The organism is Bacteroides sp. AF29-11 (genome assembly GCF_003602895.1).
Lineage (GTDB): Bacteria > Bacteroidota > Bacteroidia > Bacteroidales > Bacteroidaceae > Bacteroides > Bacteroides uniformis.
The window spans coordinates 115716-173386 of record NZ_QTLY01000006.1 but is presented as its reverse complement, the minus strand read 5'-3'; the positions used below and the strand labels follow the sequence as shown (position 1 = coordinate 173386).

General features: G+C 47.6%; 48 protein-coding genes, 1 tRNA gene and 1 pseudogene (2 of these 50 cut by a window edge). 24 read left to right on the top strand and 26 right to left on the bottom strand.

Annotation, left to right across the window (positions count from 1 at the left end):
* Both DWZ03_RS11710 and DWZ03_RS11705 read right to left on the bottom strand, forming a co-directional pair.
* Positions 1-259, bottom strand: the beginning of a protein-coding gene (locus DWZ03_RS11710) for a heavy metal translocating P-type ATPase (RefSeq protein ID WP_120130099.1). Its footprint begins 2264 nt before the window's first position; 259 of the gene's 2523 nt are visible here — the first part of the coding sequence; it begins with the start codon at positions 257-259; the stop codon falls past the left edge of the window.
* 263 nt (positions 260-522) lie between these two features.
* Positions 523-1896, bottom strand: a complete 1374-nt coding sequence (locus tag DWZ03_RS11705; protein ID WP_005835091.1) for an MATE family efflux transporter — start codon at positions 1894-1896, stop codon at positions 523-525.
* A 143-nt stretch (positions 1897-2039) separates the two neighbouring features.
* On the opposite strand from DWZ03_RS11705, the gene DWZ03_RS11700 reads away from it, so the two are divergent.
* Positions 2040-2720 (top strand): tetratricopeptide repeat protein, encoded by a 681-nt coding sequence (locus DWZ03_RS11700; RefSeq protein ID WP_057087092.1) that lies wholly within the window; start codon positions 2040-2042, stop codon positions 2718-2720.
* 40 nt (positions 2721-2760) lie between these two features.
* Here DWZ03_RS11700 and DWZ03_RS11695 read toward each other — a convergent pair whose 3' ends face one another.
* Positions 2761-6816 (bottom strand): hybrid sensor histidine kinase/response regulator transcription factor, encoded by a 4056-nt coding sequence (locus DWZ03_RS11695; RefSeq protein WP_120130093.1) that lies wholly within the window; start codon positions 6814-6816, stop codon positions 2761-2763.
* A 203-nt stretch (positions 6817-7019) separates the two neighbouring features.
* Between DWZ03_RS11695 and DWZ03_RS11690 the strand changes: the two genes are divergently transcribed.
* From DWZ03_RS11690 to DWZ03_RS11670, 5 genes are all read left to right on the top strand, one after another.
* Positions 7020-8540 carry a hypothetical protein gene (locus DWZ03_RS11690; RefSeq protein WP_008665740.1) on the top strand — a complete coding sequence of 507 codons (1521 nt, stop codon included), beginning with the start codon at positions 7020-7022 and terminating at the stop codon, positions 8538-8540.
* Positions 8541-8562: 22 nt separating this feature from the next.
* Positions 8563-11613, top strand: a complete 3051-nt coding sequence (locus DWZ03_RS11685) for a SusC/RagA family TonB-linked outer membrane protein (RefSeq protein ID WP_120130091.1) — start codon at positions 8563-8565, stop codon at positions 11611-11613.
* 13 nt (positions 11614-11626) lie between these two features.
* Positions 11627-13288, top strand: coding sequence for a RagB/SusD family nutrient uptake outer membrane protein (locus tag DWZ03_RS11680; protein ID WP_055288498.1), 1662 nt, complete (start codon positions 11627-11629; stop codon positions 13286-13288).
* Positions 13289-13407: 119 nt separating this feature from the next.
* Complete coding sequence (locus tag DWZ03_RS11675) at positions 13408-15015, top strand: glycoside hydrolase (protein ID WP_057087095.1); 1608 nt, start codon at positions 13408-13410, stop codon at positions 15013-15015.
* A gap of 36 nt (positions 15016-15051) precedes the next feature.
* Positions 15052-17493, top strand: coding sequence for a sugar-binding domain-containing protein (locus tag DWZ03_RS11670; protein WP_120130170.1), 2442 nt, complete (start codon positions 15052-15054; stop codon positions 17491-17493).
* Between the two features lie 121 nt (positions 17494-17614).
* On the opposite strand, the gene DWZ03_RS11665 is transcribed toward DWZ03_RS11670, so the two are convergent.
* The 4 genes from DWZ03_RS11665 to DWZ03_RS11650 form a co-directional block, all read right to left on the bottom strand.
* The gene (locus DWZ03_RS11665; RefSeq protein WP_005835105.1) at positions 17615-18388 is read right to left on the bottom strand and encodes a biotin--[acetyl-CoA-carboxylase] ligase; all 774 of its coding nucleotides are present in this window, start codon (positions 18386-18388) and stop codon (positions 17615-17617) included.
* Positions 18372-18728, bottom strand: a complete 357-nt coding sequence (locus DWZ03_RS11660) for an MmcQ/YjbR family DNA-binding protein (RefSeq protein WP_005824210.1) — start codon at positions 18726-18728, stop codon at positions 18372-18374. The genes DWZ03_RS11665 and DWZ03_RS11660 overlap by 17 nt, the downstream gene beginning before the upstream one ends.
* A 69-nt stretch (positions 18729-18797) precedes the next feature.
* Positions 18798-19163: a YraN family protein gene (locus DWZ03_RS11655; protein ID WP_005835106.1), complete on the bottom strand. Its 366-nt coding sequence runs from the start codon at positions 19161-19163 to the stop codon at positions 18798-18800.
* Entirely contained in the window at positions 19163-20935 is a 1773-nt protein-coding gene (locus DWZ03_RS11650) for a S41 family peptidase (protein ID WP_120130088.1), read from the bottom strand. The genes DWZ03_RS11655 and DWZ03_RS11650 overlap by 1 nt, the downstream gene beginning before the upstream one ends.
* Before the next feature lie 180 nt (positions 20936-21115).
* Between DWZ03_RS11650 and DWZ03_RS11645 the strand changes: the two genes are divergently transcribed.
* Both DWZ03_RS11645 and DWZ03_RS11640 read left to right on the top strand, forming a co-directional pair.
* Positions 21116-21349, top strand: a complete 234-nt coding sequence (locus DWZ03_RS11645; protein WP_005824205.1) for a hypothetical protein — start codon at positions 21116-21118, stop codon at positions 21347-21349.
* A 25-nt stretch (positions 21350-21374) separates the two neighbouring features.
* Complete coding sequence (locus DWZ03_RS11640; RefSeq protein WP_009037193.1) at positions 21375-21809, top strand: nucleoside deaminase; 435 nt, start codon at positions 21375-21377, stop codon at positions 21807-21809.
* Positions 21810-21833: 24 nt separating this feature from the next.
* Here DWZ03_RS11640 and DWZ03_RS11635 read toward each other — a convergent pair whose 3' ends face one another.
* The 3 genes from DWZ03_RS11635 to DWZ03_RS11625 form a co-directional block, all read right to left on the bottom strand.
* A complete protein-coding gene (locus DWZ03_RS11635) occupies positions 21834-22133 on the bottom strand; it encodes a DUF4834 family protein (RefSeq protein ID WP_005824202.1) in 300 nt (99 codons plus the stop codon).
* A gap of 67 nt (positions 22134-22200) precedes the next feature.
* Positions 22201-22908 (bottom strand): CDP-diacylglycerol--serine O-phosphatidyltransferase, encoded by a 708-nt coding sequence (gene pssA / locus DWZ03_RS11630; protein ID WP_120130085.1) that lies wholly within the window; start codon positions 22906-22908, stop codon positions 22201-22203.
* Positions 22909-22921: 13 nt separating this feature from the next.
* The gene (locus DWZ03_RS11625; protein WP_005824199.1) at positions 22922-23608 is read right to left on the bottom strand and encodes a phosphatidylserine decarboxylase family protein; all 687 of its coding nucleotides are present in this window, start codon (positions 23606-23608) and stop codon (positions 22922-22924) included.
* Positions 23609-23778: 170 nt separating this feature from the next.
* Between DWZ03_RS11625 and dnaE the strand changes: the two genes are divergently transcribed.
* The 3 genes from dnaE to DWZ03_RS11605 all read left to right on the top strand — a co-directional run bounded on the left by dnaE (position 23779) and on the right by DWZ03_RS11605 (position 28508).
* Positions 23779-27576, top strand: coding sequence for a DNA polymerase III subunit alpha (dnaE, locus tag DWZ03_RS11620; RefSeq protein ID WP_009037192.1), 3798 nt, complete (start codon positions 23779-23781; stop codon positions 27574-27576).
* 166 nt (positions 27577-27742) lie between these two features.
* A complete protein-coding gene (trxA, locus tag DWZ03_RS11610; protein ID WP_005824191.1) occupies positions 27743-28057 on the top strand; it encodes a thioredoxin in 315 nt (104 codons plus the stop codon).
* A gap of 118 nt (positions 28058-28175) precedes the next feature.
* The gene (locus tag DWZ03_RS11605) at positions 28176-28508 is read left to right on the top strand and encodes a hypothetical protein (RefSeq protein WP_005824189.1); all 333 of its coding nucleotides are present in this window, start codon (positions 28176-28178) and stop codon (positions 28506-28508) included.
* A 61-nt stretch (positions 28509-28569) separates the two neighbouring features.
* On the opposite strand, the gene DWZ03_RS11600 is transcribed toward DWZ03_RS11605, so the two are convergent.
* The 5 genes from DWZ03_RS11600 to DWZ03_RS11580 form a co-directional block, all read right to left on the bottom strand.
* Positions 28570-28788: an immunity 17 family protein gene (locus DWZ03_RS11600; RefSeq protein ID WP_005835118.1), complete on the bottom strand. Its 219-nt coding sequence runs from the start codon at positions 28786-28788 to the stop codon at positions 28570-28572.
* A gap of 49 nt (positions 28789-28837) precedes the next feature.
* Positions 28838-29263, bottom strand: coding sequence for a tRNA (adenosine(37)-N6)-threonylcarbamoyltransferase complex ATPase subunit type 1 TsaE (gene tsaE / locus DWZ03_RS11595; RefSeq protein ID WP_016274159.1), 426 nt, complete (start codon positions 29261-29263; stop codon positions 28838-28840).
* Positions 29264-29276: 13 nt separating this feature from the next.
* Complete coding sequence (locus DWZ03_RS11590) at positions 29277-30089, bottom strand: metal ABC transporter permease (RefSeq protein ID WP_016274158.1); 813 nt, start codon at positions 30087-30089, stop codon at positions 29277-29279.
* Between the two features lie 50 nt (positions 30090-30139).
* On the bottom strand, positions 30140-30568 hold the full coding sequence (locus tag DWZ03_RS11585) for a phospholipase (protein ID WP_117588708.1): 429 nt from the start codon (positions 30566-30568) through the stop codon (positions 30140-30142).
* A 254-nt stretch (positions 30569-30822) separates the two neighbouring features.
* Positions 30823-32145, bottom strand: a complete 1323-nt coding sequence (locus tag DWZ03_RS11580; RefSeq protein ID WP_120130083.1) for a 3-phosphoshikimate 1-carboxyvinyltransferase — start codon at positions 32143-32145, stop codon at positions 30823-30825.
* A gap of 177 nt (positions 32146-32322) precedes the next feature.
* Between DWZ03_RS11580 and DWZ03_RS11575 the strand changes: the two genes are divergently transcribed.
* Complete coding sequence (locus tag DWZ03_RS11575; RefSeq protein ID WP_005824170.1) at positions 32323-32712, top strand: DUF2721 domain-containing protein; 390 nt, start codon at positions 32323-32325, stop codon at positions 32710-32712.
* Between the two features lie 5 nt (positions 32713-32717).
* On the opposite strand, the gene DWZ03_RS11570 is transcribed toward DWZ03_RS11575, so the two are convergent.
* The 6 genes from DWZ03_RS11570 to DWZ03_RS11545 form a co-directional block, all read right to left on the bottom strand.
* On the bottom strand, positions 32718-33329 hold the full coding sequence (locus DWZ03_RS11570) for an aminotransferase class IV family protein (RefSeq protein WP_005824168.1): 612 nt from the start codon (positions 33327-33329) through the stop codon (positions 32718-32720).
* A complete protein-coding gene (locus tag DWZ03_RS11565) occupies positions 33313-34320 on the bottom strand; it encodes an aminodeoxychorismate synthase component I (RefSeq protein WP_005824166.1) in 1008 nt (335 codons plus the stop codon). Before DWZ03_RS11565 ends, DWZ03_RS11570 begins: the two co-directional genes overlap by 17 nt.
* A gap of 3 nt (positions 34321-34323) precedes the next feature.
* Complete coding sequence (locus tag DWZ03_RS11560) at positions 34324-35922, bottom strand: aspartate:alanine exchanger family transporter (protein ID WP_005824164.1); 1599 nt, start codon at positions 35920-35922, stop codon at positions 34324-34326.
* A gap of 180 nt (positions 35923-36102) precedes the next feature.
* On the bottom strand, positions 36103-39375 hold the full coding sequence (locus DWZ03_RS11555) for a S41 family peptidase (protein ID WP_120130080.1): 3273 nt from the start codon (positions 39373-39375) through the stop codon (positions 36103-36105).
* 76 nt (positions 39376-39451) lie between these two features.
* Positions 39452-40231 carry a DnaJ domain-containing protein gene (locus DWZ03_RS11550; protein ID WP_005824158.1) on the bottom strand — a complete coding sequence of 260 codons (780 nt, stop codon included), beginning with the start codon at positions 40229-40231 and terminating at the stop codon, positions 39452-39454.
* A gap of 200 nt (positions 40232-40431) precedes the next feature.
* Positions 40432-40505: transfer RNA gene (locus DWZ03_RS11545), tRNA-Pro, on the bottom strand.
* A gap of 337 nt (positions 40506-40842) precedes the next feature.
* Here DWZ03_RS11545 and DWZ03_RS11540 point away from each other — a divergent pair.
* The 7 genes and pseudogenes from DWZ03_RS11540 to DWZ03_RS11510 all read left to right on the top strand — a co-directional run bounded on the left by DWZ03_RS11540 (position 40843) and on the right by DWZ03_RS11510 (position 47033).
* Positions 40843-42112 (top strand): annotated as a pseudogene (locus DWZ03_RS11540) (site-specific integrase).
* On the top strand, positions 42109-42909 hold the full coding sequence (locus tag DWZ03_RS11535; RefSeq protein ID WP_120130078.1) for a hypothetical protein: 801 nt from the start codon (positions 42109-42111) through the stop codon (positions 42907-42909). The pseudogene DWZ03_RS11540 and the gene DWZ03_RS11535 overlap by 4 nt, the downstream one beginning before the upstream one ends.
* 162 nt (positions 42910-43071) lie before the next feature.
* Positions 43072-43383, top strand: a complete 312-nt coding sequence (locus DWZ03_RS11530) for a helix-turn-helix transcriptional regulator (protein ID WP_120130076.1) — start codon at positions 43072-43074, stop codon at positions 43381-43383.
* Between the two features lie 38 nt (positions 43384-43421).
* Positions 43422-44426 (top strand): phage/plasmid replication protein, encoded by a 1005-nt coding sequence (locus DWZ03_RS11525; protein ID WP_120130073.1) that lies wholly within the window; start codon positions 43422-43424, stop codon positions 44424-44426.
* 959 nt (positions 44427-45385) lie between these two features.
* On the top strand, positions 45386-45832 hold the full coding sequence (locus DWZ03_RS11520) for a hypothetical protein (protein WP_120130071.1): 447 nt from the start codon (positions 45386-45388) through the stop codon (positions 45830-45832).
* A 218-nt stretch (positions 45833-46050) separates the two neighbouring features.
* Positions 46051-46338: a hypothetical protein gene (locus DWZ03_RS11515; RefSeq protein WP_165852963.1), complete on the top strand. Its 288-nt coding sequence runs from the start codon at positions 46051-46053 to the stop codon at positions 46336-46338.
* Positions 46339-46403: 65 nt separating this feature from the next.
* Positions 46404-47033, top strand: coding sequence for a hypothetical protein (locus tag DWZ03_RS11510; protein ID WP_133302357.1), 630 nt, complete (start codon positions 46404-46406; stop codon positions 47031-47033).
* Positions 47034-47626: 593 nt separating this feature from the next.
* Here the strand turns inward: DWZ03_RS11510 and DWZ03_RS11500 are convergent.
* A complete protein-coding gene (locus tag DWZ03_RS11500; RefSeq protein WP_008665687.1) occupies positions 47627-48376 on the bottom strand; it encodes a NigD-like protein in 750 nt (249 codons plus the stop codon).
* Between the two features lie 373 nt (positions 48377-48749).
* On the opposite strand from DWZ03_RS11500, the gene DWZ03_RS11495 reads away from it, so the two are divergent.
* Both DWZ03_RS11495 and DWZ03_RS11490 read left to right on the top strand, forming a co-directional pair.
* The gene (locus DWZ03_RS11495) at positions 48750-49280 is read left to right on the top strand and encodes an HU family DNA-binding protein (RefSeq protein WP_087333353.1); all 531 of its coding nucleotides are present in this window, start codon (positions 48750-48752) and stop codon (positions 49278-49280) included.
* Positions 49281-49283: 3 nt separating this feature from the next.
* Positions 49284-49667: an MmcQ/YjbR family DNA-binding protein gene (locus DWZ03_RS11490; protein ID WP_005824086.1), complete on the top strand. Its 384-nt coding sequence runs from the start codon at positions 49284-49286 to the stop codon at positions 49665-49667.
* Here the strand turns inward: DWZ03_RS11490 and aroB are convergent.
* Entirely contained in the window at positions 49643-50704 is a 1062-nt protein-coding gene (gene aroB, locus DWZ03_RS11485) for a 3-dehydroquinate synthase (protein ID WP_057282144.1), read from the bottom strand. The two genes, DWZ03_RS11490 and aroB, sit on opposite strands and share 25 nt — an antisense overlap.
* Positions 50705-50911: 207 nt before the next feature.
* On the opposite strand from aroB, the gene DWZ03_RS11480 reads away from it, so the two are divergent.
* The 3 genes from DWZ03_RS11480 to cls all read left to right on the top strand — a co-directional run bounded on the left by DWZ03_RS11480 (position 50912) and on the right by cls (position 56059).
* Positions 50912-51325, top strand: a complete 414-nt coding sequence (locus DWZ03_RS11480; RefSeq protein WP_057282145.1) for a hypothetical protein — start codon at positions 50912-50914, stop codon at positions 51323-51325.
* A gap of 108 nt (positions 51326-51433) precedes the next feature.
* Positions 51434-54358 (top strand): TonB-dependent receptor, encoded by a 2925-nt coding sequence (locus DWZ03_RS11475; protein ID WP_120130063.1) that lies wholly within the window; start codon positions 51434-51436, stop codon positions 54356-54358.
* 261 nt (positions 54359-54619) lie between these two features.
* Positions 54620-56059: a cardiolipin synthase gene (gene cls / locus DWZ03_RS11470; RefSeq protein ID WP_120130168.1), complete on the top strand. Its 1440-nt coding sequence runs from the start codon at positions 54620-54622 to the stop codon at positions 56057-56059.
* A 60-nt stretch (positions 56060-56119) separates the two neighbouring features.
* Here cls and rsmD read toward each other — a convergent pair whose 3' ends face one another.
* The 3 genes in view from rsmD to DWZ03_RS11455 are tightly spaced (at most 18 nt apart) and all read right to left on the bottom strand, a layout consistent with a single transcriptional unit that may run on beyond the window.
* The gene (gene rsmD / locus DWZ03_RS11465) at positions 56120-56653 is read right to left on the bottom strand and encodes a 16S rRNA (guanine(966)-N(2))-methyltransferase RsmD (RefSeq protein ID WP_005824070.1); all 534 of its coding nucleotides are present in this window, start codon (positions 56651-56653) and stop codon (positions 56120-56122) included.
* Positions 56644-57423, bottom strand: a complete 780-nt coding sequence (locus tag DWZ03_RS11460) for a DUF3822 family protein (RefSeq protein WP_120130060.1) — start codon at positions 57421-57423, stop codon at positions 56644-56646. The genes rsmD and DWZ03_RS11460 overlap by 10 nt, the downstream gene beginning before the upstream one ends.
* Before the next feature lie 18 nt (positions 57424-57441).
* On the bottom strand, positions 57442-57671 hold the final stretch of the coding sequence (locus DWZ03_RS11455; RefSeq protein ID WP_044468034.1) for a hypothetical protein. It continues 457 nt past the right edge of the window; only the last 230 of its 687 coding nucleotides appear in the window; the start codon falls outside the window, past its right edge; it ends in the stop codon at positions 57442-57444.

Sequence of the window (57671 nt, the reverse complement as noted above, 5' to 3'; positions counted from 1 at the left end):
CCTCTTCCGCCTCTTCGAGCGTGTTGCCGTCCTGGTTTATCAACAAGTCATATCCGGCCGCCTGCACAGCCTGCTGCAAAGTCTCGGAAGAACAGCTCGTAGGGTCATATTCCACGGTTGCCGTTGCCGAAGCGTAGTTTACGACCGCTTTCTTGACACCTGACTGATGGTTCAGCGTCTTTTCTACCCGTGCGGAGCATGAGGCGCAACTCATTCCCAATACGGGAAATGTCTCTTGAACTATATTCTTTTCTGCCATAACAATTTTGTATAAGTCATTACTCTTGCTATGAGTGACTTGGTTCCAAATGCAAATACCGTCAGTCTCATTCCGAGATACCGTTGGTTTCACTACTTGAAACCGTCGGTTTCTCGCATTGAAACCGATGGTGCCAAAAGTTGAAACTTGTTTGGCACCGTATACTGGCTACCTGACGCCTTGTTCTGGAGGGTGGAATCCATATTTTATATCAGTCATAGCGATACAAAGATAATGCTTTTTCCCTTGAAATTGTTCATAGCCTACCCCTCACGCCAAGCAGGTTCCTTCTTGCTGGGAAATGCCCGTCGGATGACTTCCCGGCTCAAGCCTGTCTGCACCACTCCCCGCATCAGCAGGTAAGTGAGGAAAGCAAGCCATAGGGCATGGTTTGCCAGGACGGGATGCAGCCCATAATATAAGATAAAAAAGCTGACAGCTGCCGCTGCCATGGAGAGGAGCATTCCTCGCGTGGCGGTGGCGCCGATGAAGATGCCGTCCCAGATGAAGGCGGCTATCCCGACGGCGGGCACGGCAAGCGCCCAATAAAAATAGGTGTCGGCAACAGCTATCACTTCTTTGTCATCCGTCAATAGTCCGAGGAAGGCATTGCCTCCCAGCGCATAAACCAATGTAAAAAGAACCGCTATCACCGCTCCCCATCCGAAGAGGTGCCGGACGGTGTCTGTAAAGGCTTCCCGGTTGCGTGCGCCTATGTATCTGCCGCTTAAGGCTTCGCCAGCGTAGGCAAAGCCGTCCATTACATACGAGAATAAGGTGAAGAGCTGCATCAGCAGCGTGTTGACCGCCAGAATAATCTCTCCCTGCGAAGCTCCCGCCGAAGTGAAGAACAACGTGACTGCCACCAGGCAAAGAGTACGCAGAAAAATATCCCTATTCACTTGGAAGAACCGGAACATCGCCCCTTTCTCCCAGATACCTGCCCCTTCTCCCCCTTTAATTTTTAATTTATAATTTTTAATTTCCCAGAATCTTTTCAGCCTGCCGTAGTTGTGCATCCAAAGGACAATGCCCATCAGGAAGCCAGCATACTGGGCAATCAACGTCCCCAAAGCTACTCCTTCTACTTTCATCCCACACAGATAAACCAGTCCGAGGCTGGCAATGATATTGACCACATTCTGTGTGATGGCTATATACATGGGGATACGCGAATTCTGCATGCCGATGAACCATCCCGTCAGTCCGTATAGCCCCAGCATGGCAGGTGCCCCCCAAATGCAGATATGGAAATAGCACGTTGCCATTTCTTTGACTTCATCCGTAGGATGGATGAGAAGGAAGGCTCCCTGCCTGATAGGCGTTTGCAGCAGGATGAGGCAGAACGCGACTGCCAGGCCTATGCTCACGGAACGCAACAGCAGGCGGACCACCTCCGGTAAATCCCGCTTGCCGAATGCTTGCGAGGTCATTCCGCTGGTACCCATCCTCAGAAAACCGAATATCCAGTAGATAATGTTGAACAGCATGCCACCTACGGCAATGGCGCCTATGTAGGCGGGCGAACCCAGATGGCCGACGATGGCTACATCAATCAGGCCGAGCAGCGGCACGGTGATGTTCGATACGATGGAAGGTAAGGCTATTTGCAGTATTTGTCTGTCTCTGGGCTTCATTTATATTATTTAATTCATTAAGGTCGGCAAAGTTAACTATTTTTCTACTTTCAACTATTGATGGTTACCGTAAAAATGCGTAGTTTTGTAGGTAGATTTCTATGAGACTGATTGGGCTGTTAAACTATATATATACACTAAAAATGAAAACCTTAACGTTGCTTTTCTCCTTGTTCTTGATGTGTCCGCTGTCTGTCTGGGGACAGTCGGCAAATGAGTTGCTTTCGAAAGTGTCCGATGCACTTTCCGAGGGTAAAGATGACTATGCGGTGAGTTTGTTTCGCCAGGCGGCAAATGCCGGTGAGGATAGGACGGAAATGTTCTATTGGGCCAATGTGGACAAGAGCAGTGAGGTGGCTCCCCGCTTGGCAGACGTATTGGCTGTGCACTACAAGGAAGCAAGAAATTACGATAAAGCCTACCTCTTCTATAAGGAGTTCTTGCAGCGTCATCCCGAAGACGTACCTGCACTTGTCTCTTGTGCCGAAATGGAGATGATGCGGGGAAAGGAGAAAGATGCCTTGAAAACCTATGAAAAGGTATTGATGCTGGATGCCGACAATCTCCAAGCCAATATCTTCTTGGGGAATTATTATTATCTCCAGGCCGAGAAGGATAAGAAGAAGCTCGAAGAAGACTATAAAAAGATAACTTCCCCCACAAGGATGCAGTATGCACGCTATCGCAACGGATTGTCAGACGTGTTCACCAATAGCTACGGCAAGGCTAAGACATACCTGCAACGCGTGCTTCAAGTATTCCCCTCCATGGAAGCAGGCAATACGCTGGAAAAGATAAAGAAGATGGAGCTGGAGCTGAAATAGCTGTCCGCATCCCGACTAAGAGGAAGGGGCTGTTTGTCTCTTATTTCTCTCCGGTCTCTTTTAATCTCTTCAGATATTCCGAAGGTATGCAGCCGAATTCTTCCTTGAAGCATTGCCGGAAGTAGAACAGATTGTTTATACCTACCTTGAATGCTATTTCCGAAATGTTGTATTTGCCTTCCAGCAGGTATTGCTCGGCGTGTTTCATCCTTATCTTGCGGACGTATTCGTTGGTGGAAAGTCCGGTAAGTGCTTTCATCTTGCGGTAGAGTGTGGAATTGCTCATGCACATTTTGTCCGAAAGATAGCTGATGTCTATTTTGTCTGAAGATAGCCGTTCCTCTATCAGTTGGTTTATCTTGTGGATAAACTCGTTGTCCAGCTTGTTGAGCGATTCTGTAATGACAGCCGCTTTATTGCTTATGGCGGCATTGGCGCTGAAATGGTTTGCCAGGTTGCGCCGCGATTGGAGCAGGTTTTCTATACGGCTATGCAGCAGGCTGGCGCTGAACGGTTTGGTGAGGTAGGAGTCGGCACCTACCTGGTAGCCTTCCTCTTTGTCGCGCAGCGAGTCTTTGGCTGTCAGCAGTATAATGGGTATGTGGCTGGTGCGCACGTCTTTTTTCAGCTCACGGCACATCTCGTTTCCGTCCATTACCGGCATCATAATGTCACTGACGATGATGTCAGGTATTTCTTTCAGGGCGCTTTCCTTGCCCAGCTTTCCGTTGGCGGCAGTCTTTACTTCAAAGTGGTCGGAGAAGGATTCGGCTATATAGTCGCAGATGTCCGGATTGTCTTCCACTACCAGCAATATGGGTTTGTCGCTGGATGAAACTTGATTTACTTGTGCCTCTTCTATATGCTGGACGTTGCTTTCCTTTTCCTGCGAATCGGCATGCAGTGCCTGCGGGTAACTGTTGTCGGTAAGCAGGCTGACGTAGAAGGTACTACCTTGATTGGGAGCACTCTCTACGCGGATTTCCCCTTCGTGTAGGGCTACGAGGTTTTTCACCAGAGAAAGTCCGATACCGGTACCCGAAGCCTGGTGTTTGCCGCCTTCCTGGTAATAACGGTCGAATATGTGGGGTAGTGCCTCCGGCTTGATACCGTATCCCGTGTCGCTGACCCGGATTTCCGTATAGTTCACTTCGGCACGTTCCACCTGTCGGATACCGATGCTGATGCTACCCTTTTCCGTGTACTTTAGGGCATTGGATATCAGATTGTCCAGGATGGTCTGGATAATTTCCTTGTCGAAGTATATAGGTATATGCTCTTTCTCCACCACCAGCCGGATATCGACGGCTGGCTTCCGGTTCAGTTCCTTGTACTTCAGGCCTATCTCGCGGATAAGGGGTACGAGGTTGTCCCGGCTCACGCAGAGTTTCTTGTTCTGGGTCTCGGTCTTTCTGAACTCCAATATCTGGTTGATGAGGTTCAGTAGCCGGATGGCACTTTGGTGAATGACGGATATCTTCTGTGCGTCTTTGGTGGATAGTGTATCACTTTTCTGTATGTCTTCCAGCGGACCCAGTATCAGCGTAAGCGGGGTGCGCAGTTCATGGGTGATGTTGGTGTAGAAGCGCAGGCGTTCGTTGTTCAGTTCCTGCTCGTGTTCGTGGCTCTGCTTCTCCAGTTGGTACAGTGCTTCAGCATCCAGTCTTTTCTTGTAGGCATAGAGTATAGAGAAAAGGATGATAAGGGACAGCAGGATATAGAATGACTTTGCCCACCAAGTAAGCCAAAGGGGTGGGGCGATGCGGATGTTCAATGAGGTGGTTGCGTCCGACCATGCTTGGTTGCGCATGCGCGTTTTCACTTGGAACTGGTATTTCCCGGGAGGAAGATTACGAAAGGTGACATTATTGGGGTCTGTAAGCGTATACCAGGAGTTCTCGAGTCCTTTCAGCATATAGGCATATTCCACTTGGTTGACCAGGGCATAGTTCTGGATGTTGAACCGGATACTGAAACTATTCTGTGTATATTTCAGTTGCACGTTCTTCTGTCCGTTTAAGGCAATGGTGCTCTGTCCGTTTTCCGGTTTGTTCAGCGGGTCGGTAATTTCAATGTTGGTGATGAATGCGGGTGGTGATTTGCGTTCCTGCAATACAACTTCCGGGTTGAAGTAGCACAGACCGTTTATAGAGCCGAAGTAAAAGTTACCGTCTTGTCCGTAGGCTACACTGCCCCGACTGAAGCTTCCCATGGGGAGGTTGTCGTGATAGTCGTAGTTATAGAAAATGTCTTTACTGTCCACAAGACAGCTGATACCTTTGTTGGTGCTCACCCAAATATTTCCTGCCTTGTCCTCACCGATGGCTTGTATGTGGGTGTTAGCCAGTCCGCTTTCACGTTGGTATACTTTGTAGTTTCTGTCTGTCAGGGAGGGGAAGCATACCAAACCTTCACCCGTGGCCACCCACAACCGCTTTCTGCTGTCTTCGTAGAGAGCATTGATGGTATTGGAGGGGAATTTGGCCAGGACGTTGAAGAGCTGGATGCTTTGGAGTTGAGGGTCATAGAGGCCCAGGCCTCCTCCGAAGAATCCTACCCATACTTGGTCTTCGGAATCCTTCAGCACACAGCGGGCCAGATTGTTCTCCAGATTGTAGTGTGCCTTGATTGTCTTGCTGTCACAATCTATAAGATAGACGCCTTCGCTGGTTCCGACCCAAATGTTTCCCTGCTTGTCTTCATGAAAGGAACGTACGTCAGTGCGTGACTTGTCTTCGGAGAAAATCTGCCGGAAGCTTTGGCTCTTGGGGTTGTAGTAGGCTATTCCTCCATAAAAAAGTCCGAACCATAATCCTCCCTTCGAGTCGCACAAGGCTGCCTGCACCGTATTGCTTCTGAATTTCTTGTTGTCAGCATTGTATATGGCTATTCGTCTTCCCTTGTTGAATACGTTGATTCCTCCTCCATCGGTTCCTATCCAGAGGTTACCGGCTTTGTCCATACAGACACCGGAGGCTATTTTACTGTTCAGGCTGTTGTTGGTGGATGGAAAAGGAGAATATTTATAAGTGCTGAAGAGTGACGGCTCGCGTTTTATGAAGTTGATGCCGCCTCCCCAGGAACCTGCCCATACATTACCGAAGGAATCTTGGAGCAGGCAACGGATACTGGAGTTGGACAAGCCGTATTCATCGTCTCCCTCCCGGATAGAAAGCGCATGAATCTGGTCCGACGAACGGAAAAGCTGTTGGGACAAATCCACTACGGCAATGCCGCCGAATTCCATGGCTATCCAAAGTCTGTTGTCATCCAGTTGGTGTATATCATATACACGGTGCGATATGCAGTTGGTTTTGTCGTCGAAGGGGATGAAACTTTCCGCTTCCGGGTTAAACAGTACCACTCCTCTATCGGTTCCTATCCATATGTTTCCGCTTTTGTCTTTGTAGACACATGTCACTTCGTTGCCGGGCAGGCTGTTGGGGGATTGCGGCTCGTGTGTGAAGTTCTTGACTGTCTTGTCTTTTATGGAAAGTATACTGAATCCCCGGTCCACATGCCCGATATAGAGTAGTCCGTTACCACCGTCTATGGCAGACCAGATATGGTTGCTTGCAAAACCTGGTACGGTTTCGGTATTGTAATGGGTGAATTGCCCGGTTTGCTTGTCAAAATAGTCCACGCCTTTCCAATAGGTGCAAATCCATAGGTTACCGTCGGAGGCGGCAATGATTTTGGTAATGTCGTCCGTAACCAGGCTTTCAGGGTTGTTTTCGTTGTGTCTGTAAGTGATGAATGAATCGTTGGCATAATTGTATGCATTGATTCCGGCACGCTGGGTTCCTATCCATAAGATGGAGTCGATGGGATCGTCCAGCAGACAGTTCAGTTCGTTGCCGGTGATGCTTTGCTTGCCGGTTGTTTCTTCTTTATAATAGGTAAGGAAGCGTATTCCGTCGAATTTATTTAAACCCTCTTCTGTGGCAAACCATAGAGAGCCCCGTTTGTCTTGGGCTATGCTTACCACATGGTTGTTGGACAGCCCTTCACGGATACTCAGATGTTTTATGGTATATGGCTGCGCGGATAGCAGGAATGGCAGGCATAGGAAAATGGAAAGTAGAATCTTCTTCATAACGGGTCGTTTTTCATTGCATGAGTCAAAAGTACAAATAAAATCTTTAGATGATGTGCACAAATCGTGCATTGACAGATTTATATGCCTTCTCTGCAAGATTTATACAGCTGTTGAATCGAAAATTGGCATATGTTTGCATTGCCGATTATTATAAATCGGAACAAAATGTACTTTTTTGTTTAACTTTAATAATAATATTTATGAAGAAGCATTTCTTTAACGCCACTTTCTGGGCGTTATTATCGCTGGCTTTATGGACTACTGGATGTAGTGACGATGACGGATACTCTGATGTAGACGGGCAGATTCCGACAATGACATTGGTGACGGATCATATTGAATCCGGTGCCGGCCATCGTTTTACCATTGAAGGTTCGTTGGCTGACCAGGATGGAATTGTATCCGTCAATCTGCAATGTGCCGATCTTTATCTGAACAAGACCATTGATTTGGTCGAAATCTATGGAGCTCCCCAAACGGAGTATGAGTTGAGCTATTCTTATGACCTCAAGCGTGATGAAATCGGTGAACGCTTCACCGTGAAAGTGACCGTAACAGATGCGGGCGGGCGTGAAGTGTCGCAGGATGTGTTGATAACGATGGATGGGGACTTTGAGAATCCTACATTTACAATTGCCCCTGGTAAGGAGGTTACCGTACTGATAAAGGATGAAACAAAGTTCAACCTGAATTTCACGGTGAAAGATGACCGCATACTGGATTATGTACTCATTGAGATTCCTGGGGTAGAAGGTTTTGAAAGCCGCCGTATAGAGGCTGGCGGGCAATCTACTTTGAGCTTTACGGAGAAGATTATTCTGCCTAATGAGGTGAAAAGTTACGATGTGACTTTGACGGCTGTGGATGCCAGAGGCAATCAGACAGTGACCAATAGTACCATCAGTGTATCTGAAATGCCTGACTTCCCCAAAATGTATCTGGCCGATGTGGCAACCGTAGAGGAATTGAACAGTGATATTTTCGGTGTACCGATGGTGATTAACCATACGGGCGAGTACCAATATCGTGCACGTTATTATAATAAAGCTGCCGGTACGGAAATTTTCTTCTTACCGCAAAAGACAGACTTTACTCCTATCTGTTTTGGCCTTGATCCGGAGGATAATACAAAACTGACGGATGACCCGGAAACGGCTAAACCTATTGTCTTGGATGAGGCTGGTGTTTATTATGAAATAGACATCAATGTGAAAGAGTCTACTTATAGTATGCGCACGTACTCGGTGACAGAGGCTACAAATCCGATGAAATATGAATATGGAAAGCCTTGTTTTGACCGTTGGGAGAATGGGGAATCATTCATTGATTTCTATATCGGTTGGGGAGGTTCTCCTCAGGATGCGGGAAATCAGTTGTTTGCCCAGGATAAAAACAATCCTCATCTTTTCTATTATCCGGAAAATGGAACTTGGACGCTGGAAGCCGGTGAAGAAATGAACTTCATCATATCCAATTATCATCCCGACGGATGGTGGGATCATGTGGAATGGCGGTGTGACGACTCTCAGAATGTAGAGAAGTTTGGTTACTTCAGTAAGAAAGGGGATGTGAATCCTAATTGGGAAGGCACCAATCAGCGTTGGGAAGACGGCTCGATGGTAGGTGACAACTGGATGAAGCCTACGGTTACGGTGACCGGCAATTACCGCTTTGAGTTTGACGCGCATTTGGGCCGCGGCAAGATTGTGCCTGCTAATTAAAAAGTAACATTAGATTTAAGATATGAAAAAGCAAATTCTATTATTATGTCTTGCGCTGATAAGCCTTTGCGGTTATGCGCAGCAGATAACGGTTAAGGGTGTGGTGACTTCGGCCACCGACCAGCAGCCGTTGATTGGAACTACAGTTCAAGTGAAAGGTACCGGTACGGGTACAATTACCGGTATCGACGGTGATTATACATTACCCAATGTAGACAAGAATGCAGTGTTGGTATTCTCTTCTATTGGTTTTGAGTCTCAGGAAATAGCTGTAGGTGGACGTACTACGATTAACGTGGTACTGAAGGAGGCTGCGGAATTACTGGATGAAGTGGTGGTTATCGGTTATGGTGCTGTGAAAAAGAGCGATTTGACCAGTTCTATTGCTACAGTAAAAGGCGATGAAATCACTGAAACCGTGACCGGTAATGCTATGGATGCTTTGCAGGGTAAGGTAAATGGTGTACAAGTCACCAGTGGTGGTGGCCCTGGAGCTACTCCGAAGGTGCTGATTCGTGGTGTAACTACCGTAAACGGTACGAATCCGCTGTATGTAGTGGATGGTATGCCGGTAGGTGACAATATCAACTTTCTGAATAGTAACGATATTGCTTCCATGGAAGTATTGAAAGATGCTTCGGCTGCCGCTATCTATGGTACACGTGCATCAAACGGTGTCATCCTGATTACTACAAAGAAAGGTAAGACTGGTAAAGCCCGCATCAATTGGAATTCTTCTGTTGGTTTCCAGACCGTGGCCAAACCTAATATTGCCGGTGCGGCTGAATATAAAGAAGTGTTCAATACCCGTTATACGAATGATGGCCTTTCTTCTATCTGGAACGATACGGGTGCTACGACCAATCCCGGTGGTACAGACTGGTGGGATACTGTAGTCAATAAAACAGCTTTGGTGCAGAACCATTCACTTAGTGTTGCCGGTGGCTCAGAACAGTTTGTTTATAACTTTAGCGTGGGCTATTATCGTAACAACTCACAGTTTGATGTAGGTTATTGGGATAAGATAAATATCCGTCTGAATACTGAATATACATTTAATAAGTATGTAAAATTGGGAGTTGATATTGCTCCACGTGTCGAATCATGGGATGATACCCCAAACCAGTTCTCGGCAGCCATGGCTATGGACCCGACAACTCCGGTATTCCGTCCGCAGGACCAATGGGAGGATAATGAGTACAACAACTATCAACGCTCTTACAACAACCAGGAGTGGAATCCCGCCGGTTCAATTGCCCGTAGCAATGCTCATTCTCGCGAGTTGGGTGCCATTCTGAATACCTATCTGCAGGTAAACCCGATAGAAAAGCTGACGTTGCGCACCCAGTTCGGTGCCAATGCACACTATCGCCGTTCTGATTCATTCGTTCCGAAGTTCAATATGGATCCGTTGGAGAAACAAGACTTGAACGAAATCACCCGCCGCAATCAGGAGTGGTTTGACTGGAACTGGACGAATACAGCCACTTACATGGACGCTTTCGCTGAAAAGCACAACTTGAATGTAATGGCTGGCTTTACTGCCGAACGTTTTGCATGGTACAATACTCAGGCACGGCGTGATAATGTTCCCAATAATCTGGACCAGATGCAGGAAGTGAATGCCGGACAGCAGGGTACGGACGAGGCCAACGGTGAAACCACTTACAATACACTGGTTTCTTTCCTGGGCCGTGTCATGTACAACTACGATAACCGTTACTACATTTCGGCATCTCTTCGTGCTGACGGTTCTTCCCGTTTCCCGAAGGGCAGCAAATATGCCCTCTTCCCGTCTGTTTCCGCTTCCTGGCGTGTCATCAGTGAGGCATTTATGCAGGACCAGGACATCTTCAGTGACCTGAAGCTTCGTGGAGGCTGGGGCCGTGTAGGTAATCAGAATATTAACAATAATGCTACCCTTACTTTGTTGAGCGAAACCCAATACTATTATGGCAATACGTTGGCAAATGGTTACTTCGTGTCTACAGTAGGTAACAACCAGTTGAAGTGGGAGACTGTGGAAGATTGGAACGTAGGTGTGGATATGTCATTCCTTGATTCACGTTTGGGTGTAACATTCGAATATTTCCAGAAAAAGTCCATTGACATGCTCTACCAGAAACAGAATATCCTCTCTTTGGGATATGATAACTGGAACAGCCAGATTTGGATGAACATCGGTAGTATGCAGGCCCGCGGTTGGGAAGTGGGACTTACCTGGCGCGATGAAATCGGCAAGGATTTCTCTTACGATTTAGGTCTGAACCTTTCTGCCGTACGCAACAAGGCCATCAAGTTCTCGGGCGACGGTCCTATCAATGTCGGTGGATTCAATAGCGACCAGATTATCCGTAACGAAGATGGTGGTTTTATCTCCCGTTTCTACGGTTACGTGGCCGATGGCTTGTTCCAGAATCGGGAAGAGGTGTATGCGCACACTGACGAACACGGAACACTGATTCAGCCCAATGCAAAACCGGGAGACATCCGCTTCAAGGACCGGGACCATAACGGAGTGCTCGATGCCAATGACAAAGATTATATCGGCAATCCTTATCCTGATTTAATGATGGGTCTGAATATTGGTATGCGTTATAAGAACATTGATTTTGCAGCCAATTTCTATGGTACGTTCGGTAATGATATTTACAATGTCACCAAAGGACGGTACTCCGGTTCAGGCGGACAGAATGTTTGGGCAGGTACACTGGAGAAAGCATGGCATGGCGGGGGTACCGGCAATGATATTCCCCGTTTGTCGAGCAATGACTTGAACCTGAACTATAACCGTGTTTCCAGTTTCTATGTGGAAGATGGTTCCTACTTGCGTTGCAAGCTGTTACAGATAGGCTATACGCTTCCTAAGCAATGGGTTGGAGGTGCTGACTTGCGTCTTTCCTTCTCTGCACAGAATCCGTTTACCATTACCGGTTATTCGGGGATGGACCCCGAACGCCCGATGGTTGACGGTACTACCGACAGCTCTGGCAGTGCCATCAATACCGGTATTGACAACGTGGCTTATCCTAATCCGAGAACATTCTTGTTTGGCATTGACTTCAAATTTTAATTCTTGATTATCCATGAAACGAATATTTACAATAGTAGTTCTGATTGCTTCGCTGGTGTTTACCTCTTGCGAGGACTTCCTGACGGAAGACGTACGTGGGCAATTGAACGTGGACACTTATTATAAGTCCATAGAAGAGTGTGAATCCGCAGTCACGAGCTGTTATCAGGCCATGACATATGGAGGATGGTGGCAAATCAACACCGTGTGGTTACTTTCCGAAATGTGTGGAGATGATGCCTGGATGGGGAATACCTCTCAGTCTCAGAGTGATTATATCTCATTGGCGCATTATCAGGGAAACGGTGCCAGCAATGGCCCTATCTCCAATTTTTGGCAGTACCGTTACAAAGGTATTTTACGTTGTAACATAGCCATAGATCGCATTGCGGCTCTCGAAACCCAAGAGACAGAAACCAGAGACCGTCTGGTGGCAGAAGCCCGTTTCCTGCGTGGCTACTATTACTTCGAACTGGTGAGAAATTTTGGCGGGGTGCCCTTGATGACCAGTTTCCAAATGCCGGAAGAAGTGGAGGGAACAGAACGTGCTACGGCAGAAGCCGTGTACAAATTCATAGAGGATGACCTGATGGCAGCTGCCGAAATACTGCCGCAACGCAGTACTGCGCAAGTAGGGCATGCTACCCGTGGCGCCGCTTTAGGATTATTGGGTAAAGTGTACCTCTATCAGGAGAAATGGCAGGCTGCCCATGATGTGTTGAAGACTGTGATAGATGAAGGCGAATACCAATTGCTTCCCGATTTCGGGCAGGTATGGAATGTCGACTATGACAACAGTGCGGAGAGCCTTCTGGAAATCCAGTATGAATATCATCCCACTTTGGGCTTAGGAGGGGCGCTTGCTACGGTAACCGGTGCCCGTAATGGTCCTGGTGATGGTTGGAGCTGGTGTCAGCCTACGGCAAATTTGGAGCAAGCTTATATTGAGGCCGGCGATACGGAACGTTTGAAATGGACAATAATCAAGTCGGGCTGTACAGAAATTGCCGGCGAAGACCAATTCGAGGATTTCATTGACGCAAGCAAAGCGTTGAATAAGTATCAGGAATATCTTGATAAATATGGTTGGGACCCCAATTGCTATATTATCAATCCCGCTGACCATAAGTCTGCGCGTATCATCCGCAAGTATTTCCTGCCGATGAAATATCGTGCTCAAGGCGATGCAACGGCTTACGCCACGGACAAGAGTCCTTTGAATCACCGTATTCTGCGTTATGCCGATGTCCTTTTAATGTATGCTGAGGCTTGCAATGAACTGGGTGATGACGCTTCTGCCCGCGATGCTCTCAATCAGGTGCGCAGACGTGCCAAGTTGGATGACGTTACGGCAAGTGGAAAGGCATTGCAAAGTGCCATTCGCCTGGAGCGCCGTTTGGAATTAGCTTTCGAGCAGAACCGTCTGTATGATATCCGCCGCTGGACTGATACAAATGGTAAAAAGATGATTAGCAATATCCTGGGACCGAACGGTTCCTTTGTGAAGTGGAACACTGAAGAGGCTACCCGTGACGCTCTTGAGTGGGAAAATCAAGGTGAAGCAAGTGACAAAGGCATCACTTTCAATGAAAACCGCGACATGGTGTTCCCCATTCCTTTGTACGAAATCACGATGTCCAACGGTTCCATTACCCAGAACCCGGGTTGGAATTAAACACATTCTGATGAAAACAGATTGTTGCAGGAACTGATTATTCAATAGGTCTTTATATTCTGTCGCGGATAGTTTGCAATGGATTATCCGCGGCAGTTTTTTTAATCCGAAACAATATCATGAATTTGAGACACATTTTTATTCTTCCGGCACTGCTTGCTGCAATGGCTTGCAGCGACGATTCTCCCGTTACGCCGGATACTCCAGACACTCCTGAGGGTCCGGACATTACAAACAGCGTAGAGAAACTGGTGAGCATCGATGCCGGACAGACTTTCCAGACAATAGCCGGCTTTGGCGCTTCGGACTGTTGGTCGCCTGCCTTTGTGGGCAAGTCATGGACTTCGCACCGTGCGGGGATTACGGAACTGCTTTTTTCTTCAGAGATTGTGGGCGGCAAGCCGAAAGGAATCGGCCTTTCCCAATGGCGGGTGAATCTTGGTGGCGGCAGTGCCGCGCAAGGTGAAGCCAGCGGCATCGAGGATAAATCCCGTCGTGCGGAATCCTATCTTACGGATGACTTGACGTACGACTGGACCCGTTGCGAGGGACAACGTTACTTCATGGACCGTGCCAAGGAGCTGGGATGTAACAATTTCGTTCTTTTCAGCAATACACCTCCCGTGCAGTACACCTATAATGGAAAAGGATTTTCCGCCAGAGGGGGACTTTCCAATCTGAAACCGGAGCATTATGGTGACTTTGCAGGATATATGGCCGATGTAGCGGCCCGTTATACCGGTGAAGGCTATCACATAAGCCATATCTCGCCCGTCAACGAGCCGCAGTACAACTGGGACAGCGGTCAGGAGGGCAGTGGCTGGACCAATGACGAAGTGGCTGCACTGGCACGCGAGTTGGATATGTCGTTGGATGACCGGGGGCTTTCCACAGACATTCTCTTGGGCGAATCCGGTGATTGGGAGTATCTGTATAAAGTGAAAGGCGATGCCAACCGCAGTAATATATTCTCAGCTTTCTTTACACCCGGCTCTTCCGCCTACGTGGGTGACTTGGCACACGTGAAGAATCTCATTTGCGGACACAGCTATTGGACTGACGGCACATGGGACGGTATGCGCAACGTGCGCAAGCAAGTGGCCCAGGCTGCCGGTCAGTATAATCTGGATGTTTGGCAGAGTGAATGGAGTATGCTGGGCGATAATTACAGCAGTTCCGAATTTGTGGGCTACGAGCAGGCTTCTGAGATGGATATCGCTTTCTACATGTCGAAGGTCATCCACAATGACCTCACTGTGGCTGGAGTGTCTTCCTGGAGTTACTGGACATCGATGGATGTTTCCCGTTGGGGGCATAAGAACCGTTTTCTCTTGATTTCGCTGGTACCTGCCGGTGGCGAGTATGGTGATATAGAGCAGGAGGGAAGCTATCAGGCTACTGCCACTCTTTGGGTACTGGGCAATTACAGCCGCTTTATCCGTCCGGGATACCGCCGTATTGCCCTCGACTTGAACGAATCGCGTACTTTTTTCGGTTCCGCCTGGCTTTCTCCCGAGGGGGATAAGGTAGTGGCCGTCTATACAAACATGTCTGATAAGGCGGTTCGCTTAGGTGAAACGCATGTGGGATGGAGCAATGAAGCGAAGTCAATAGCTACTTATGCAACTACCGGTAGCAAGAATCTGGTGGAAGGAACGGTGGCGGCAGGCAAGCAGGTGATTCTGGAAGCCAAGAGTGTGACAACCGTGGTGTATAGCCTGAAGTAAGGAATTAGTTTAACTTCAAAGAAAATCTATATGAAAATGTATTTTAAGAATAACAGGACTGCTCTTATCTTTTTGCTGGCAATGCTGGTCGTTGCTCCGATAAAGGCGCAGGTGGCATTTGGCGATGCCGCAAAATTCAATGACGGATGGCTGTTCCGGCTGACGGACGACTCGGCTATTGTCCGGACTGACTATGACGACAGCGAATGGCGGAAGCTTTCTTTGCCACACGATTGGTCCATAGAGGGGCAATTGTCGCCCACACTGGCCAGTTGCACCGGGTACCTGCCGGGTGGGATAGGCTGGTATCGCAAACACTTCAGGGTTGAAGACAACGCAACACGTCATTATATCTATTTCGAAGGGGTATATAACCGGAGCGAGGTTTACCTGAACGGGCATCTGCTTGGCAGGCGCCCCAACGGCTATGTATCGTTTCTTTACGACATGACCCCTTACCTGAAGGAAGGCGACAATGTGCTGGCTGTCCGTGTAGACCATAGCCGTTATGCCGATTCACGTTGGTATACGGGGTCGGGCATCTATCGCGATGTATGGCTGGTGGCTGCTCCCGATACACATATTGCGCAATGGGGTGTGGGCTGGCATGCCGCTTCGCTGACAGACAAGCAAGCCGTCGTTGCGGTCGATGTAGAGGTGGAGAAGCACAAGGCAACTTCCGACAAACTGGAACTGAAGGCTTCACTGTACGATACTGCCGGAAAGCAGGTGGCACAACGCCGTGTGCGTGTTGCCGATGGAAAAGAGGGCATTGCCAAGCAAAGTCTTGACTTGAAAGTGTTCAAACCCCATCGTTGGAATCTGGATAATCCGTATCTGTATACATTGAAAACCGAATTGCTTGCCAATGGCAAACGCATTGACGGCAGTGAGACCAAAGTGGGACTGCGTACGCTGGAATTTGATGCCAACAAAGGTTTTGCCCTCAACGGCAACTGGATGAAGGTAAAAGGTGTATGCCTGCATCATGATGCAGGAGTGCTGGGTGCAGTAGTGCCGCCGGAGGTATGGGAACGCCGCCTGAATAACTTGAAAGGGATTGGCGTAAATGCCATCCGCATGAGCCATAACCCACAAGCCCCCGTTCTTTATGAACTGTGTGACCGCCTGGGATTTCTTGTAATGGATGAAGTCTCTGACGAATGGGAGTTTCCGAAACGCAAATGGGTACAAGGCTGGAATGTGGGTACTCCGAGTTATGACGGTACTTTCGACTTCTTCGAGGAGTGGATAGAACGGGACGTAACCGATATGGTACGTCGTGACCGCAATCATACCTGTATTTTCTTGTGGAGTATCGGCAATGAAGTGGATTATCCGAACGACCCTTATTCGCATCCCGTTCTTGATGGAGCTAAAATCAACCAGCCTATGTTCGGGGGCTATAAGCCGGATGCTCCCGATGCCATGCGCATCGGAACCATAGCAAAGCGTCTGGCTGCCTGTGTACGTGCCGTGGACACTTCCCGTCCCGTGACCGGAGCTTTGGCGGGTGTCGTGATGTCGAACGAGACGGAGTATCCCGATGCTGTGGATGTGGTGGGGTATAACTATACGGAAAACCGCTACGACCAAGACCATGCCACTTATCCGGACCGCATTATCTATGGAAGCGAGACGGGTTCGGGGCTTGATGCCTGGTATGCCGTCCGCGACAAGGATTTCATCTTCGGGCAGTTCATCTGGACCGGTACGGATTATCTGGGTGAATCGGGCAGATGGCCGTCCCGCGGTTTGTACACGGGTTTGCTCGATTTCGGAAGTTTCCCCAAGCCACGCGGACATTTCCGGGCTTCGTTGTGGTGCGAGAATCCGGTCACGTATGCAGGAACATATCCGGTATATGTCAATCCCAAGCATCCCGAGCATGTATTCCTTTCGCCTGATGCATGGGACATCTGGAACTATGACGAGGGGCAGAACATACGTGTGGTGTGTTATACCAATGCTCCGCAGGCGCGTTTGCTGCTCAACGGCAGGGTGGTAGGCGAGATGAAACCTTATGATGAAAAGACCGGCATCATCTACTGGGATATTCCTTTCCGGGCTGGTGAGCTTCGTGCTGAGGGCTGCGATAAGGAAGGAAATGCCTTGTCGAGCTATTCCATCCGGACATCCGGACGTCCTTATGCCATCCGTGCCACGGCGGATCGCACTATTTTGTCCGGCGACCGCGCCACTGTGCACATAACCGTAGAGGTGGTTGACGAAGAAGGTACTGTTGTGAAACTTGGCGACAATGAAATTACGTGTACAGTTGAAGGAGCGGCGCGTCTGCTTGGGCTCGAAGGCTCTGACAACAGTGACATGAGTGATTATACCGATAACCGTCACCGCGTATACCACGGGCGTTTGCTGGCCTATATACAGACTACCGGAGGAGAGGGACCGGTTAAAGTAAAGTTTGCTTCCCCCCTTCTGAAAGGAACTGAAGTAAAGTTTGAAGTAGGGCAGTAGTACACTACTATGGACTTATGTTTGTGCCATCGTATTGGCACAGTCGTGCCAGTACGATGGCAAGGCTGTGCCAGTATGGTGGCACAACTTTGCCAATGCGATGGCACGGGTTGTGCATTTCTTACAGAATGTATTGCACTTCCTTGAACAGATATTCCCGTTCACTTCCTCCTTCATCCTCCAGCACGAACCGTCCGTCTTGCTCTACACGCAGCAACCGGGCAAGGAACTTGCCGTTGGCATCTTCATAAGGGTGCAATCCCCGGCGACGGAAAAGGGAGCGGGCATACCGTGTGGATATCTCGTCGGAGTAGACGGCGAAGTCCTCCATTTGGAGGCTGTTGTAGTAGATTTGTACACGTCTTAGGATATGGGCAAGGATTTCATAACGGTCGTGCTCCTTTCCGGTGATTTGTTTCAGTGAGACGGGGTTGGGAGCATCACTGTTGAAGACTTCCTGGTTGATGTTGATACCGATTCCGGCAATGCTGCGCCTGATATGATGTCCGGAAAGGTCGTTCTCTATCAGTATGCCGCAGATTTTCTTGTCTTTCCAATAAATGTCGTTCGGCCATTTGATGGTGATTTCATCAGACCATCTGCTCAGCTCTTCCTTAATGGCGAGGGAAACGATTTGTGAAAGGATGAACTGCCGGCGGGCTTCCAGAAAAGAAGGGTAGAGTACAAAGCTGAAAAGCAGGTTCTTGCCTTCTTCAGCTTCCCAGGTATTGCCGCGCTGGCCTTTACCGGCAGTTTGGAACTCGGCAGTCACGGTTGTTAGTTCGGCAACGGATTCTTGCAACTGGTTGCAAAGCTGGCTGAGGTATTGGTTGGTCGATGCCGTCTCGTCCAATGCCACCAGCGGGAACGGGAATGTGTCAGGGCAGGGCTTCATATTCGGTACGCATTTTTTTGGTGAACTTCTTCAATACTTCTTCCACGGAGTGGTCTATCAGTTGCTTCAACAGTTTGTCGTCGACGTCACCGTCAAGGAACACCTGGTTCCAGTACTTTTTGTTGAAGTGATAGGCACCTTCGATGGCAACATAGTGCTCCCGCAGTTCGAGTGCATATTCGGGGTCGCATTTCAGACAAATCTTGTTGGCGCTTTCCAGGTCGATAAGTGCAAACATTTTATTCATGACTTTCATCACGAGCGAGTATTCGTCAAACGGAAAGCATTCCGTGACGGCTTTTTTGCTGAGGCAATATTCGCGGGCGGTTTCGATGTCCATGATGGTATTTACGGTTTTACGGTTTACAATTTACGATTGAAATAACTCTTGCTTGTCAATTTTCAACTCTCAGAACATCGGCGGATAGAAGGCTTCTTTGAGATGCTCTATCCTGAATGCACCCGGTTCGCCTACAGCCGTTATGATGTCGAAGCGGACGGGTGCATCCAAGCAGAAGTGCTTGATATAGGCATCGGCCGCTACGACAATACGTCGTATTTTCTGCCAGTTCACGGCATCCTGCGGCTCAATGTAATCCGTATTGCTACGGGTTTTCACTTCCACAATAATCAGTTCCTTATCTTTGTCGGCTACAATATCCAGCTCAAGGTGATTCTTCCGCCAGTTACGGTCACGTATGGTGTAACCGTTCTGTTCCAAGTATTTGGCAGCGGCGTCTTCACCGGCTTTTCCAAGAATATTGTGTATTGCCATTATTTCGGCAATTTAATCATGCCTTCATGTCCTCGTCGGTAGATGGCAGGGACCTTCAAGGCTTTGCCTCTCATCAGGGTTTCTGCACTGCGTGTTGTGGGTACCGGAGCCTGACCGGTGATTTCCTGGATGGCACGGGCATATAGGAACTCTTTATCCGAACCATAGTCTCTGTATATGTAATATCCGTCTCCTCTGCCGTAAGGGTCGTTTTCATCTATTTCGATGTCAGGTGTGAACCCATTTTCATAATCTCCAACACCTTTGGCATTATAGCTCTGGAAGGTAATGGGAACTACTTCGTAGACATTATTTCTTATGGTATATTCTACTGGTTCCATACCTACATTCTTACCGGTAGTTCTTTTACCTATAAGTGTTACTTCTACATCTATTCCCTTTAGAGAATTGATGACAAGTTCACTGGCTGATGCTGTTCCGCTACCTACGATACAATAGACGTGCTGAAGGTTTAAGGCACCTGCTGATAGAGATGTAGCCAGATTCTCATAGTTGGAATATGCAAACAATTCTTCCTCACGTTTATTGTTGCGTTTTTCCATTCTTTCTTTATTATATCTCAGGCTTGTAAACACCTTGCCTTCAGATTTTGCGCCGGCTATACAAGTTGCTATTAGGTTGGCTGATATAACGTGGCCACCTCCATTGTAACGTAAATCCAAAATTAGGTCAGTGATATTCTGGCTTTTGAATTCTTTGAATACATCGAATAATTCTTGGTCATATCCAGCCTCAAATCCAGAATAAACAAGATAGCCGATCCTGTGCCCTGGAGTTTCTTCTTCTGTTGTCACTTTGCTGAAAAGAACAGGATTGCAGTACATGGCTTCGGAAGATATGTCTTTTTCCTGGGTACCTCCCTCCATATCCTCCTCTGTAATTTTCAGACTGAAAGCCGAAGCAGGTATCAGTAAATCTAGGTAATGTTGCCAATAATTATTCATGGTTAACTTCTCTCCGTTTATTTGCATGATTGAGGAACCTCGTTTAATACCTGCTCGTGCTGCCGGTGAATTGGGATAAACACCTTGTACAAAGAAGTAGATAGTGTAATTATCTTCACTTCCAATTGCGCGGACGTCTGCTCCGGTAATACCGAAACTATAGGTTTGTTCTTTTTTTACCCATTGAGTGGAACGGGTTGAACCGATGGGATTTTTTTTCTGTATGTATGAAAAGAGAGTATATTTCCCATCAGCAGTAGCCTTTTTATCCAAAGTATTGGTAGTCATACTTCCCAATGCATCATAGAAGAAGTCTTCATAGCCTTTGTTATGGTCAAGATTCAACGTTTTGTATTCATCGTTCCAGAGATACATTTCCCTCAGATATTCATCAACTTTTGCGTTAATCTCCATATCTTCAGTGGTTTGGGGAACACTGGTCCCCTTTTGTGTAACTTCAAAACTTGCAGGAGAATAGCCGTCTATATTAATGGAAATTCTGGCTGTCCGGTCGGTGGTGGAACTTGTACTTACAGATAATTTCAAGGTGCTTTGTCCTTTTGTACCCGAGGTCGTATTCAGTTTGCACCAATCCGCTCCTGAGGTGACGGAAGCTACCCATTTGGCTGCAGCATTGAAGCTTACAGACAACTCATTATCCTGGCTGATCTCCAGGGATTTTCCCTCTGTCCAACTCTGATTGGTTATGCCGGTATTAAGTTTATTATCGTCATCGTCACTACATGAGATAAAACTTATACTGAACAATGTGAGTAGAAAGAAACTAAGATAATTTACATGTTTCATACCTTTTAAATTTAGAACTCTCCAAAAATACGTTTTTAATTACTAAATTAAAATGTTTTTAAGAAATACTTTAAGTTTACCGGTCAAAAAAATATTTCAGTGCTATTTAAGTGTTTCCGATATAAAAATTACGTAGGTTCGTTTTGTTTTTACAGAAGTAAAAGTAATTTTGCAGGAAATATGAGAAAGAGAGATAAAACGTGTGCGAAAGCAACGCCCGAAGAACCGAAACGCGAGCAGCGCATGGTATGCCTGATGAGCGAGGAAGAGCAGCGGATTGTGGACCGTTATCTGGAGAAATACAAGATAACGAACAAGTCGCGTTGGCTGCGGGAGACTATTCTCATGTTTATCCATAAGAATATGGAAGAGGATTATCCTACTTTGTTCGGTGAGCACGACATGAGGAGGTGAAAATTAAAAATTAAAGGGGGTGGCGTTGGACGATAGCTATTATATGAAGCAGGCGCTTTTGGAAGCCCATAAGGCCGGTGAACGGGGAGAAGTTCCCGTAGGTGCAGTTGTGGTGTGCAAGGACCGTATCATAGCTCGTGCCCATAATCTGACGGAGACTTTGACGGATGTCACCGCCCATGCCGAGATGCAAGCCATTACCGCTGCCGCTGCAACTCTTGGCGGCAAATATCTGAATGAATGTACTCTCTATGTCACAGTGGAACCCTGCGTGATGTGTGCCGGTGCCATTGCCTGGGCACAGATGGGGCGTCTGGTGTTTGGCGCCGAAGATGAGAAAAGAGGGTATCAGCGCTATGCCTCGCAGGCATTGCATCCCAAAACACAAGTAGTAAAAGGAATTCTGGCAGATGAATGTGCCGCCCTGATGAAAGAGTTCTTTGCCGCCAAGCGCAAATAATCTCTAATCCTTTATCCCTAATCCCTACTCCTTGATTTCTTCAAAATCCACATACTCTCCCTCGTCTTTGGAGAACAGTTTCTTGTGGCGGGGACGTATTTCACCTTCTTCAGTTTGTGCCTCCTCAGACGATTGTCTATTATCATTGTAGGAATACCCTCCCGGCTGGTAATTACCATTTCCTTTTTGGTAGGGACCGGAGTTGGAGGAAGTACGGCGTCCGCCCAATCCGAATATGTTCCGGATGACAGTACCGATAATGCTGAGGCCAATGAGCAGAATGGCAATTATGATGATGAATAAAAATCCTAAAATATGAAACATGGGCTAATGTCTTTTTATGTGTTCGTTTTCTGCGAACTTCAATACAACAACCGTGCCAAAGATTTGTTTATTTACTTTTCCTTGTAATAAGCGAAAGCAGTATATACCAGACGATGATTGCAGAAAAGCTGCAGATTCCCAAGAAGATGAGGAACGGAATGCAGACAAGCAGGAAAATGAAGCTTGTTTTATTGTCTTTCCATGACAGATTCTTGAATTTGAGTGAGAACATTGGAATCTCCGATACAAGCAGCCATGAGAAAAGGCAGACCAGCAGCAACAGATAAACCGGATGGAAATTGCTGCTCACCAGCCAGTCGTGAGCGCCCGTCACCAATGAAGCCCAGAACAAGGCGTTTGCCGGGACGGGAAGTCCTACGAAAGAGCTCGTCTGGCGGGTATCGTTGTTGAACTTGGCAAGCCGCAGTGCAGAGAATACGGACAAAAGAAATGCGAGATAGGGGAAAACGCTGGCCAAGCTTTCCATTGCGCCCGAATAGTCCATTTCCTTGAACAAGGAAAATACAATCAGGGAAGGGGCCACTCCGAAACTGACATCATCTGCCAGAGAATCCAAATCCTTGCCGATAATGGAGTGTGCGTCCAGTGCACGTGCCATCATGCCATCGAAGAAATCGAATACGGCACTGAAGATAATGAAAGCGAGTGCCCATTCATATCTGGCTTCGAATGCCATGACACAAGCAATACACCCGGAGAATAGGTTCAGGCAGGTCAGAGTATTTGGAATATGGCGGGTAATGCAGTTTGCCATTGTTGTTCTTTTATTATTTAAGTTTGGCTATCACAGTCTGATTGCCGGTAGTCAGTTGTCCTAGTTTAACGAATACTTCGGTGCCCAACGGTAGAAAGACATCCACGCGGGAGCCGAATTTGATGAAACCCATATGTTCGTCAATATAGCATTCCTCGCCCGGTTCGGCATAGGTCACGATGCGGCGCGCCATGGCTCCGGCTATCTGTCGTGCCATAATCTCCACGCCTTCCGGAGTTTCTATTACTACGGTGGAACGCTCGTTGTCGGTGCTGGCTTTGGGCAGCCAGGCTTTCATGAACTTCCCGTTTTTGTGCCATACCTTCTTTACCGTACCATCTACCGGATACCAGTTGGCGTGTACATTAACCAGACTCATGAATATAGATACCATGATACGGCGGTCGTGGAAGTATTCGTTTTCCTCCACTTCTTCCACCACTACGATTTTACCGTCGGCAGGAGCTACCACGACTTTCTCCGTTTCTTGTCCGAACAAACGGATGGGGCAGCGGAAGAAGTTCACGAGTATGCCATATACTATGAGGCTGATGACCGCTACTACGTAAAAAGGAACTTTGCATTCCAATCCGAAGTAAAGGGCAGTGTTGACAGCCAGAATCAGAACCAGGCTGCCTGCCAATGTATGTGTTCCTTCACGGTGTATGCGTATCTTTTTTAATCTTTTTAATCGACCCATGTATATCGTATTTGCTAATTTAGATAGAAATTATCTGCAAAAATAGGCTTATTTTGAAAATCTAACAAGGATTTGGAGAGAGAAATGTGCATGTTGATAACTTTTTGGGAAATATTTTTGTTAGCTGTGATAGAGGTTGTAATTTTAGGCTCTCAATAGAAAGGATATATATGCAAGATTTTGTTCATTTACATGTCCATACCCAATACTCTCTTCTGGATGGTCAGGCAAGTGTCAGCAGGCTGGTTGACAAGGCCATGAAGGATGGTATGAAAGGCATTGCCGTGACCGACCATGGAAATATGTTCGGTATCAAGGAGTTCACCAACTATGTCAACAAGAAGAACAGCGGGCCAAAGGGGGAGATAAAGGACCTCAAGAAAAGGATTGCCGGTATTGAAAGCGGTGAGATAGAGTGTGAAGACAAGGAAGCGGAGATTGCCGATTGTCGTGCCAAGATGGCAGAAGCGGAAAGCAAGCTGTTCAAGCCGATTGTAGGCTGTGAAATGTATGTGGCCCGCCGAACCATGGATAAGAAGGAGGGGAAGCCGGACCAGAGTGGCTATCACCTGATTGTGCTGGCAAAGAATGAGAAGGGGTATCACAATCTGATAAAACTTGTATCGCATGCCTGGACAAGGGGATACTATATGCGTCCGCGTACAGACCGCAGTGAACTGGAAAAGTACCATGAGGGGCTGATTGTCTGCTCGGCTTGTATCGGTGGCGAGGTTCCTAAGAAGATTATCAATGACCAGCTGGAAGAGGCAGAAGAAGCTGTACGCTGGTATAAGAATCTGTTTGGCGATGATTACTATCTGGAGCTTCAGCGCCATAAAGCCACTGTTCCCCGTGCCAACCACGAAGCCTATCCGCTTCAGCAGAAGGCGAATGCCAAGTTGCTGGAGCTTGCCCGGAAATATGACATTAAGGTTATCTGCTCCAATGACGTCCACTTTGTGGATGAAGAGAATGCAGAAGCGCACGACCGCCTGATTTGTCTGAGCACGGGTAAAGACCTGGATGACCCTACCCGAATGCTTTATACCAAGCAGGAATGGATGAAGACAAAGGCTGAGATGAACGCCTTGTTTGAGGATGTTCCCGAAGCCTTGTCCAATACCTTGGAGATTTTGGACAAGGTGGAATATTATTCCATCGACCACGCTCCTATTATGCCTACGTTTGCTATTCCGGAAGATTTCGGAACGGAAGAGGGCTATCGGCAGAAATATACCGAAAAGGACTTATTTGATGAGTTTACCCAGGATGAAAACGGCAAGGTGGTGCTGGATGAGGATGCCGCCAATGCCAAGATAAAGCGTCTGGGGGGCTACGACAAGCTGTACCGTATCAAGCTGGAAGCCGACTATCTGGCAAAATTGGCATTCGACGGTGCTAAAAAACTGTACGGTGATCCCTTGTCCGACGAGGTGAAGGAACGTCTGGTCTTTGAGCTGTACATCATGAAGACGATGGGTTTCCCGGGATACTTCTTGATTGTGCAGGACTTTATCAATGCCGCCCGCACACAGCTGGGCGTTTCGGTGGGACCGGGACGTGGTTCGGCTGCCGGCTCGGCGGTGGCCTATTGCTTGGGCATCACGAAAATAGACCCGATTCAATACGACCTTCTGTTCGAGCGTTTCTTGAATCCCGACCGTATCTCTTTGCCTGATATCGATGTGGACTTCGATGATGACGGGCGTGGAGAAGTGCTCCGCTGGGTGACGGAGAAGTACGGGCAAGAGAAGGTGGCGCACATCATTACATATGGCACGATGGCGACCAAGATGGCCATCAAGGACGTGGCGCGCGTGCAGAAACTGCCTTTGAGCGAATCGGACCGTCTGTGCAAGCTCGTGCCGGATAAGATTCCCGACAAGAAACTCAACCTGCCCAATGCCATTGCCTACGTGCCCGAATTGCAGGCTGCGGAGGCTTCGCCCGATCCCCTGGTGCGCGATACGATGAAATATGCCAAGATGCTGGAAGGTAATGTACGCGGTACGGGTGTGCATGCCTGCGGTACTATTATTTGCCGTGACGACATCACGGATTGGGTACCCGTCAGCACGGCGGATGATAAGGAGACGGGCGAGAAGATGCTCGTTACCCAATACGAAGGTTCCGTCATCGAAGATACGGGACTTATCAAGATGGACTTCCTCGGACTGAAAACCTTGTCCATCATTAAGGAAGCCGTTGCCAATGTACGTCTGCACCGCGGCTTGGAACTCGACATCGACAAGATATCCATTTCCGACCCTGCTACCTATAAACTCTATTGCGACGGCCGCACCATCGGTACGTTCCAGTTTGAATCGGCCGGTATGCAGAAATATCTGCGTGAGTTGCAACCGAGCACTTTCGAGGACTTGATTGCCATGAACGCCCTCTACCGTCCGGGACCTATGGATTATATCCCCGACTTCATCGACCGTAAGTGGGGACGCAAGCCCATCGAGTATGACATCCCCATCATGGAGAAGTATCTGAAGGATACCTACGGCATTACGGTCTACCAGGAGCAGGTCATGCTTCTGTCGCGTTTGCTGGCAGACTTCACCCGTGGTGAGTCCGATGCCTTACGTAAGGCGATGGGTAAGAAACTGCGTGACAAGCTGGACCACATGAAGCCGAAATTCATTTCGGGTGGACAAAAGAACGGCCACGACCCGAAAGTGCTTGAGAAAATCTGGGCCGACTGGGAAAAGTTTGCGTCCTATGCCTTCAACAAGTCACATGCCACTTGCTATTCGTGGGTGGCCTATCAGACGGCTTTCCTCAAGGCCAACTATCCGGCCGAATACATGGCGGCGGTCATGAGCCGAAGTTTGGCGAATATTACCGATATAACCAAACTGATGGATGAATGCAAGGCAATGGGCATCAATACATTGGGGCCGGATGTGAATGAAAGTAACCTGAAGTTCACCGTGAACAAGGAAGGCAATATCCGTTTTGGTCTTGGCGCGGTGAAAGGGGTAGGCGAGGGTGCTGTGCAGAGCATCATGGAGGAACGCGAGAAGAATGGTCCTTTCAAGGGTATATTTGATTTTGTGCAGCGTGTCAATCTGACAGCCTGCAACAAGAAGAATCTGGAATGTCTTGCTTTGGCGGGCGGGTTCGACAGCTTCCCGGAGCTGAAGCGAGAGCAGTATTTTGCCGTAAATTCCAAGAACGAGGTCTTCCTCGAAACCTTGGTGCGGTATGGTAACCGTTACCAGGCCGACCAGGCTGCGGCTGCAAACTCCCTGTTCGGTGGTGAGAATGTGGTGGATATCGCCACTCCGGAAATACCGGTAGCGGAACGTTGGAGCGACCTCGACCGTTTGAACCGGGAGCGCGATTTGGTAGGTATCTATCTGTCTGCACATCCGTTGGATGAGTATTCCGTAGTTCTGGAGCATGTTTGCAACACTCACATGGCAGAGCTGGAAGATAAGACGGCACTTGTGGGACGCGAAATAACAATGGGTGGCATCGTGACCGCCGTGCGTCGCGGTATCAGCAAAAATGGAAATCCTTACGGCATAGCCAAGATTGAAGACTATTCCGGTTCGGCAGAGCTTCCTTTCTTCGGAAATGATTGGGTGACCTATCAGGGGTATCTGGGTGAGCGTACCTTCTTGTTCATCAAAGCCCGTTGCCAGCCCAAGCAATGGCGGCAGGATGAGTTGGAGCTGAAGATAACCTCCATGGAACTGTTGCCTGACGTCAAGGAGAAACTGATTGAGAAGATCACCATTCTCATTCCGCTGAGTGTGCTGAACAAGGCTTTGATAACTGAACTGGCAGAACTGACCAAGGAACGTCCGGGCAGTACGGAGCTTTATTTCAAAGTCAGAGATGAGGATAGCAAGATGACGGTCGATTTGATTTCCCGTCCCGTGAAGCTTTCCGTGGGGCGTGAACTGATTACTTATTTAAAAGAGCGTTCGGATCTTGAGTTCAGGATTAATTAGTTATCTTTGTTGGAAAACGAAGATAGGCTGCATCTCAGCATAAAAAATGAACTAGTTCATTTTGTTTTGCATTCGGTTTGCACTATCTTTGCTTCGAAAGCGAAGGTTGATAAAACGCAATTGACAGTAAATTAATAATTATAGTTGACATTTAATATTAAAAGAAATGGCTTTAGAAATTACAGACAGCAATTTTCAAGAAATCCTGGCAGAGGGAAAGCCGGTCGTTATGGATTTCTGGGCACCTTGGTGCGGCCCTTGTAAGATGGTGGGACCAATCATCGATGAATTGGCTACTGAATATGAAGGAAAGGTGATTATTGGCAAATGTGACGTGGATGAGAACGGTGATGTGGCTGCCGAATATGGCATACGCAACATCCCTACAGTCTTGTTCTTCAAGAATGGAGAGCTGGTGGACAAGCAGGTAGGTTCTGCTCCGAAATCTGCTTACGTGGCCAAGATAGAAGCGATATTATAAGGTACTATTTGACGATTTACTATTTACGATTTACCCTTTTGGCATCATGGCGCCGCCAAATAGTAAATAGTAAATCGTCAAATAGTCAATAACATTAACCCTTTAAGCAATAGTAAGTATGGGAATGGAAGACGATTTTTTGCAGAATGATGTCGATGATGAAAAGACCATCGAGTACATCAAGAATTATTTGCCGCAGGAGTTGAAAGAGAAGTTCTCTGACGACGAGTTCTATTATTTTCTCGATTTGATTGACGAGTACTATTCCGAGAGCGGCATCCTTGATGCACAGCCGGATGCGGATGGGTACATCGAGATTGATTTGGGGAAAATCGTGGACTATATTGTCAAGGAAGCCCATAAGGATGAGATGGGTGACTATGATCCGGAAGAAATCCTTTTCATCGTACAAGGTGAGATGGAATATACGGAATCTTTGGACGAAGAATAGTCTGTATCAAAAGTATAGGAAAATCGCGGATGGGCATGGCTTCATCCGCGATTTTTTGTTTTTATGTGACCGGTGGCGTATTCAGAAAAAAGAAGATGGACGTGCCGATGAGAATGACACCCAATACACCGTAGAACAGGCGGGCTTGTCGCCGCCCTACATTTTGTACGATAAACTGGGTGTTTCGGGCAGTAAAGAACCAGTTCCAGTCCAATATGGCTGCCAGCAAGGCGATGATGCCTGCGACGGCGAAAATCCCTTGAACGATGTATTGGCTCATCAGAAATAAGAATTAAGAATTAAAAATTAAAGCGGGGGAAAAGCATGCCTTATTCAAAGCTCTCTAACGTGACTTCCCGCTCTCCGTTCTCCACTTCTTCGATGGTGACCTTGATGGTGTTGCCCGGCAAGAGTTCCTCTACCAGCTCCGGCCATTCTATGAAGCAGAGGGCGCCGCTGTAGAAGTAATCTTCGTAACCCATGTCATACACTTCTTCCAGTTTCTTGATGCGGTAGAAGTCGAAATGGTAAATCAGTTCACCGGCAGTGTCGGAACGGTATTCGTTGACAATGGCGAAGGTAGGGGAGGTGATGACGTCGGAAACGCCCAACTCCTCGCAAACGGCTTTGATGAAAGTTGTCTTGCCCGCCCCCATTTTTCCGTAAAGAGCGAAGACGGTATTATCACCCATTTCAGCGATGAACTGGCGGGCGGCTTCGTGAATCTGGTCTAATGACTGAATTTTGATTTCCATTGTGTCTTTTGATTTAGCGTTGCAAATATAGCCAAAAACTTTTTCCTGTCTTGCAAATGGCATAGATAATGATGGAAAAGAATATGATGGATGCACCCGAGGGGACATTCAAGTAGAAAGAAATCATCAGCCCGCCCAGGCAACTGAGGTAACCGATGCCGATGGAAAGCCAGATGATGCGGTGGAACCGGTGCGAGAACAAGTTGGCGGTCATCTGCGGAACGGTGAGCAGTGAAATAACCAGCACGATGCCCACCATGCGCAGGCATGCCACGATGGTCAGCGCAATGAACATCATCAGTACATATTCGAATACCTGCACCGGAATACCTTGCGAGCGGGCAAACTCCCGGTCGAAGGCTACGTAGATGATGGGATGGAGATACAGCGCGAAAAACAGTATCAGCAGCAGGGCAAGCCCTCCCAATAGAGCGATGTCGCTCCAGGTAATCGTGAGAATGTTGCCGAAGAGATAGGCGGACAAGTCGGGTGCGAATCCCGGCGAGAGGAAAGTGAACATGATGCCCAGTGCCATGCCCAATGTCCAGAATACGGCAATGGCGGAGTCTTCCCGCATGTCCTTCCGTTTGCTGAGCCACTCTACACCGAAAGCGGACAAGACTGCAAACAAGGCTGCCGACAGAATGGGGGAAATGCCGGTATACAATCCCAGGCCGATACCGCCAAAAGATGCATGCGTCAATCCGCCGCTGATGAACACTAGTCTCCGGGTAACGATGTACGTGCCTATCAGCCCGCAAGCAATGCTTGCCAGCAGACTGCCGATGAGGGCATGTTGGAAAAAAGTGTATTGCAGTAGCTCCATTTATTCAATTAAAAATTAAGAATTAAAAATTAAAAGTTGGATGTGGAGTGTTAGGAATGGGGGGTGAGACGGCGTTCGCCGATGATGAGGAACACTTCATCCTTGATGTTATCCGGCAAGGCTATGCCACGCAGTTGCAGGCTGCGCACCCATCCGGCTACGTCCGTGTCTTGCATGGTGTAGAACACGTCGCGGAACTCGTCTTCCTGCTCGGGAGTATAGGCATCGGGAGCGGTGCCGATGTATTTGTCCAGTTCTTCGTCATCGTAATATTCTATTTGCTTGCTGACGGCTGCCAGCAGGCTGTCACGTTCGCAGATTTCATGCTGTCCGCAGCACTCGGCATCCACTTCCTGCACTTCGGGCATGGCGTCCAGTTCGCCGCGGTCTATCTTCTTCTGCAGTTTCCGGTTGCGTATAATTCCGGCTGTGGCTGCCACGAGGGCAAGGACAATCAGGCTAATAATCAATATCCACATGGGCTTCCTTTTCTTGAAAAACATGTTCCATTAATAGAACGGACAAAGATACACATTGTTTTGTACACGACAAAATAATGAGTCAGATTGCAGGTAGGCAGATTACTTCCACCCGACGCAGGCATTACTTGCCTGGAACGCAGTATAAAACTACTTTGGATGCATCCTAATCTTAGAATGTATCCTTTATTCCTAAGAATAAAGGTTATATTCTTAAGAATAAAGGCTGTATTTCTAAGAATAAAAGCTTTATTCTAAGATTGCATTGCATCTTGGCAGACTTTAAATCCCGCCTTTTGCAAGTCTTCCCAGTAAGCAGGGTAAGATTTGGTAACGACCTGTGGTTCATTTATCCGTATTTGGGGCAGTACAAGGCAGGCGGGGGCAAATGCCATGGCCATACGGTGGTCTTCGTAGGTGGCGATGACGGGGTCAGCGTCTGCCGGGCAGCGTTCGCCATCCCACAACAAGATGCTGTCTTGCTCGGAGCGCACGACGTAACCCAGTTTACGCAGTTCCGTAATGAGGGCGGTGATACGGTCGGTCTCCTTTATTTTGAGGCTTTGCAGTCCAGTGAAGCGGAAAGGGATGTCCATCAGGCAGCAGGTGACGACAAAGGTCTGCGCCAGGTCCGGGATGTCCACCATGTCTTCGTCGAGACGGGTGGCGGGAGTACCCTTATGGGTCAGTCTTACTCCCTGGTCTGTATATTCGGTATGGACGCCGAGGCGGGCAAAGACTTCCGCGCCGCGGCTGTCGCCTTGATAGCTGTGGGCGAAGAGACCGAGCAGTTCGATTTCTGCCGTATGCGCTTCTTCCTTCGTGCTGTCTTCACTTTCTTTCGCGCTACTTCTGTCTCCCCCTTTCATTTTTATTTTTTCATTTTTAATTCCTTCTATTGCCATCATCTGATACCAGTAAGAGGCGGCGCTCCAATCGCTTTCCACGGTGAAAGGAGTATCTGTGTATCCGCCGGGGCTGACGGTGATACAATCTTTGGAGGCCCAGTCGGTTTGGGCACCGAAGTCGCGCATCAGTTGCAGGGTCAGGTTGATGTAAGGGCGGGAGATGATGTCGCCCGTTAGGTGCAGGCGTAATCCTTGGGGGAGTACGGCGCCAATCATCAGCAGGGCGGATATATATTGGGAACTTACATTTCCGGCAAGGGATATTTCTTCGCCTTTCAATGCTGTGCCGGTGATGCGTAGTGGGGGGAAACCTTCGTTCCCGACGTATTCAATCTGAGCACCGAGTTCGCGCAAGGCGTCTACCAGTATGCGGATGGGGCGTTGCTGCATGCGTTGTGTACCGGTGATGATGCGGGTGCCCGGAGTTACGCTGAGGTAGGCGGTGAGGAAACGCATGGCGGTGCCGGCGGCAAGGATATCTATATGTCCGGGATTTCCGTCGAGGGCGCGAGTCATCACTATGGTGTCGTCACAATCGCTCAGATTGCGGGGCAGGATATTGCCGTGGGCAAGGGAGTGGAGGATGAGTGCCCGGTTACTGATACTTTTGGATGCCGGGAGCTGTATGGCTGCGTGCAGTGAGGCAGGAGCGGAAACGGTATATCGCATGGTCGTATTTGTTAAGTTACGGTGGTAAGGAGTTTTTTTATTGTCACTGCAAAAGTAGGATAAATCTTTGGGAAATGGAAAAAAGGAAACTTGTTTCTGTGGTTTCAATCTTTCGTTTATCTTTGCGGAGGTAAGTCCTGCTATCGGGACGGATAGATATAATTAAGCATCATTCTTATGGAAATAGATTTAACCACCCCCGCCTTGCTGTTTTCGGCCATATCGCTGATTATGCTGGCCTATACCAACCGTTTCTTGTCCTATGCCCAACTGGTGCGCACCTTGAAGGAACAGTACATGGAGAACCCGTCTTCGGTGAAGGCGGCGCAGATTGCCAACCTGAGGAAGCGGCTCTACCTGACGCGTGCCATGCAGGTGGCGGGCATCGGCAGCCTGCTGCTGTGCGTGGTCAGCATGTTCTTTGTCTATATCCGTCTCCATCTGCTTTCGGCCTATATCTTCGGTTTGGCGCTGATATTGCTGATTATTTCGCTGGCCATATCGGTGTACGAAATATATATATCGGTGAAGTCTTTGGAGATACATCTCAACGATATGCACGAGTAGAGGCTCTACGGGATGATGTTCCGTACGGGGAGTTCCAGTTCTCCCCAGTCAATCATGGCATTGAACAGCCTGACAGTAGAGAATGAAGGCAAGTCTTCCGGTCTGATATCTTTTTCCTGCAAGATTCCTTCTTCCAGCAAGGCTGCCCGTTTGGTCCCTTTCAGCAGGGGATGTGCCGGCGTGTACCAGTGGGTACCGTCGGAAAGGGCGATGTTGGCGATGGAGGTGTCTGTCAGCAGGCCTTGTTTCACAATCAGAATGTCGTCGCATGCGCCGCGCAGGGCAAAGAGGCAGTTCAGCGGTTCGCGTCCGGCGCTTTTGTAGGTGTAGTCGATGGTATCGGCCTGCATCAGTGCCAGCGAATGCACGTGCCGCACGGCGTAGGGGGAGTAGCTGAGGTCTTCAATACCTTTTTCACCATACACTACGCGTGCCTTGACGATGCCCGCCCCGGTGATGCCTGCTCCACAGCCGGGAGACGACAGATAATCGGACAGTTGCAGCGGTGTGCTTTCCGGCCAGAAGTGGGCGCGGGTATCGTTCAGCCTTCGGTTGTGGCGGGAAAGGTTGCAGACCCTTCCGTGGTCGATGCGTATGGTCTCAATAAATAGGCACATATATTTTCTGTATTACTTCGTTGTATTCGCTTTCCCACCGGCTTTTGGCGGTGATGCCGCCTCCTGCCTTGAAGTGGAGCTGGCCGTTTTCCTGCTCGATGAAGCGTATCATGACAGCGCTGTCCAGCTGTCCGTCGGCATAATGCCCCATGATGCCGGTGTAGAAGCCCCGGCGGTAGTCTTCGGCCTGGGCGATGATTTCTACGGTTTTGGGCTTGGGGGCGCCGGTGATGGAGCCGGCAGGAAGCAGGCGGAAGATGATGTCGCCCAGGTGTGCGGTGTAGTCTTCGGGCAGGGTGCCGCATATCTCGGAGCTGGTCTGGAGGATGGGGCCCTTATTGGTTTGCAGGCGGTCTATATAGCGGTAGGAGGTCACTTCGACGTGTTCCGAAACCATGCTGAGGTCGTTGCGTATCAGGTCGACGATGGTGGCGTGCTCGGCTGCCTCTTTGGTGTCCTGCATCAAGAGCTGTTCCGCATCGGGCAGGGTAGCGTCGATGGTGCCTTTCATGGGGAAGGACTTTATCTTGCCCTTCTCTATGCGGACAAAGATTTCGGGGGAGAAGCAGACGAACCGGTCTTTCAGCCACAGTTTGTACAAGGCTTCGGAGTGGAGGAATATTTCTTCCAGTGTCAGATTGGTGGTGACGGGTACCCGGCAAGTGAGGTTCGTCAGGTAGCTGTTGCCTGCCAGCAGGTTTTGCTTCACGAGGTCGAACGAATGTCTGTATGCGGCGGGGGAAGGGGGAGTGATGTCCCACTGGATAGGGCCGGCGCATCGGGCGGCTGTGCTTCTGGCAAGGGCTGTTGCAGCTGTCTCCGTGTTGCCTGCCTTCGGGAATTGGAAAAGGCAGGTGGCGGGGTCTATCCGGTCGAGGGGCTCAATGTGCGACTGCTCTTGCGCGTAGTCTACGATGAAGAGGAAGGGCACATTGGCTCCGGCCAGTGCGTTCATGCGGGCGATGGTTTCTGTCCGGCTGTACGTCTTCATGCGTCAATAGACTGCGGAGGCTATCACCTGGATTATCAGAATGAGGAACACCATGGCAATGGGATATACCGTGGCATAGGCCACGCTCGGTATGTTGCTGTCCGTCATGGAGTCGGCGGCGGCAAGGCCGGGCGTACTGGTCATGCCGCCGGTGATGGTGCCCAGCAGGTCGAGAATGTTTATCTTGAACACGAACAGGCCTACGCATACTGCCACCAGCATGGGCACCAGCGTGATGGCGGCGCCTACGCCGAACAAGAGCCAGCCGCTTTCCTGGAACGTGGCCATCAGATTCCGTCCTGCCGATGTCCCTACTTCGGCAAGGAAGAGCAGCAGTCCCAGCTGGCGCAGCAGTTGGTTGGCAGGGCCGGACATGGACCACAGAATGGGGCCGGTCTTTCCGATGGCGCTCAGGAACAAGGCGACCATCAGGATGCCTCCCGTCAGTCCCGGAGAGAACGACAGACTGTCCGAGAAGGAGATGTTGAGCTTGCCGAAGAGCACGCCCAGCACGATGCCCAGGGCGATGGGGAAGAAGTCGGTGTCGGACAGTTGCTTGGTGTCGTTGCCCAGCAGGCGTGCCACTCCCTTGATGCCGTCCTTCTCGCCCACCACCATCAGCTTGTCGCCGAATTTCAGGGCGAGGTCGGGCGAGGGGGAGAGGTCGATGCCGCTTCGGCGGATGCGGGTGACGGTGCAGCCGAAGTTCTTCATCAGGTTGAGGTCGCCCAGCTGCTTGTTTATCATATCCTTCTTGGTGAGCAGCAGGGATTCAATCTCCTGCATGTCTACGAGTGGCAGTTCGCCTTCTTCGCGTTCGCCCACGAGGACGGCGAGCTGGTTTAAGGCCTCTTCGCTACCCACGGCTTGTATGTAGTCTCCCTCGTGCAGGATGGTCTGGGCGGTGGGGATGGCTATCTGCTCGTTGTGCTTGTGGCGTGAGATGACGGCTCCGGTCATGGCGCGCGCATTGATTTGCATCAGGCTCCGGTCGAAGACGGCGGGGTTGGTTACGCGGAACAGACAGGTTGTCAGTTCCGGGAACTGGCTGCGGCGTTCCTTCTCCAACCGGCGCGCCTCCTTGTCGAGGTCGATGCGCATGATACGGGGCAGCAGCTTAACGAAGAGAATCACGCCGATAACGCCGAAAGGATAGGCAATACCGTAAGCGATGGATGCCAGTGGGGAATGGGTGCTGTCAATGGCAACGGCGAGTCCCGGCGTACTGGTCAGGGCACCGGCTATCAGTCCCACGACACTGGGAGTATCGATGTCGAAGGCATATTTCAGTCCTACTGCCGTCAGGGCGGCGGAGCAGATGATGAGCAGGGTGATGATGATAAGCGTCTTGCCCTTGCTCCGGAAGGAGTCGAAAAATCCGGGACCGGCCTGGATGCCGATGGTGAAGATGAAGAGCACCAGTCCGAAGTTTCCTAATTCTTTGGGGATGATGACACCGAAGTGTCCGAACAGCAGGGCAATGAAGATGACGGCGGAGACGTCGAGCGAAAGCCCTTTAATCTTGATTCTTCCCAACATGAAGCCTAAAGCCACAATGAGAAAGAGCGCGAAATAGGAGGAGTTTAACAAGTCAGCAAACATAATCAGTTAAAGAGTTAGGAATTTATGTCACAAAGATAGTGCAAAAAAGTGAGATAGAAAAAGTCTTGCTTCCTTGTGGCATATAAAAAAAGATGATGTGCCATCAACCGTTTTGACACATCATCTTAATATATATATCGGCCTATATGACCGGTATTCCTGCGTGGGGCAGGGCGGTACTTATTTTTCGAGTTCCTTCAGCAGTTCCTCTACGGCAGCTTTCAGCTGTGTGTCTTCTCCCTTCACGATGGTCTCGGGTGAATTGGCTACTTTGATGTCCGGCTCCAGCTGCGAGTTCTCCAGATAGCTGCCGTCCGACAGGCGGTAGCCCACGACGGGGATGCCGAATACCAATGACGGGTCTTGCAGGCGTTCCCACGACACGCTGGTCATGGTTCCCGGCACGGGCATGCCTACCAGCTTGCCCAGTCCGCGGTGGCTGTAAACCCACGGCGTGCCGTGCGCATTGGAGTAGTTGGCCTCGCACATCACCATGATGGAGGGTTTGTTCCAGCGGCGGCTGGGCATGTCGCACGTCTCGCGACCGCGCACCACTTGGGTGAAGTATTTTTGTCCACTGAAAAGTATTTCTATATCCTCGTGCAAGCGTCCACCGCCATTGAAACGGGTGTCGATGACGATGCCTTCGCGGTTGTTGTATTTTCCCAGGATGTCCGAGTAGACGGAACGGAAACTGTCGTCTCCCATAGACTCGATGTGCACGTAACCCAATCGGCCACCCGACCATCGGTCAACGTCTGCCGCACGCTGTTTCACCCAGCGGCTGTAGAGTAAATCGCTGAACGCACCGTTCGTAATGGGGATAATGACCTCTTCCCAGCGTTCCTTGGTCTGTGGGTCGAAGAGGGAAACAAGTGTCTTCTTCCGTGCCTTGTTGTTGAGCAGCGTGTAGTAGTCCGCATCGGGGGTGATTTCCACGCCGTCTATCTTCTCGATGACTGTGCCGGCTTTCACCCGGGTGTTGGCTGTGTCGAAGGGGCCTTTCTCCACTACTTCGGCAATGAGCATGCCCTTGCCCGTGTAGTTCCAGTCGAAGAACAGTCCCAGGCTGGCAGTAGGTTCGGATTGCCCTTTGGGATAGAAACGGCCGCCGGTGTGAGATACGTTCAGCTCGCCCAGCCATTCGCTCAGCAGTTCGGCAAAGTCATAATTGTTGTCGATATGGGGCAGGAAGCGGCGATAGGCGGCGGTCATCTTGTCCCAGTCCACTCCGTGCATCGAGGTGTTGTAGAATCGCTTCTGCTGTTGGCGGTACACGTGGTCGAACATGTATTCGCGCTCCGCAGCCAGGTCCATCTTGGCATCTACCTGGAAGGTGATGGGGGTCAGCGCGTCAGATGAAGTGTCCATTTTCTGCATCTTGTGGCTACCCAGCAGGAAGAGGCTCTTGCCGTCCTTGTCCAGCTGCATGTCCGCCCATCCGGCATCCATCTTGTGCAGCAGGCGGGTCTCTTTCTTGCGCAGATTCATCTTCCAGAGGTCGTAGCCGCCTTCGAAGGCTGCCAGGTAGTAGAGTGTCTCGCCATCCTTGGAGATGATGGTGCTGCCCATGTCGGAAGAATTCGGGGTGAGGCGCACCACACGGTCTTCGATGCTTTTCAGCTCTACGACGATGTCTTTCGGCTGGTCATCTTTTTCGTCAGCATTGCTGTCTTTCTTGTCGTCTTTCTTCTTTTTATCCTTGTTTTTGTCTTGGGGGGTGTCTTTTCCGGCAGACTTCTTTTGTTCCTTCTCCAGCTCCTTGCGCAGTTCGTAGTCTTCTTTGCTCAGGCAGTATTTGTCGTAGGCGTCTTGGTTGAGGAAGACGAGCATGGCGTCGTTCAGCGAGCCCCATGAGGCATGGGCACGCATGCCGTAGCGTTCGGTGGTGAAAAGGATGGCGTTGCCGTCCAGCGCAAAGCGGGGATAGCCGCTCATGTAGCCGCTATTGGTGAGGTTGATGATGTCTTTGCCTCCCTCTGCGCTGACCAGGCCGATGTCGGAGTAGGGGTCGTGCTTGTTACCCGTGAACTCAAGTGTAAACCATTTACCGTCCGGCGACCATGCGTAGTCAAATCCTCCGCCGGTGCTGTACCAGGTGGAGCCGTCCGTAATCTGGCGCACCTTCTTCGTCTCCAGATTGAGCACCATCAGCCGGATGCGGTCTTCGATGAAGGCGAGTTCCTTGCCGTCGGGCGAGAATTGCGGATAGGCACGTTCCACGGTGGTGGAGGGCAGCAGCACTTCTTCTTCAATCAGCGTGGCGTTCGGGAAGTTAGGGTCTTCCTTGCGGGCTATCTTGGCAAGGTAGAGCTGCCAGTTGCCGCCTCGCTCGCTGGCGTAGGCCAGGGTGCGGTTGTCCGTCGCAAAGGAGAGGCCCGCTTCGCGTGCCGGTGTGTGCGTCACCTGCTTGGTAGTGGCATAGTCTGCCGAAGTGACAAAGACTTCTCCGCGCAGCGTGAAGGCAATCTGCTTTCCGTCCGGGGACACAACGGCAGAGGTGGCTCCGTCGGAAGACTGCAGGTTGGCGAATTGCGGCCGGTCATCGCGCACAATCTCTATAGCGACTTTCTTCGGGGTGGCATCCGGCTGCTGGGTATAGATTTCGCCGTCGTAACCGTAGCACAACGTCCCGCCGTCACTCATGGAGAGGAAGCGCACGGGATGTGTCTTGAAGCTGGTGATGGGCTTCACCTCTCGGGGCTGTGCCAGCGGGAAGGCATACACGTTGAATGAGCCGCCGTTTCTCTCACTCAGAAAGTAAACCGTTCTTCCATCGGGTGACAACACCGGGTTGCGGTCTTCGCCCGCGCGGTCGGTGAGGTTGGTATGGATACCCGTCTTTGCATCATACAGCCAGATGTCGCGGGTGATGGAGGAGGTGTGGTGCTTTCTCCATTCATCTTCAAATCCCTTGCGGTCTTGGTAGAGGAACTGCTGGCCCGCCTTGTCGAAGCAGACCGCTTCGGCAGGGGTACTCAGCACTTGCTCCGTACGCCCTCCCGTTGCAGGTACTTTGTAAAGCTCGGTCATGGCCGAAGTGGGGAAAAGAGCGCTGCTTGCCGGGTCCTGGATGGATGCGGAAAACAAGATATACTTTCCGTCCGGAGTGAATGTGGAGGGTATCTCACCGGTGGAGTGGGTAGTGAGCCGTTGGGCGGTTCCGCCGTCTGCCGGCATCACGAATACGTCGAAGTTGCCGTATCTGTCGCTGGCAAAGGCTATTTGTTTGCCGTCCGGCGACCATATGGGGGTACATTCGTAGCTCTCTTGGGTAGTAAGCTGTGTGGCGGTTCCACCTTTGGCCGGCACCTTGTAGATGTCTCCTTTGTAGCAGAATGCGATTTCCGTACCGTCGGGAGAGATTTGCACATCGCGCATCCAGAGCGGCGTGGCGGCATGTCCGGCAATGGCAGTAAGGCCTAGTGCAAGGATTGCAAGGGTTTTCTTCATAAGTGTGTGGGTTGATGTTAATATAGAATGTTTATAAACGTCATGATGCTGTCCACAAGGCAAGGAGCGAGGTACGTCATTTCATACCTCGTGCCTTGTATATCTGTTCTTTGGCATTGTTGATGCTTTGGAACTTCTCTTCTGCGGCTTTCTTGATGTCTTCGCCCAGCGTTGCCACCCGGTCGGGATGGTGTTTCAAGGCTAGGCGGCGGTAAGCGGCACGCACTTCGTCATTGGTGGCAGTGGGTTCAATTTCAAGTACTTTGTAGGCCTCGTTCAGTGAGCTACCGCCTAGGTTAAGCATGGATTCCACTTCCTTGACGGATAGTCCCATGTACATGGCCACTTCTTTCAAGGCTTCTATCTCCTCGTTGCAGACGTGTCCGTCGCTTTTGGCAATTTCTACCAAGAATACCAGCAGTTGCAAGCGTTCCTCGTATGTCAGGTTGGCGGCAATCTGCGTTCCACAGTCACGGATGGTGTTTTTAAATGCCAGTGGGTTTTGTCTGTCCATCTGCTTGCGCTGTTCGAAGAGGTTGAGCAGTATCCGTTCTCCCTCGCCCACGGCAGCCTCACCGAATGTGCTTCTCAGAAAGCGGCGGACGAATTCCATTTCACTATGCATGATGCGCCCGTCTGCACGGATAATGTACGAAGCCATCACGAGCATGGAGAAGAGGAAACTGTTCCGTTGCCCGGTATAGGTAGTGCCGTGCGTTGGTTCTTCTCCATAATAACTGCCTGCGTCACTTGAATCGGTGTCGAACAGTGAACCGAATACAAAACCTGCCAAGGCTCCCAGCGGTCCTCCGGCCATGAAGCCGATGATGCCGCCTATCCATTTAGCTGCTCCCATAATTTTTCTTGTTTAAAGTGCAAAAATAGAGATTTCTTACGAGAATTCCAGTAATTTGATGAGCTATTCCCGCTGAAGCGAATAGGCACCGTCTTCTTTTTGTACATATTCAGCATATTTATGGCAGCAAGTCTGTCATTAAGAAATACTATAAAAATTAAGGAGTTAAGTCTTAGACTTAACTCCTTAATGCTCAACAGTCGGGATGACAAGATTCGAACTTGCGACCACACGCCCCCCAGACGCGTACTCTACCGGGCTGAGCTACATCCCGTCTTTCTTTGAATTGCGGTGCAAAGGTACGTATTTATGGGGATTCTGCAAATTTTCTTCCTCTTTTTTTGTATTAATAATGAGTTTTTTTCTTTTGATATGCGTAACTTGTTGTTTTGTAGTTGATTATCAGCCGCTGTGATGTTGATTGTTGTTTGTATTTGTTTATATACAGTCTACTTTAATATTTTAGGAAAGTTTTAGGGAGAAAACGTGGCAGAAATTAGGTATATATTTTCTTCTGTTAATCAGTATTAAATAGGCGATATTTTTATAAACCTATTTTTCTTCTTTTGAGAAATAACCCTATATTTTTGCTGCACTTTAATATTTATAATATGGCAACATTTAAAGTGCTTTTGCATTCCTCTAATAGGAGGAAGGATGGAACCTATCCGGTTTCATTGAGAATCATAAAGAACATGAAAGCCAAGTATATTTCACTGGGGCTTTACTCCAAGAAGGAGGAATGGGACGTTATTGGTGAACGTTTCAGATGTGATAAGCGTGTCTGTCCTAATTATAAGGAATTCAATGCGCGAATAGTTCAACTGCTGGCACGCGCTCAAGAAGTCGAGCGCCATTTTGAGTTTGATAGGATTGATTGGACGCTGAATCAATTCGAGGATGCTTTCCTATATAAGGATAAGAAGGGAAAGTTCTTGGATTTCGCATTGTTGTGTATTAAAGATATGAAAGAAACGGGACATATCGGTAATGCAAAAGTGTGGGAAAAGGTCATCTGTAATATGAAATTGTTCGACAAGAAGCTGTCCACACGTTATTTTCAAGAGATAGACATCAAGTATGTTTCCGCCTATAATTCTTTTATGGAAAAGAAAGGGTGGTGCGGCAACACCCGTAAGCACGATATGAAGACGTTAAGGGCAATATTGAATCGTGCTATCGTTGCTAAGGAATGTTCTTCGACTTCTTATCCTTTTCGGTAAAGGTGGTTTTTGTATTTCCGCATTGGAAGAAGAGACCCGTAAGCGGTATTTGCCTCAAGAATATCTGCTGAGATTGATGAACCGGCAGTTTGAGAACAAGCCCAAGGAAATTGCAAGGCGCTTGTTTCTGTTTTCTTATTTCTGTTATGGGATGAGTTTCATTGATATGGCTAATCTGAGGAAAGGGAATATAAGAGTGGAGGGTACTTCTGTACATATTATATATAAAAGGCATAAGACGGAACACAGTAAGAATGCCAAATTCATTCGAATACCCATGACTGATGAACTGAATAATCTGCTTCTGTGGTTCAAGTCCAACAGTGTTCTTGTAGGTGATTATCTTCTTCCTCTAGTGTCGAAAGACTATGATGGTGAGAAGCTTTATGACCATTTGCGTCGTAGACTGGCACGCTATAATGAGCGTTTAAAAGAAATCGGCGAGGAGCTTGGATTTACAGAGAAATTAACAAGCTATGTGAGTAGACATTCTATGGCTATGACCCTACAGACTAACGGTGTTCCTCGTGAAATGATAAGTCAGGTAATGGGACATAAGGACATGGAGACTACCAATACTTATTTGGATAGTTTCGGTGACGCTGAAATAGAGAGAATTACAATAAATTATTTATATAAAAATAAAATGAAATTATGAGTAAGAGAGATTTTAAAGACCAACTTAGTGTATTGAAGTATAGAGTGGATAATAATAAAATGCGCAGCTATATGCGTAAGGAACTTGGAAGTGAGAAACTTGTAGAAAGAGAAATTCAAATTGTTCAATTAATGTTGAATAACCGTTGTAAAAGGCATGGAATAATTACGGAGGAAGATAATATTGTATATTTGAAGACGGGCAATTATTTTGAGTTGATAAAAGGGGGCAAACAGTCGTTAGCTTATCTTCAACAAGAAATAAATAGGTATCGGAAAGGTTTTTCCAGTGATACGACTTTTTGGTACAATGTGGATAAGGATTGGAATAATTTGCCTGCCTTGTTGATGGATTTAAATGAAGTCGAAAGTTTCAATTTGCAATGTTATCTCTCTGAATTAGAGATTTGGAAGTCGGAGTTATGTAGTACGCCTATTCCTAAAAAGGTGTTGGTTACAATGAATAGCAAATATGATGAAGCTGCTCTGAAAAAAGTATATGATTATCTGCGCAATACTAAATATTGGGCGGATAATAATATTGGTTCACGTGACTTTATAAGGATATTTAAAACCAGTTCTATCGATGGTCTTAGTAAGAAACTACGTATTCGGGAGATAGAGGGAAGTAAGGCTTTCGTAAGAGCCTTGGTGGATGTTTTGGTAGGAGCCTTTGACGCCAAGATTGTGAATTCGTGTTTTTGTTATGAGAATGGAGGAGCATTGAATATTGGTATCCATAATAGACCATCCAAAAAGGTAAGTGAGGAGTTGAGAAAATTGCTGTCTGATATATAATAAGTTAAATTCTATATATTTTTGCGCAAGCATTTTTTTGATATAAGGAGCTGATAATAAGTGTTGTTAGCTCCTTATTTTTTTGTGCGTATAGTTGCGCATTTGCTGTTTTTTTATTTGAAACTTGCTTTGTAATTTTGCTGATACATTAAAAAAAGTTATATGGAAAATAATAAAAAAAATAAACTTTATTACGTATCTACAGCAGATTTGATAAAGCTGATAAATGATGTAATGAATGCAGATAAAAAATCTGCTTCTGAGATTATTGGAATAGATGAAGTGTGTAGAATTACGGGACTCTCGAAGCATACTATTTATAAAAAAACTTCGAATAAGGAGATTCCTTTCTATAAATCTACTTTAAGCAGGAGGAGTGTTCTGCGATTTAGGCGTTCTGAGATAGAGAATTGGATATTGAAACACCGCATAGGAACGGTTGATGAATACCTCGATGCGCAGGATGCTTTATAATAATATGAATAATATAATTAAAATAATAATAGACTATTATGTACGACTCAATAAAAATAGTGTTGTCCGAAAAGGACTTGAATAATGAGATTAGTTTCATGGAAGAGATTCCTTGCAGAATTGTTGTGAGTGTATGTTCAGAGAATAGGGTTGTCGGTTATCTGAGAAACATGCGGGTAGAAGTTAGGGGAACTACTTTGGTGGTAGAAGGTAGTCTGACTAAGTGGGTATTGGGTAATAATTATGCAAAGCCTTTAGGGATATGGGAAATTAGAAGTGGAGTTAAGGCATTGAGTGTGGCTCTTGGTGTCCCTATTGAAAAGGCTGTGGTACAGCGTTTGGATGTTGCTTTCAATTTCCGTGTGAAGCATATGCCTTGGTTGTATATGCGTAGGTTGTTGTATTCGGATGGTTTCTATAGTGCTCATATAAAGAAAGAGACTTTGTATTTTAGTAAGCATGATTGTCAGATGGTGTTTTATGATAAGATAGCTGAAATGAAAAGTTGTAAAAGGACGGATGATATAAAGCAGGGGCTTGAGGATTTTGAGGATTTGAATGTGTTAAGGTATGAATTCAGATTCAAGAAGGTCAAGTCCATTTTCGGTAGGACAATCCGTGGAGAGGATTTATATACTACGTCCTTTTGTTTGTTGGTACTGAAAAAATGGTATGATTGTTATATGGATATACAAAAGACATATGATATAGAGCTTTCTTATTGTATGTTCAATAGTAAAAAGGCTTTTGAGCTTGCATGTGTTGCTTATTGCATGACTCAGTTCAATGTGTATGATATACTGGAGGAAGCTTTTATCAGACGGGATATTAGTAGCAAGAACAAGTATGATATAAAGGAGGTGTTGGCGAAGGCTAAAAATGTGGGGATTGATTCACTTAATGCAGCTTCCATGATAGATGAGCTGACCTCTAAAATAGAGCATGCATATGTCAAGTTAAGAAGTAGATATGATGTTGCTCCTGAGCGTTTGGAAAGATTGAATAGGTGGGTGGATAGAGGAGTGACTGGAATGCCCAGTTAGAATATGGTTTATATTCGTTTTTCTGCATGGTATATATTGAAGTCGGGTTCCTCAGTAGGTCTGTTATTGATAATGAAATAAAACGCGTAAAAATGCTTTTATATAATCAATAACAATTTCAATTATGCAGGTGAGTTGAAATGGGCAAGGTATCGGTTGTTGTTACATTAGGAAGGAGGTTTTGTGTCATTGCAGAGCAAGACCTCCTATTTGTAATGGATTTTATTATGAAAGATTTAAATATTGAAATTTAAGCTAGATTTGATGAAAGTCCGTAAAACTTCTGTGAAAAAGAAAAGCAGTCTCCGAAGAAACTGCTTTAGAAAAGAGTCTCGGTTGTAATACTCCTAACAACTCCGTCTTTCAGCATGGCCTGAGCTCGGTAGAGAATAAATCTCATTTTAGTCTCATCGACTCTTTTAATAAAGAAGAGAGTGGGCGAAGCTGCTCTTCTGATGTAAATGTCATAAGAAAATTTGAGAACACCAATGAAAGGAATACAGAGTTAAGTATAATTAACCAAGAAGATAAATTAAAAAAGAGCTTCGATTACACACTTCCTGGTAATTCTGAAACAGACAAGGGTCAGTCATTAACTGTTTTTAGCTCTGAAAGCTCTCTTTTAGTTCCTAAAGATACAACAAATCTAAATATTGAACAACAATTTATGGACGAAATTATAGAGAAAGCTAAGAAATCATCTACTATTGGTACAGAAAAGGCGTGGGGAAGTAAATTTATATAAATGCTGGAATAGGATGAACATGTTGTCTGTGTACTTTATTTATATTGGTGTTCATTGTGTTGTTACGCTTTCACTACTTTATAAAAGATTATGTAATAAATATTTGGATAGTCAAAAATGATTAAATATATTTGTTCTTCATAAGGTATAAATGTGCTATATACAGTGTGTTAGTATAGTGCATTGAGTATTAATATGAACAAATATTAGGATTATGGCGACTAAAAAGAACGGCTTTAATACTGGAATTGCTAGTGAGTATTTGGTGTTGTCCATGTTGTATCGGTTGAATTATGAGGCTTATATAACAATGGGAAATAAGAAAAGTGTTGATATTTGGATAATGAGGGATGATAAAACTGCTGTCTCGATTGATGTAAAATCTGTTCGTGAATATGATTCTATTCCCGTAGGTAATGTGGAGGCAAAAGATAACCACTATGTTATATTTGTGATATATAATAAAAAATTTGAAATTGAAGGTACTCCTACACTGCCTGATTTTTATATAGTTCCTAGTTCATATGTGGTAGAAAAACGGAAAAAATTTGAAAGTAATCATGTTGATATATTTAAAAAAGATATTGAAGGATATAAAAATCGTTGGGAGCTGTTGAATTCTTCTATTAAAAGTGGGAATGTTACACATGGTGAACAATAATATAGCCAACTATATGGAATTTAATTTTGGGAGTGCCTTACTTCGCTAAAATCGCTAGTTTTAATACGCACACAAGATAAAAGTCCTCACTGATTAAGTGGATTGCTTGTTTGCGTGTGTATAGGTTCTGGCGCTACACTTACGAAGTGTGGACTGTGACCCACTTCCTTTTAGATACAGCCTTTATTGGTCACGTGAAGGCAGAAATACGAATAATTATGGGATTTTCAATAATTGTATGGGTAGTTGCTATAGGTTTTTTATTGGTTTATTTCGCATTATGTGCAGAAGTCTCAGAAACAGCAGACAGAATGAATCGGAATAGATTGGTTTGGTTATTGTTTTCTATATTTTTCTCTCCTATATTGAGTGCTTTTATGCTTCATTGTCTTGGTCCTATTGAAAAAGGAGAAAGAATAATACAATACCACAAGAAAGATTCAAAGAATGATATTATTATAAAAGAGGCTGACGAAAGATTAGCACAAAGAAGAAATAAAGTATAATATAAAGAAAATAAATTTTGATGCAAAGTGGTTCATAGTTACCCTTTATTTAATTGAATTTTTGAATGAAAAATGCAATGAATAGTAAAGAAGAAAAACAATTAGTTAGTTCTCGGTGGAATGACTGCAGTACAATGAGTATTATTCATACTCCTACTGAGGAAGAGAGGAAAAAAGCAACTGATGAAATGGTTGACAATGCAATTAGTAATGTTAAGAATTTTTATTCTAATAAAAACGAACAAAATATAAAAGACTTGAAAGATTGTCTGAAAGATGTTTTGAGGGAGGAAAAGAAGCTTCAACGGAAAATTTCTCTTGGAGTGAAGAAGTACAAAGAGAAATTATCAAAAGATTATATAGAAACTGGGTATGAAATAGAGTTGTCTTTGGCAGAACAATATATAATTAGTATCTTGGATAAGTATGTAGAAGAGGGTGATTTTGATATGGTAGAACAATATATGTTCTATATGTTTAGAGATTATAGGGTTGACCTGCTTGAAAATTACGAGATAGCCGATAGAGTTAAATATATAAAGAGAATTCTTCCAGCTTTGATAGATATAAAGGTGAGAAATTCTATATTAGAAGAAATTACAAAAATGATTTCTAATGATATTGAGGATATTAAATTTCTAATTGAAATTAAAAGGGAGCTGTTTGTATTGGAGCAGAAAATAAGCTCTCGATAAATAATTTAATTATAAAAGGTTGAATGCCGTTTGACTATTTTGTTGAATGGCATTCTTTTTATATATGGCTTGCCACTATAAGGAAGATAATATTGTGTGTTCTGGATATATGGGGATTTACATTGAAGAACCGCGTTGTAAATAATGGTCTGCTTTGTTGTCCGCGGTTAAAGAATGTCCGAACTTTATAGTGTACTAAAATAAATGATATTATGGTTTGTTTCGGAGTTGATTTGTATCGATTTTCATTGATTTGTAATGATTGTTTTAGAAAAGTTGTATATAAAAAAGAAAAAGGAGATGAACAGATTGTTCTAACTCCTTCTATATCTGAAAGTAATATTAAGTTCTTGAAAATTAGCTCTTTGTTTCCCCCAGACGCGTACTCTACCGGGCTGAGCTACATCCCGAATTGCGGGTGCAAATGTACGGCTTTATTTTAAAATAGCAAATATTTATAGTGCTTTTTTTATTGAATGAACCTATATTTTGCAGTTTCAAGGCTTTCGGTCAACGTGTCCTGCTCTCTTTTTACTTGTATGCCTGCTTCGCAAGGCAATGGCTTTGAGCGGGCAGGCATACTTTGAATGAAGTTATTGCAGGTTTAGGCTGTTTCTTACGGAAGTGATAGCCGGACTTTCGGGCGTTACGGATTTCCGGGTACAATAATCGAATTCCGCAGATTTTTCGCCGCTAAATGATTTCCACTTCAGTTTCAATTTAACGGTCTTGCCTTCTGTATCAGGCAGGGCATCCAACTTGAAAGCAACCAGTCCGTCCGCATACCTGCCGTAAATGTCGCCCTTGGCATTGTGGCGGAATTCTACTTCATACGGGTTTTCCGGATTCTCGCTCAGCAGCAGATTGACAAAGTGCTTTGTTTGATAGTCTCCTTGCTGAGTTCTAAAGCGAAGGGTCAGATAACCGTCTTCTGCGATGGTTACCCAATCGTTCACTATTTCCACCGGGTCGGTGCCGTATACGGTATCGTTCTCTTCACCCAAATCCGGGGCGATGGGTTTGGTAAGGATACTGTCTATCCAGTTTATATGTACAGCTTGGGTGTAGATATCGCTGGGCTCGTCCACTTCCTTGTAGTTTACCAAAGCGCGGACTTCCTTCTCGCCGTAGGGAGATTTCGTCATGTTGGTAGGCAGCAGAGTGGTCTTGTCATCCAATTGCAGAAAGACTGTCTGGTCTGCATCGGTCTTTACCGTTACCAGGGCATTGGGGAATCTCATGGCATAATTATCATCGTCGTCCAGGCACGATTGGAGGCTTAAGGAGCTGATGGTTGCAATAGCGATTAAAATTTTCTTGTTAAAGATTGACTTCATTTTCATAGTGTACTCTTTTAAATTAAACATTTGGAATAGGTCTTGCTTTTATAGAAATAGCATATTTGCGAAAACCCTGCATGCAGCATTGTTAATTAATGATAAGAGCCGGAGTAAGCTGGTGCGGAATATTATTCCCCGATACATGAAAGATATTTGTATATCAGGTGGAATATGATTACCTTTGCTGTATGAGATGCACATCTCGCGTGTGTTGAGATGTATGTCTCGAACTGCATGAGATGTGCATCTCGTGCATGTTGGGGAATAGCTGTCCGGCCGTATGGAAACTGGCTTTCTGTTTAGGGGAAGTAACCTTCGGGTGGGGTGTCAGCGGTCTGGTTGCAGTAAGAAACATTATGTTCATTGTGAAAAGAGTATGAGTATAGTCTATTTGGTTCGAAAGAAGGTTTTCCGCACGGCGGAAGGGGTGAAGCAACTCTATTATGCTGTGCAGCGTGTGTTACAGCGGCGTGGAGGTGTGACGGCAGAGCTGCTGGCGCAGCGTATGGCATCCAGAAAAGGGATGAGTTCGGGAGACGTGCAGAGTGTATTGATAGATTTGCCGAAGTTTATAGAGGAAGCGCTGATGGAGGGAGAGTCGGTGACCATTAAGGGGCTGGGTTCCTTCCATGTGGCGGTGACGAGTGACGGGTTTGAGCATCCCGACGATGTGATGCCGGGCAAGGTACGCTTATCCCGTGTCTATTTTCGTCCGGATAAGTCGCTGGTGGCGAGGCTGAACAGCGGGATGGATTTCTACCGTTATCCGCTTAGCCGATATTTCCCTCACGATATGTTGCGGCCGGAAACGCTGCGAAAGGAGCGGGCCGAGGGAAAGACGGGAATTCCGGATGAGGACCCGGTTGGGATGGAAAATGATACGGAGGACTTTGTGGGGGAGGAGTGAGCGATGAATGTGGAAGAATTCAGAGAATACTGTCTCTCCTTGCCGGGAGTGAGCGAGAAGATGCCTTTTCCTAATGTGGCCGACAGATACAGCCGCGATGTGCTCTGCTTTTATGTGGGCGACAAGTGGTTCTGCTTTGTCAATATCGAAGTGTTCGACTTCTGCTGCATCAAGTGCCGCCCGGAGGAATCAACGGAGCTGCGGGCAAGGTACGAGGGGGTGAAGCCGGGGTGGCACATGAACAAGAAGTATTGGAACAGTGTGTATTTTAATCAAGATGTACCGGACAGCATTATCCGAGAACTGGTGGCACGCTCCTATCGGCTGGTTGTGGAGAGCCTGCCGAAGAGGGAGCGGGAGCGTTATACCCCCATGCACTCCCTATAAAAGTCGAACATTTCGAAGATAGTATCCTTGTCTGCCGTCTGGTTGAGACGGATGTCACCCACTTCTTTCAATAGGGTGAAGTTGATGACTCCGGCGGTATTCTTCTTGTCATGCTTCATCAGTTCGTACAGCTGGTCGTACTGTTTGCAGTTGAAGGCGAAGCTGCCATAATTCTCTTTGACGAACTGGATGGTCTGGCGCATCTTGTCCTTCGGGAATCCGGTCTTTATATAAGAAAGGTAGAGTTCGCAGACCAGCCCCCATGCCACTGCATAGCCGTGCAGCACCGGACGCCTTTCGGCAAGGGCAAGGCTTTCGAAGGCGTGTCCCACGGTGTGCCCCAGGTTCAAGGACTTGCGGATGCCATGTTCCAGCGGGTCTTCTTCTACGATGTGTTCCTTTACCTGCACGGAACGTCCTACCATGGACTTCAGCAAGGCATAATCTATCTTTTCCGTATCGAAGGCCAGCAGTTCCGCCAGATGTTCCGAGGTACTGATGAGGCCGTGCTTCAGCATCTCCGCATAGCCGGAGAAGAAGTTATGGGCATCGAGGCTGCGCAGGAATTCGGTTTCCAGCAGCACGCAGGCGGCAGGAGCAAAGACGCCGATTTCATTCTTCAGACCGTTGAAGTTGATGCCCGTCTTGCCTCCCACGGAAGCGTCGACCATGGCGAGCAGCGTAGTGGGAACGTTGATGTAGGCGATGCCCCGCTTGAAGGTGGAAGCGGCAAAACCGCCAAGGTCGGTTACCATGCCACCGCCCAGGTTGATGAGCAGGGAGTGGCGGCTGCCCCCTTTATCACTCAGGGCTTGCCATACGGCAGCCAGCGTTTCCAGATTCTTGTGCACGTCTTCTGCACCGATAATAATCTCTTCCGCTTCTTCCAGGGCGGGGATACCGTCCAGATGCGGGCGGCAGAGGCGGTGGGTATGCTCGTCGGTAAGGATGAAAAGCTTGTCATGGGGACACTTCGCTATGGCATGCGTCAGGCTGTTTGCCAGTCCTTCGCAAAGGATTACTTCTTGTTTACTCATCTTGTTAATTACAAATTACGAATTACCAATTACTGATGTTACGGATTATGAAGGAAAGGGAGCCTTCTTCATTATATTGTGGCACAAAGATAGCTCTTTTGGCAATAAAACGTTATCTTTGTCCCGTGAAATTCTATGGGTGGCAAGGTGTTTCCGTCATCTGCCTCCCGCTATTTGTAATTAGTAATTTGTAATTGATTGATAGAAATGAGAGCATTACTTCCCGTTTATTGCCGTCCGCTGGGTTATTTCATCATAGCTCTGGCGTTGTTCCTCCCTTTCATATTCCTATTGTGGGGAAAAGTGACAGATGCCAACTTGCTGTTCTATAAGGAATGCTCCAAACTCCTGATGATGATGGGGGCACTGATGATAATCTTTGCCTTGACGAAGAACGAAAACAAGGAGATAGAGCAGGTGCGCAACAAGGCCACGCGCAACGCCATCTTTCTGACTGTTCTTTTTATCTTCGGCAGTATGCTCTACCGGGTGGCGCAGGGTGACCTCCTTTCGGTCGATTCTTCTTCTTTTCTCATATTTCTTATATTGAATGTGCTTTGCTTGGAATTTGGTATAAAGAAAGCGACAGTTGATAGATTATTTAAGCGGAATAGTCGATAAATAAAGCAAATCGTCATGTGGGGCATTAAACCTTTTGCCCGGAAGTCTGTCAAATGAAACAGTGAATAAAAGGCATTGTTCATTTAAGAATAGACAAAGAATAGACACATGAAGAAAATTATCACGGGGATGGCGTTACTGTTGGTAACAACGCTGTCTGCATTCTCACAGACCAAAAACATTACGGTATCGGGCCGTGTCGTGGAGGACACCAAGGAGCCTGCGATACAAGCTACCGTGCAGTTGCTTTTGTTGCCAGACAGTGTCCAGGCATCGGGTACGGCCACTACGGCACAAGGTTATTTCACTCTTCCCAAAGTCAGTGCGGGTAAATACGTACTGAAGGTTTCCTACATCGGATTCAAGAGCCAGTACATCCCTTTGCACCTTTATGCCACGACAACCGCCAAGAACGTGGGTACGCTGACACTGGAAACGGATGCGGTGCTACTGGCCGAGGCTGTGGTTACGGCAGAAGCGCCGCAAGTGCAGGTGGTGGAAGATACACTGGTCTATAATTCCTCAGCTTATCGTACTCCCGAGGGAGCCATGCTCGAAGAACTGGTGAAGAAGTTGCCCGGTGCGGAGATTGACGACGAGGGTAATGTGAAAATCAACGGTAAGGACTTGTCGAAGATTATGGTCGACGGAAAGGAGTTCTTCGGCGGAGACGTAAAGACCGGTTTGAAGAACCTGCCGGTAGATATGGTAGAGAAACTGAAGACCTACGACAAAAAGTCCGATTTGGCACGTATCACCGGTATTGACGACGGTGAGGAGGAGACGGTGCTCGACTTGACCGTAAAGAAAGGTATGAATCAGGGTTGGTTCGGTAATGCCGACGTGGCCGGAGGGACGGAAGACCGCTATATGGGCCGCTTCATGCTGAACCGCTTCGTGGACAAAACCCAGGTGTCGGTAGTGGGTTCTGCCAATAACGTGAACGACCAGGGCTTTTCGGGCGGTGGCGGTCCTCCGCGCTGGCGCAGGAACAACGGACTTACTGCAACGAAAATGCTGGGTGTGAACTTCGCTACCCAAACCGATAAACTGGAACTGGGCGGTAGTGCACGCTACAACTATCAGGATGGGGATATTGCAAGTATCGGTTCTACCGAGGACTTTCTGCCGGACGGCAACTCTTACTCCAACTCGAACAGCAGGCAACGTAACAAAGCCAAGAATTTCAATGCCGATTTCCGTATGGAGTGGAAGCCGGACTCGATGACGAATATCATTTTCCGTCCCAACTTCTCGTACGGCAAAACGGACAATCTCTCCAATTCTGAGAGCGGTACGTTCAATTCCGACCCTTACAGTCTGGTGAGCGACCCCAATAACTGGCTGAATCTGGAGAAGATTCTCAATCCGGACGATGACCCGTTGAGAAGTATCCGTATAAATGCCATCAACAGCGGTTCGCTGAGCGACAACAAGAGTGTGTCTACGGATGCAACCTTGCAGTTGAACAGAAAGCTGAATGACAAAGGACGCAATGTCACGTTCCGTGGAAGATTCGGTTATACCAATAATGACAACAACCAGTATACGGAGTCGGAAACACATTACTTCCAGTTGTTGAATGCTTTGGGAGGAGACTCCATCTTGGTTCGTAACCAGTACATCACTACTCCTACCAAGAACTACAATTACAGTGCACAGCTGACTTACAGCGAACCGATAGCCCGCGCCACTTTCTTGCAATTCAGCTATCAGTTCCAGTACAAGTATAGCGAGAGCGACAAGACGACGTATGATTTGCAGGGCTTTCCGGATTGGGAATTGTCAACCCAGCTTCCTACGGGATATGAAGAGCATGCAGTGGACAGTCTGGGCAAGTATGCGGAATACCGTTACTACAACCACGATGCATCCGTGTCCTTGCGCTTTATCCGCGAGAAGTACCAGTTGAGCGCAGGTATGTCGTTCCAGCCGCAGCATTCTGTGTTGTCCTATAAACGCGGCGACTATATGATTGATACCACCCGCAATGTGTTCAACTTCGCTCCGAACCTGGACTTGCGCATCCGTTTCTCCAAGGTGAGCCAGCTGCGTATGACATACCGCGGGCGTAGCAGCCAACCGAGTATGGAGAATCTGTTGCCGATTGTGGACAACTCCAATCCGCAGAATGTACGTATCGGTAATCCGGGCTTGAAGCCTTCCTTCACGCACAACATGCGATTCTTCTATAATACGTATAATGCCGAAAAGCAGCGCGGTATTATGTCGCACGTCAACTTCTCGGCAACGCAGAATAGCATCAGCAATAGCCGTGTGTACAATTCGGAGACTGGTGGATGGACTACAACTCCGAAGAATATCAACGGTAATTGGAATGCGTTCGGCATGTTTGGCTTCAATACGGCACTGCCCAATAAGAAGTACACCATCAACTCCTTCTCCAATGCCAACTATCAGAACAATGTGGCTTATCTGACGTCCGGTAAGGGAGCGGATGCCGTGGAACGGAAGAATACGACCACCAACCTGACGCTGGGCGAACGTCTGAATGCTGCCTATCGTAACGACTGGTTTGAATTCGGCTTGAACGGAAGCATCTCCTATTCAATAGAGAAGGATAAACTGACGCCTGACAATAATCAGGAGCCCTATACCTTCTCCTACGGTGCCAATACGCAGATTTCCATGCCGTGGAACATGACGCTCTCTACCAATATTGCCAACCAGAGCCGTCGAGGATATACGGACAGCAGTATGAACCGTAACGAGCTTATCTGGAATGCACAGTTGTCGCAGACTTTCCTGAAAGGGAATGCCACCGTCAGCTTCGAGATGTACGACATTCTGAAGAAGCAGAGTAACATCAGCCGTTCGCTGACTGCAAGCGGCCGCTCGGTGTACGAATATAACGGCGTGAACAGCTATTGCATGCTTCACTTCATCTATCGTCTGAATATTTTCGGCAGCAAGGCCGCCCGCGATAAGATGCAGGGCAGACGCGGCTTCGGCGGTCCGGGCTTCGGTCCGGGTCATGGTCCTGGCGGTTTCGGAGGACGCAGGCCGTTCTAAAGCGGAGGGGATCACCCCCATAATCAGCTTGTCATTCTGATACACTCTCAATTCTGTGGCAGGTTTCTTTTTGATTATTTTTCAGACGCGGATGACGCAGATAAGAATATTAAAAATCTGCGTCATCCGCGTCAAAGCGATAGCAAGTATAAGTTTTCAGACAAGTTGGGGGAAGAGGGACTTTTATGTTAATCTCTGTAATCTTCGGTGAAAGTTTCTGTGTTTTTCCTACATTTGTTTCACACTTAATTGTCTGTGAACATGCTTGATTGGAACTTCATTGCCAGCCAGATTGCTACGATAGCCTTCGACATTGTTTATTTCGGTGCCATCATCGGAACGATTGTCGTCATTATCCTCGACAACCGCAATCCGGTGAAAACCATGGCATGGATACTGATACTGATGTTCCTTCCCATCGTGGGGCTGGTGTTTTACTTCTTCTTCGGGCGTAGTCAGCGCCGTGTGCGCATGATAGGGAAGAAGAGTTACAGCCGCTTGTTGAAGAAACCTATGGCGGAATATCTGGCGCAGGACTCATGTGCGCTTCCCATCAATTACAGTCGTCTCATATCCTTGTTCCGTAATACCAACCAGGCTTTCCCCTTCGATGGAAACCGGGTGGAAGCCTATACCCTGGGGCTCTCCATGCTGCAATCCCTGCTGCGCGAACTGGGGAAAGCAACGAAGCATATCCACATGGAATTCTATATCTTTGAGGACGATGCCATTGGGCGCTTGGTGCGTGATGTCCTGATGGAAAAGGCGCGTGCCGGGGTAGAGGTACGTGTGATTTATGATGATGTGGGTTGCTGGCATGTTCCCAACCGTTTTTTTGAAGAGATGCGCGAGGCCGGTATCGAGGTACGCAGCTTTCTGAAGGTACGTTTTCCGCTTTTCACCAGTAAGGTGAACTATCGTAATCATCGGAAAATAGTTGTCATTGACGGGCGCATCGGTTTTGTGGGGGGGATGAATCTTGCCGAACGCTATATGCGCGGATTCTCATGGGGCATCTGGCGGGACACACATCTGCTGCTGGAGGGCAAGGCTGTTCACGGATTGCAGACCGCCTTCCTACTCGATTGGTACTTTGTGGACCGTACACTGATTACGTCTACCCGCTATTTCCCGAAAATAGAAAACTGCGGTACTTCCTTGGTGCAGATTGTAACGAGTGAGCCCGTAGGCCCATGGAAAGACATTATGCAGGGACTTGTCATATCCATTTCCAGCGCAAAGAAATATTTCTATATCCAGACTCCCTACTTCCTGCCCACCGAAGCCGTACTTGTTGCTATGCAGACAGCCGCCTTGTCAGGTGTCGATGTGCGTCTGATGTTGCCCATGCGTGCTGATAACCGCTTGACGCATCTGGGTTCCTGCTCTTATCTGGCAGATGTGCTCTATTCGGGAGTCAAGGTCTATTTCTATAAGAAAGGCTTCTTGCACTCCAAACTGATGGTTTCGGATGATGAGTTGTCCACGGTAGGCTCTACGAATGTGGATTTCCGCAGTTTTGAACATAACTTTGAGGTGAATGCCTTCATCTATGACACAGAAACAGCGCTTCAGATGCGCGAAATCTTCCTTCAAGACCAGCGCGACTGCGTACAAGTATTCCTGAAGAACTGGGTGAAGCGCCCCTGGTATCGTAAGGCTGCAGAGAGTGTGGTGCGGCTGATGGCGCCGCTGTTATAATGAAGAATGATGAATGAAGAATTTCTTGAAGTGTATTCATATCGTACCATTCTTCATTCATCATTTAAATATCGTGAAGTTCACGCTCCCGTATACCCTTCTCTCCACAAAGTGCGGATGTTCCTCGAAACTGTTTTTCTTCCCGTGTTCCAAGACGAAGAGTCCGTCTTCTTTCAGCAAGTTGTTCTCGAAGATGAGATCGGGCAAGGTTTCCAGCCCGGCAAGCTCGTAGGGAGGGTCGGCAAAGATAAAGTCGAACTGCTCGCGTCCGCTTTTGAGGTATTTGAATACGTCACCGCGTATGGGTAGGCACTTGTCCGTCTTTAATTCCTGCATAATTTTGCAGATGAAGGCATAGTGGTCGCGGTCTTTTTCCACGCTGATTACTTGGTCGCAGCCTCTGGACACAAGCTCGATGCTGATGCTGCCCGTACCGGCAAATAGGTCGAGGGCACGGATGCCGTCCTCAAAGTCCATGTAGTTGGAGAGCACATTGAACAGATTCTCTTTGGCAAAGTCTGTGGTGGGGCGTGCCTTGAAGGAGTGGGGCACGTCGAAACGTCTTCTTTTGTATATTCCGCTGATTACTCGCATAGGGTTATGGCTTGCAGGTCAAGATTAGTGGCGGGATTCATGATGAATACCTGCCGGATGAATTTTCGCAGTTCGGGCAGTAGCAGTTCTTTGTCGTTCAGGTCACCGGTTAGGTGCAGCTCATCACGCTCCTGCTCGAAGCCGAGTTGTTTCCATATATATAATAGGTAGTAGACACGGTCGGGTGTGCTTCTGCATTCAAAGGAATTGGCAAGAAGGAGGCGTCCGCGCTCGTAGCCGTATACGTCTACGGCATCTTTTCGCAAGTGTGCATACATCTTCCGGTTGTTGCCCAAGCGGCTCTTTGAGGAGAAGAACTCAATGAAGGGGCTGGCTTGGGAATAGAACTTGACATCGGGATACTGTTCGCGAAGGAAGGAGCAGGCACTCTTATCCATGCCGAACAGTACGACAGTGCTGTTCTTATGCAGTATGTTGTATTGTACGGTTTCGTTTTCCCGTTTAGGATGGTTGTGATAGAAAATGATTTCCGTTTGTTCGTCCTCGAAGAACTCCAGGGGAATGAACGTGAAGCGTTTGTCTGCCATGAGCACATTGACACGGCGGAAGGGACGTTCCAGCCATGCCAGTTCGCGGAAGGTCTGTTTCAGATTGGCAGTGAGGGAGAAGGACTCGTCCACTGCACGGTCGTAGTAAGAGAACTCGCCGTCGCCCAGAGGGTTGAACACGGAAAAAGAAAATCCATCCGTACTGAGACGGATGGATAATGTATACTGTTCCGATTTATTAAAATCAGTCGTTTCTATCATACGTTTGTCGGGGTGAGATTATTCCCAGTTACCGGCGTTGTTGTTAGCTGTTTCCAAGCTACCAATCATCAGACCGCAGTACTTGCCAAGTTTGGTTTGTACGTCCTTGATGTTGGCAATTTCTTGTGCATCCAGACCGTTCAAATAAACTTCGTACGGAGTCTTCACTTCGAGCAGACAGAAAGGAGCGCCGGATTTGGCTGTATCGTTCTTGATGGCCATTTCGAACTGTGCACCGTTTCCGAAGG

Bases quoted from the DNA above. Each gene is read 5' to 3' on its own strand.
- DWZ03_RS11535 (WP_120130078.1), top strand. From the start codon at position 42,109: ATGAGTAAGAGAGATTTTAAAGACCAACTTAGTGTATTGAAGTATAGA.
- DWZ03_RS11625 (WP_005824199.1), bottom strand. From the start codon at position 23,608: ATGGGTCGATTAAAAAGATTAAAAAAGATACGCATACACCGTGAAGGA.
- DWZ03_RS11660 (WP_005824210.1), bottom strand. From the start codon at position 18,728: ATGGACATCGAAACCGCCCGCGAATATTGCCTCAGCAAAAAAGCCGTC.
- aroB (WP_057282144.1), bottom strand. From the start codon at position 50,704: ATGAGTAAACAAGAAGTAATCCTTTGCGAAGGACTGGCAAACAGCCTG.
- DWZ03_RS11700 (WP_057087092.1), top strand. From the start codon at position 2,040: ATGAAAACCTTAACGTTGCTTTTCTCCTTGTTCTTGATGTGTCCGCTG.
- DWZ03_RS11585 (WP_117588708.1), bottom strand. From the start codon at position 30,568: ATGTGGATATTGATTATTAGCCTGATTGTCCTTGCCCTCGTGGCAGCC.
- DWZ03_RS11600 (WP_005835118.1), bottom strand. From the start codon at position 28,788: ATGAGCCAATACATCGTTCAAGGGATTTTCGCCGTCGCAGGCATCATC.
- DWZ03_RS11555 (WP_120130080.1), bottom strand. From the start codon at position 39,375: ATGAAGAAAACCCTTGCAATCCTTGCACTAGGCCTTACTGCCATTGCC.
- DWZ03_RS11675 (WP_057087095.1), top strand. From the start codon at position 13,408: ATGAATTTGAGACACATTTTTATTCTTCCGGCACTGCTTGCTGCAATG.
- DWZ03_RS11530 (WP_120130076.1), top strand. From the start codon at position 43,072: ATGGAAAATAATAAAAAAAATAAACTTTATTACGTATCTACAGCAGAT.
- DWZ03_RS11495 (WP_087333353.1), top strand. From the start codon at position 48,750: ATGAGTATAGTCTATTTGGTTCGAAAGAAGGTTTTCCGCACGGCGGAA.
- pssA (WP_120130085.1), bottom strand. From the start codon at position 22,908: ATGGCAAACTGCATTACCCGCCATATTCCAAATACTCTGACCTGCCTG.
- trxA (WP_005824191.1), top strand. From the start codon at position 27,743: ATGGCTTTAGAAATTACAGACAGCAATTTTCAAGAAATCCTGGCAGAG.
- DWZ03_RS11490 (WP_005824086.1), top strand. From the start codon at position 49,284: ATGAATGTGGAAGAATTCAGAGAATACTGTCTCTCCTTGCCGGGAGTG.
- DWZ03_RS11635 (WP_005824202.1), bottom strand. From the start codon at position 22,133: ATGTTTCATATTTTAGGATTTTTATTCATCATCATAATTGCCATTCTG.
- DWZ03_RS11575 (WP_005824170.1), top strand. From the start codon at position 32,323: ATGGAAATAGATTTAACCACCCCCGCCTTGCTGTTTTCGGCCATATCG.
- DWZ03_RS11695 (WP_120130093.1), bottom strand. From the start codon at position 6,816: ATGAAGAAGATTCTACTTTCCATTTTCCTATGCCTGCCATTCCTGCTA.
- DWZ03_RS11475 (WP_120130063.1), top strand. From the start codon at position 51,434: ATGAAGAAAATTATCACGGGGATGGCGTTACTGTTGGTAACAACGCTG.
- DWZ03_RS11705 (WP_005835091.1), bottom strand. From the start codon at position 1,896: ATGAAGCCCAGAGACAGACAAATACTGCAAATAGCCTTACCTTCCATC.
- DWZ03_RS11580 (WP_120130083.1), bottom strand. From the start codon at position 32,145: ATGCGATATACCGTTTCCGCTCCTGCCTCACTGCACGCAGCCATACAG.
- DWZ03_RS11560 (WP_005824164.1), bottom strand. From the start codon at position 35,922: ATGTTTGCTGACTTGTTAAACTCCTCCTATTTCGCGCTCTTTCTCATT.
- DWZ03_RS11460 (WP_120130060.1), bottom strand. From the start codon at position 57,423: ATGATAGAAACGACTGATTTTAATAAATCGGAACAGTATACATTATCC.
- DWZ03_RS11510 (WP_133302357.1), top strand. From the start codon at position 46,404: ATGAAAAATGCAATGAATAGTAAAGAAGAAAAACAATTAGTTAGTTCT.
- DWZ03_RS11520 (WP_120130071.1), top strand. From the start codon at position 45,386: ATGGCGACTAAAAAGAACGGCTTTAATACTGGAATTGCTAGTGAGTAT.
- rsmD (WP_005824070.1), bottom strand. From the start codon at position 56,653: ATGCGAGTAATCAGCGGAATATACAAAAGAAGACGTTTCGACGTGCCC.
- DWZ03_RS11590 (WP_016274158.1), bottom strand. From the start codon at position 30,089: ATGGAGCTACTGCAATACACTTTTTTCCAACATGCCCTCATCGGCAGT.
- DWZ03_RS11565 (WP_005824166.1), bottom strand. From the start codon at position 34,320: ATGAAGACGTACAGCCGGACAGAAACCATCGCCCGCATGAACGCACTG.
- DWZ03_RS11665 (WP_005835105.1), bottom strand. From the start codon at position 18,388: ATGAAGCCCTGCCCTGACACATTCCCGTTCCCGCTGGTGGCATTGGAC.
- DWZ03_RS11500 (WP_008665687.1), bottom strand. From the start codon at position 48,376: ATGAAAATGAAGTCAATCTTTAACAAGAAAATTTTAATCGCTATTGCA.
- DWZ03_RS11570 (WP_005824168.1), bottom strand. From the start codon at position 33,329: ATGTGCCTATTTATTGAGACCATACGCATCGACCACGGAAGGGTCTGC.
- DWZ03_RS11690 (WP_008665740.1), top strand. From the start codon at position 7,020: ATGAAGAAGCATTTCTTTAACGCCACTTTCTGGGCGTTATTATCGCTG.
- DWZ03_RS11680 (WP_055288498.1), top strand. From the start codon at position 11,627: ATGAAACGAATATTTACAATAGTAGTTCTGATTGCTTCGCTGGTGTTT.
- DWZ03_RS11605 (WP_005824189.1), top strand. From the start codon at position 28,176: ATGGGAATGGAAGACGATTTTTTGCAGAATGATGTCGATGATGAAAAG.
- dnaE (WP_009037192.1), top strand. From the start codon at position 23,779: ATGCAAGATTTTGTTCATTTACATGTCCATACCCAATACTCTCTTCTG.
- DWZ03_RS11655 (WP_005835106.1), bottom strand. From the start codon at position 19,163: ATGGCAATACACAATATTCTTGGAAAAGCCGGTGAAGACGCCGCTGCC.
- DWZ03_RS11685 (WP_120130091.1), top strand. From the start codon at position 8,563: ATGAAAAAGCAAATTCTATTATTATGTCTTGCGCTGATAAGCCTTTGC.
- DWZ03_RS11670 (WP_120130170.1), top strand. From the start codon at position 15,052: ATGTATTTTAAGAATAACAGGACTGCTCTTATCTTTTTGCTGGCAATG.
- DWZ03_RS11525 (WP_120130073.1), top strand. From the start codon at position 43,422: ATGTACGACTCAATAAAAATAGTGTTGTCCGAAAAGGACTTGAATAAT.
- DWZ03_RS11645 (WP_005824205.1), top strand. From the start codon at position 21,116: ATGAGAAAGAGAGATAAAACGTGTGCGAAAGCAACGCCCGAAGAACCG.
- tsaE (WP_016274159.1), bottom strand. From the start codon at position 29,263: ATGGAAATCAAAATTCAGTCATTAGACCAGATTCACGAAGCCGCCCGC.
- DWZ03_RS11650 (WP_120130088.1), bottom strand. From the start codon at position 20,935: ATGAAACATGTAAATTATCTTAGTTTCTTTCTACTCACATTGTTCAGT.
- DWZ03_RS11550 (WP_005824158.1), bottom strand. From the start codon at position 40,231: ATGGGAGCAGCTAAATGGATAGGCGGCATCATCGGCTTCATGGCCGGA.
- DWZ03_RS11480 (WP_057282145.1), top strand. From the start codon at position 50,912: ATGAGAGCATTACTTCCCGTTTATTGCCGTCCGCTGGGTTATTTCATC.
- cls (WP_120130168.1), top strand. From the start codon at position 54,620: ATGCTTGATTGGAACTTCATTGCCAGCCAGATTGCTACGATAGCCTTC.
- DWZ03_RS11515 (WP_165852963.1), top strand. From the start codon at position 46,051: ATGGGATTTTCAATAATTGTATGGGTAGTTGCTATAGGTTTTTTATTG.